Below are 57,671 nucleotides of genomic sequence, written 5' to 3' on the forward strand. Positions count from 1 at the left end.
CTTCGACGGTCATGCCGGCGCGGAAAGCATCGGCCACGTACCAGATACGCTCGGCACCCGGCACGGTCAGCTCGCGCTTGAGCACGCTCATGCTATCCGGGTTGCTCAGGTCGAGCTTCTCGTCCAGACCGCAAACGCCCACTTCCAGGCCGCGCAGGGCTTTCTGCAGGGACTCCTGGAAGGTGCGGCCGATGGCCATGACTTCACCGACCGACTTCATCTGAGTGGTCAGGCGGGCGTCGGCTTTCGGGAATTTCTCGAAAGCGAAGCGTGGCAACTTGGTGACGACGTAATCGATCGACGGCTCGAAGGAAGCCGGTGTTGCGCCGCCGGTGATTTCGTTCTGCAGCTCGTCCAGGGTGTAACCGATCGCCAGCTTGGCGGCGATGCGCGCAATCGGGAAGCCGGTAGCTTTCGATGCCAGCGCCGAAGAACGCGATACACGCGGGTTCATCTCGATCACAACCATGCGGCCAGTGTCCGGGCAGATGCCGAACTGGACGTTGGAGCCACCGGTTTCCACACCGATCTCACGCAGCACCGCCAAAGAGGCGTTACGCATGATCTGGTATTCCTTGTCCGTCAGGGTCTGTGCCGGCGCAACGGTGATCGAGTCACCGGTGTGCACGCCCATCGGGTCGAAGTTTTCGATCGAGCAGACGATGATGCAGTTGTCCTTCTTATCGCGGACAACCTCCATCTCATATTCTTTCCAGCCGATCAGGGATTCGTCGATCAGCAGCTCTTTGGTCGGAGACAGGTCCAGGCCGCGGGCGCAGATTTCTTCGAACTCTTCACGGTTGTAAGCGATACCGCCGCCGGTGCCGCCCATGGTGAAGGACGGACGGATGATGCACGGGAAGCCCAGGCGCTCCAGGACCGCGTTGGCCTCTTCCATGCTATGGGCGATACCGGAACGCGGGCAATCAAGGCCGATGGACTTCATGGCCTTGTCGAAACGCGAACGGTCTTCAGCCTTGTCGATGGTGTCGGCATTGGCGCCGATCATCTCTACGCCGAACTTCTCCAGGACGCCTTCGCGCTCCAGGTCCAGTGCGCAGTTCAGGGCGGTCTGGCCACCCATGGTTGGCAGCAGTGCGTCCGGACGCTCTTTCTCGATGATCTTGGCAACGGTCTGCCACTTGATCGGCTCGATGTAGGTGGCGTCGGCCATGTCCGGGTCGGTCATGATGGTGGCCGGGTTGGAGTTCACCAGGATGACGCGGTAGCCCTCTTCGCGCAGGGCTTTACAGGCCTGGGCGCCGGAGTAGTCGAATTCGCAGGCCTGGCCGATCACGATCGGGCCAGCGCCGAGAATCAGGATGCTTTTTATGTCTGTACGTTTTGGCATGGGTTTGTCACTCAAATCCGCAGGTCAGTCGGCAAGCCGTCTTGAACAATCTTTGAAGAGCCCGAGGGGGCCGCCGGTTTCCCGGGCCGCCCTCAGGCCGCTCAGTTAGCGTCGCTTGGCCATCTCATTGATGAAACGGTCGAACAGCGGCGCTACGTCGTTCGGGCCCGGGCTTGCTTCAGGGTGGCCCTGGAAGCTGAACGCGCTCTTGTCGGTGCGCTCGATACCTTGCAGGGAACCGTCGAACAGCGACTTGTGAATCGCCCGGACGTTGCCCGGCAGCGTCGCTTCATCCACCGCAAAACCATGGTTCTGGCTGGTGATCATCACGACGCCAGTGTCCAGGTCCTGCACCGGGTGGTTGGCACCGTGGTGGCCGTGACCCATTTTTAGGGTCTTGGCGCCGGAAGCCAGGGCCAGCAGTTGGTGGCCGAGGCAGATGCCGAACACCGGGATCTCGGTTTCCAGCACTTCCTTGATCGCCTTGATGGCGTAGTCGCAAGGCTCCGGGTCACCCGGGCCGTTGGACAGGAACACGCCGTCCGGCTGCAGGGCCAGTACGTCGCTGGCCGGGGTCTGCGCAGGCACCACGGTCACGCGGCAACCGCGCTCGACCAGCATGCGCAGGATGTTGTGCTTGATACCGTAGTCGTAGGCCACGACGTGGTACGGCAGTTCGGAAGCTTCGATGGTCGCGTGGCTGTCGGTCTTCAAGTCCCAGACGGTGGAGCGCCACTCGTACGTTTCCTTGGTGCTGACGACTTTCGCCAGATCCATGCCTTTCAGGCCAGGGAAACCTTGGGCCGCTGCAATCGCTGCTTCTTCGGAGATGTTGTCACCGGCCATGATGCAGCCGTTCTGCGAGCCTTTTTCACGCAGGATGCGTGTCAGGCGACGCGTATCGATACCGGCGATCGCCACAACGTTGTTGGCTTTCAGGTAATCGGACAGGGACATCGTGTTACGCCAGTTGCTCGCTACCAGTGGCAGGTCACGAATGACCAGGCCAGCCGACCAGACACGATCAGACTCGGCGTCTTCCGGTGTAGTACCGGTGTTGCCGATGTGCGGATAGGTCAGGGTAACGATCTGTTGGGCGTAGGAAGGATCAGTAAGGATTTCCTGATAGCCGGTCATGGCGGTGTTGAACACCACCTCTCCAACGGTCTGACCGTCGGCTCCAATGGCTTCGCCGCGAAAAATGCTGCCATCAGCAAGGGCGAGTATGGCTGGCTTAGTCAAGAAGACCTCCCGTAAATAAAGCCTGAAAGGGCGATCGCAGGTTGTAAAAAAGCGGAGTGACGTATGGACACGTCACCCCGCTTCTTCACTGAATTATTCTGCGCGCTTTTAGTGGACACACTAAAGCTGTAGCTTACAGAAAAAGGCTTTTTTGGTCCACCGCTAATGAGCCTTAAAGGCAGGGGAATACGACAGGACGTCGCCTAGCGGGTAAAAACGGGGCCTCAGCATATTCCTGAGACCCCGTTTTAGCTACTTCTTAATGCAGGTCCAGCACGTCGCGCATGTCGTACAGGGCCGGCGCACGACCCTCAAGCCACAGCGCCGCACGTACAGCACCCTTGGCGAACGTCATACGGCTAGACGCCTTGTGGGTGATCTCAAGACGCTCACCCTCGGTTGCGAACAGCACGGTGTGATCGCCCACCACATCACCGCCGCGAACGGTGGCAAAACCGATGGTGTCGTGGGCGCGGGCACCGGTATGGCCTTCGCGGCCATACACCGCCACCTTCGACAGGTCACGACCCAGGGCATCGGCAATCGCCTCGCCCATACGCAATGCCGTACCGGACGGCGCATCGATCTTGTGCCGGTGATGAGTCTCGATGATCTCGATGTCAGCCTCATCACCCATCACCCGCGCCGCCATGTCGAGCAGCTTCAGCGACAGATTGACGCCGACGCTGAAATTGGCCGCGAACACGATTGGAATATCCTTGCCCGCCTCCACCAGCAGCTGCTTTTGCTCGGCGCTCAGGCCCGTTGTGCCGATCACCATGGCCTTGCCCGCCTTGCGGCAGAACGCCAGGTTTTTCAGCATCACGTCCGGCAGGGTGAAATCGATCAGCACGTCGAATTCGTCGGCAACCTGCTCCAGATTGCCGGACAACGAAACACCGATCCGCCCCAGGGACGCCAACTCACCCGCATCCGCACCTATCAAGGTGCTGCCGGGACGAACAATCGCCGCCGTCAGCCCGGAGGCCGGCGAGCGCGCCTGCACGGCCTCGACCAGGGTCTTGCCCATGCGCCCGGCAGCGCCCATCACCGCGATACGTCGCATACTCACTTCCTTACAGGTCGCCGAAGAAGCGCTTCACGCCTTCGAACCAGCCGGTGGTTTTTGGCGAATGAGTGTCATCGCCGGCCAGGGAGCTGCGGAACTCTTCCAGCAGTTCGCGCTGACGACGCCCCAGGTTCACCGGCGTCTCTACCGCCACACGGCACATCAGGTCACCAGCACCGCCACCGCGCACCGGCGCAACGCCTTTGCCACGGATACGGAATTGCTTGCCGGTCTGCGTACCCTCAGGGATCTTCAGCTTGACCCGACCGTCCAGCGTCGGAATCTCAAGCTCGCCACCCAAGGCCGCATCGACAAAGCTGATCGGCACTTCACAGAACAAATGCTTGCCGTCGCGCTGGAAAATCGAGTGCTCGCGCACATTGATCACCACATACAGGTCGCCCGTCGGGCCGCCCTGAGTGCCCGCCTCGCCTTCGCCCGACAGACGAATGCGGTCGCCAGTATCAACACCCGCCGGCACTTTCACCGAGAGAGTCTTGTACTCTTCGACACGCCCTTCGCCGTGGCACGAGTCGCACGGATCGGAAATGATCTTGCCCTGGCCGTGGCAGCGCGGGCAGGTTTGCTGCACCGAGAAGAAGCCTTGCTGCATGCGTACCTGGCCGATACCGCCGCAAGTCGGGCAAGTGATCGGCGAGGAGCCTTTCTTGGCGCCCGAACCGTCGCACGGCTTGCAATTGACCAGCGTCGGAACACGGATATTGACGCTGGTGCCGCGCACCGCTTCTTCCAGGTTCAGTTCCAGGGTGTAGCGCAGGTCGCTGCCACGCTGGGCACCGCCACGCTGGCCACCGCGGCCGCCGCCAAAGAAGTCGCTGAACACGTCGCCGAAAATATCGGAGAAGTTCTGCCCGCCGAAACCGGCACCGCCGCCACCCATGCTTGGGTCGACACCGGCATGGCCATACTGGTCGTAAGCGGCGCGCTTGTTCGGATCACACAGGCATTCGTAGGCCTCATTGGCCTCTTTGAACAGCTCTTCGGATTCTTTGCTATCCGGATTACGGTCCGGGTGGTGCTTCATTGCCAGGCGACGGTAAGCCTTTTTCAGGTCCGCCTCGCTGGAGCCGCGCTCCACACCCAACACTTCGTAATAGTCACGCTTTGCCATAAGTCTTTGCACTCTTAAGGACGTCCGGCAAAACCCTCCTGAGCCTTGCCAAACTCGTTGAGCCCCAATACAGGCCCGGACCCAACTCACGTCAATTCAACGATCCTGGTCGTTACTGCTTTCAACCGGAAACCGGCCAAAAACGCGGTGACTGTCGTCCGGAAAGCAGGAGCATTCCCGATCACACCGCCAGCATCCGAGCGTTGTCGCATGCTGTAAAAATTCGCGTACCCCAGACACGCCAACGCGGGAGCAAGCTCCCGCGCGGCGACATCCTACCAGTCACCGCTTGTGAGCGGTCAACCGGGCGACCAAGTTACTTCTGGTCTTTGACTTCTTCGAACTCGGCATCGACAACATCGTCGTGCTTGGCTTCAGGTTCTGCCTGGTGTGCAGCACCATCAGCCGGCTGGCCTTGTTCGGCGTACATTTTCTGAGCCACTGGTGCAGAGACTTTCGACAGCTCTTCAACCTTGGCTTCGATGGCGGCCTTGTCGTCGCCTTTAACGGCGGCTTCCAGGGCAACTACTGCGGCTTCGATTGCAGTTTTCTCTTCGGCAGTCACTTTGTCGCCAGCGTCAGTGATCATTTTGCGAGTCGAGTGAACCAGTGCATCACCCTGGTTACGGGCAGCGGCCAGTTCTTCGAACTTGCGGTCTTCGTCAGCGTTGGCTTCAGCGTCACGGATCATCTGCTGGATTTCTTCCTCGGACAGACCCGAGTTAGCCTTGATCACGATCGACTGAGTCTTGCCGGTGGCCTTGTCTTTGGCGCCTACGTGCAGAATGCCGTTGGCGTCGATGTCGAAGGTCACTTCAATTTGTGGCACGCCACGTGGTGCTGGTGGAATCTCGGCCAGGTCGAACTTGCCCAGGGACTTGTTCTGACCGGCTTGCTTACGCTCACCTTGCAGCACGTGAATGGTCACGGCGCCCTGGTTGTCGTCGGCAGTCGAGAACACTTGCGATTTCTTGGTAGGAATCGTGGTGTTTTTCTCGATCAGCGCAGTCATCACGCCGCCCATGGTTTCGATACCCAGGGTCAGCGGGCTTACGTCCAGCAGCAGAACGTCTTTCACGTCGCCGGCCAATACCGCGCCCTGGATGGCAGCACCCATGGCAACTGCTTCGTCCGGGTTCACGTCTTTACGCGCTTCTTTACCGAAGAACTCGGTAACCAGCTTCTGAACCAGTGGCATACGGGTCTGACCGCCCACCAGGATCACGTCGTTGATCGCGCCAACGTCGATACCCGAGTCTTTCAGCGCAATGCGGCAAGGCTCGATGGTGCGTTGAACCAGGTCTTCTACCAGCGCTTCCAGCTTGGCGCGGGAGATTTTCACGTTCAAGTGCTTAGGACCGGTAGCGTCTGCAGTGATGTACGGCAGGTTCACGTCGGTCGAATTGCTCGAAGACAGTTCGATCTTGGCTTTCTCAGCGGCTTCTTTCAGGCGCTGCATGGCCAGCGGGTCACCCTTGAGGTTCATGCCGCTTTCTTTCTTGAATTCGTCAACGAGGTAGTCGATCAGACGAATGTCAAAGTCTTCACCGCCCAGGAACGTGTCACCGTTGGTGGCCAACACTTCGAACTGGTGCTCGCCATCGACTTCAGCGATTTCGATCACGGAAACGTCGAAGGTACCGCCACCCAGGTCGTAAACGATCACAGTGTGGTCGCCCTTGGCCTTGTCCATACCGTAGGCCAGAGCGGCTGCGGTTGGTTCGTTGATGATACGTTTCACGTCCAGGCCAGCAATACGGCCGGCGTCTTTGGTCGCCTGGCGCTGGCTGTCGTTGAAGTAGGCCGGAACGGTGATCACCGCTTCAGTCACGGCTTCACCGAGGTAGTCTTCGGCGGTTTTCTTCATCTTTTTCAAGATTTCAGCCGAGATTTGTGGCGGCGACATTTTCTGGCCGTTCACTTCAACCCAGGCGTCACCGTTGTCAGCCTTGGCGATTTTGTACGGGACCATCTTGATGTCTTTCTGTACGACTTCTTCGTCGAACTTACGACCGATCAGACGCTTCACCGCGTACAGGGTGTTATGCGGATTGGTCACAGCTTGACGCTTGGCGGACTGGCCCACCAGGATTTCGCCGTCGTTGGCATAAGCCACGATGGACGGAGTGGTGCGTGCGCCTTCGGCGTTTTCAATAACTTTGGATACGCCGTTTTCCAGCACGGAGACGCAGGAGTTGGTAGTCCCCAGGTCGATACCGATAATTTTGCCCATGATTTACTCTCCCGAAACTTAGATTTTTTTGCCGCAGCAGTGGTGGCTAACTGCGGCAGTACTTAAACGCTTGACTTATAGATGGGGCCGTTACGACTTATTTCAAGCCTGCTCATCAATAGAAGGTGCAACCGGTGCAGGAGCCTTGCTCACCACAACCATTGCCGGGCGCAGCAAGCGACCGTTGAGCTGGTAACCCTTCTGGAACACCTTCAATACGCTGTTCGGCTCAAGATCAGCGTTTTCCTGCATCGCCATTGCCTGGTGATGCTCGGCATTGAACGGCTCGCCGCCTTGCGGATCGATGGCTTCCAGCTGATAACGCTTCAGGGTGTCCTGGAACATTTTCAGGGTCAGTTCGATCCCTTCGCGCATTGGGCGGATGTTTTCGTCGTCCGGGTTGGACAGCTCAAGGCCACGCTCCAGGCTGTCGATGATCGGCAACAGATCACCGGCAAATTTTTCCAGGGCGAATTTGTGAGCTTTTTCTACATCCTGCTCGGCGCGGCGGCGGACGTTCTGCAGATCGGCGGCAACACGCAACGATTGATCCTGTGCGCCTGCCAATTGCTCTTCGAGCACTTGCACACGAGCGGCCAGGTCTTCACCTGCGGCCTGGTTGGCGTCTGGATTTTGCGTATCCTGCGTCTGTTCGTCAGCCATAGATTTCTCCTTTCAAAATCATGCGCGAACTCGACTCGCGCTTCTGTTCCGGTATATGGGGCCACAATTTTCAGGTTCAAGGGTTGAGGCGTTACCAAAAGTCTTTCACTTGTCCTGGATCAATTCTTATCAATCATTCCCTGTTGCGCTTAAAAAGCGATTTATTCAAGCAAATCGGACTAAGCATCAGGATTGTCACCTCCAAACAAAACACTGTATAAATAACCAGACCTAAAGCCTGGGAGCGGCCGTCATGCTGGTGCACCTGTCCGTACATAACTACGCCATCGTTGAACACCTGGATCTTGAACTGGATCGCGGGATGAGCGTAATCACAGGCGAAACCGGCGCCGGCAAGTCGATCATGCTCGACGCCCTGGGCCTGACCCTGGGTGATCGCGCCGACAGCGGGGTGGTACGCCCGGGCGCCGACAAGGCCGACATCCTCGCCACCTTTGACCTGGCCGATATCCCGGAAGCCGAGGCCTGGCTTGCCGAGCGCGACCTTAACAATGAAGGCCCGTGCATCCTGCGCCGGGTGATCACGGCCGAAGGGCGCTCCCGCGGCTATATAAATGGCACGCCCTGCCCGCTCGGCGACCTGAAAGCCCTGGGCGAACTGCTGATCGATATCCACAGCCAGCATGAACACCAGTCCCTGCTGAAAACCGACACCCATCGCCGACTCCTCGACGAGTACGCCGGCGCCACGGACCTTGCGCGCCAAGTGCAACTGGCCGCGCAACGCTGGCGCCAGACCCGCCAGGAGCTGGAGCGCCTCTCCAACTCCGGCGACGAGCAGCGCGCCCGTCACCAGTTACTCAGCTACCAACTGGAAGAACTGGAAAGCCTGGGGCTCGGCGAGACAGAACTGGAGCAACTGGAACAGGAACACAAGAACCTGACCAACGCCGAAACCCTGCTGGGCATCTGCCGGCAAGTGGTGGAGCAGTGCAGCGAAAGTGATTCCGGCAATGTGCTCAACGCCCTGACTGCCAGCCTGAACCGACTATCCAGCGTGAATAACGCATCAGGCTCGCTGAACGAAGCCACCACCTTGCTGACCAGCGCGCAAATCCAGGTAGAAGAAGCCGTGGGCGAACTGAACCGTTTCCTCGATCACTTCGATGCCGACCCAGCCCGCCTGCAGGATATAGAAGAGCGCCTGGACACCATCTACACCCTGGCGCGCAAACACCGGATCCAGCCGACCGAAGTCGCAACCATGCAGCAAAAGCTGCTGGATGAAATTGAAACCCTGAACGCTAATGACGAATCCATCGAGCGACTGGGTGAAGAGCTGGCGTCCTTTGCTCGCCATTATCAAGAGAAAGCCCGAGAACTCAGCGACCTGCGCCATCAGGCAGCGACCGGCCTGGCCAGCGCGGTGGAGCAGGAAATCCAGCGCCTGGGCATGCCCGGCGGGCGCTTCACCATCGAGTTGCACACCAACACCAGCAATGAACTGCTGCCCAACGGCCTTGAACAGGTAGAACTGCTGGTCAGCGCGAACCCAGGCCAGCCACTCAAGGCACTGGCAAAGGTAGCTTCCGGCGGCGAGCTGTCTCGGATCAGCCTGGCGATTCAGGTGATCACCGCCCAGACCTCTCGCGTGCCTACACTGGTATTCGATGAAGTGGACGTAGGGATCGGCGGCCCGACTGCCGAGATCGTGGGCCAGTTGTTGCGCCGGCTGGGCGATCGCGGCCAGGTACTGACCGTTACCCACTTGCCACAAGTAGCCGCCCAAGGGCATCAGCACTTGTTCGTGCACAAGGTGCGAGGCAGCGATGCGACCCATACCGCCGTGTCCAAGCTGAACAAGACCGAACGGGTAGAAGAAGTGGCACGGATGCTCGGCGGCATCGACCTGACCAAGGAGTCCTTGGCTCACGCGAAGAAAATGGTGGTAACCGCGAAGGTCTGAAGCCTGGCTTACTGAGTATTTTCTTTCTATAGAAAGCACGAAGGCGACCCTAGGGTCGCCTTCGATCGTTTCGCAGAGCGAATCTGCGTAGCTTTCTTACTTTTTCTTACGTATGTAGAGAACCAGATTGTGGTCCACCAAATCGAATCCATGCTGCTCAGCGATCATGTGCTGGAGCTTCTCGATTTCCGGACTGGTGAACTCGATAACCTCATTGGTATCCAGGTCAACCATGTGGTCGTGATGACCGCCGTCGGCCAATTCGAACACTGCATGACCGCCGTCGAAATTATGACGAACCACCAGTCCTGCTGCTTCAAACTGGGTCAGAACACGGTAAACCGTGGCCAGGCCGACGTCCTCGTTAGACTCCATCAGCGCCTTGTATACATCCTCGGCACTCATGTGGCGCTGCTCAGCAGAATCGAGCATTTGTAGAATCTTGACTCGTGGCAGAGTCACTTTAAGACCGGCTTTGCGTAGTTCGCTATTTTCAACCATGGTTAGCTTTCTCGCGGATGCTGCTTCGCAGCTTCTCTTAATACGGGTATGATCGGCGTTTACGTTGTCCCAGCCAAGATAGTGGAAGTCGCCCACCGATGCAAAACACCAAGCTCTTGCTAACCAGTTTCACCTTTGTGGGACTGCTCGCACTCGCCGGTTGTTCATTCCCCGGGGTTTACAAAATCGACATCCAGCAGGGCAATGTCGTCACGCAGGACATGATAGACCAGTTACGCCCGGGAATGACCCGACGGCAAGTACGGTTTATCATGGGCAATCCCCTGCTGACCGACACATTCCATGCCGATCGCTGGGATTATCTCTATAGCATCCAACCTGGTGGCGGTGAACGCCTGCAGGAGCGGGTCAGTGTCATCTTCAATGGCAATGACCAGCTCGTCAGCCTGTCGGGGGACTTCAAACCGGGCGTAAGCCGCGATGAAGCCTTGCTGGGCAAGGACAACGGCACCACCGCTCCTGCGCCCGCGCAGAACGAGGAGAAGCCCAAGTCCGAGGTACCGGCCAAGCCTGGCTCGTTGCTGGACGAGATCCAGAAAGGCGTCGACGGCGTGCAAACCGTTCCGGTGCCAACTCCAGAACCTCTGGACGCCAGCCCGCAGTAAGTTTGTAACGCTCGATAAAAAGCCCGGCATGCCGGGCTTTTTGTTGTCTGCCGTTTCTCAAGCTATGAATTCTGCTGTTTTGCCTTGGCAGCCTTCGCCGCACGCAAGCGACGTATCTCCATCGGATCTGCCAGCAATGGCCGATAGATCTCGATTCGGTCTCCAGCCTGCACCACACGCACGTCAGCGTCTGCCACCACCTTGCCGAAAATCCCCAAGGGGCAATCCTGCAGATTCAGCTCCGGAAATTGCGCAGCCATTCCCGAGCCCAACACTGCGGCCCTGAGGGTTGAGCCCGGCGCCACTGCCAGGCTCATCAACACCTGGCGATCCACCGCGGCATACACCACCTCGATTTCAACCAATGGCTCAGCCATGCATTTGCTTGGCGCGTTGGCAAAACGCGTCCACCAGAGTATTCGCCGCCTGATTGAACAGTGGCCCCAGGGTGGCACGCACGATAGGGCCGGCATAGTCGAACGACAGGTCCAGGCTGATCTTGCAGGCTTTCTCGTTCAACGCCTTGAACACCCACACACCGTGCAACTGAGTGAACGGACCTTCTTCGAGATTCATCTCGATGGACTGCCCGGGCACCAGCGTGTTGCGCGTGACAAAGTGCTGGCTCAAGCCGCCCTTTGCCACCCCCACGCTGGCAACCATGTGCTCATCACTGCTCTCCAACACCTCGGCAGTCGAACACCAAGGCAGGAACTCCGGGTAACGCGCCACGTCGTTGACCAGGTCATAGAGCGCCTGTGCCGGATAAGGCAGCAGGGCCGAACGTTGAATATGCGTCGTCATGTGAGCGTTATTTCCACAGCTGAGCGGCAAACATCGCGAAAGGACAACAGGATTCGCGAAAGAAAAAAATCAAAAACCAGCCTGCATTGTCCGGGATTCATTCAACACGCTCAAGCACGCAGGTTGACCGTAGCCGACGCGCTCGCAACTCCCTATAATGCCGCCCCTATGGCTAAACAAAAGAAACACCCAACAGGGACCATCGCGCAAAATAAAAAGGCGCGACACGATTACTTCATCGAACATCGTTTCGAGGCTGGTCTGGTCCTGGCCGGCTGGGAAGTAAAAAGTCTGCGTGCCAGCAAGCTGCAGCTGGTCGACAGTTATGTGCTGCTCAAAGACGGCGAGGCATGGCTGCTCGGCAGTCATATCACGCCGCTGATGACCGCGAGCACCCACGTGATCGCCGACCCGGTGCGCACGCGCAAGCTGTTGCTCAATGCCCGCGAGCTTGAAAAGCTCCACGCCGCCGTGCAGCAAAAGGGCTACGCCTGTGTCTGCCTGTCGTGGTACTGGAGCAAGCACCTGGTCAAGTGCGAGATCGCACTGGGCAAGGGCAAGAAGGAATACGACAAGCGTGATACCGAGCGCGAGCGCGATTCCAACCGGGAATTGCAGCGTGCCGTGCGCAACAAGGGCAAGGAAGACTGACTTTCTTGTGACTTGATGTGGATGACGGAGCCCGCTCCCTCATCCACAGCATTTGCTACATCCCTTTGCGCCGTTCCGCCCGGGCCATGCGCTGAACCTCCTGCCGCACTTCCTCCAGCACTTCCTGCACATACAGCAGGTGACGTGTTGAGACTTCCCGTGCCTGCTCGGCACGCCCCTCGATAATCGCCAGGTACAGGTCCCGATGCTGATTGATCAGCATGTCGCGGGTCTCCGTACGCTGCTGGTACATGCCGCCAATATTGGTCACCACATTACGCTTGAGCAGGTCGAACAGGCCGCGAATGGTGTGCAGCAATACCGCGTTATGGCTGGCCTCGGCGATGGCCAGGTGAAACCTCGCATCCGCCGCGCCCTCTTCCGCCCGGCTCACTTCATCCGACCGCGTGTAGCAATCCTGCAACTCCTCGAACGCTGCCGTTAGCCGCTCGCGGTCCACCTCAGTGGCACGCAACGCTGCGTAATACGCGCACGAGGCCTCCAGGGTCTGACGAAACTCCAGAAGATCACGCTGAGCCTCCGGATTATTTTCCAGCAGATGCAGCAGCGGATCACTGAAGGTTGAACCCAACGACTCCACCACATAATTGCCACCACCTTGGCGACTGATCAGCAAACCTTTTGCCACCAGCTTCTGGATCGCCTCACGCAACGACGGCCGCGACACCCCGAACTGCTCGGCCAGTGCGCGCTCGGCCGGCAAGCGCTCGCCCGACTTCAGCGTGCCCTCAAGGATCATGCCCTCAAGCTGCTCGACGATGTCGTCAGACAAACGGCGCTGACGCACCTGATCAAACCCCATAACTCACTCTCCACCATCCCGACCACTCGCCGGGGCCCCTATTCTGGCCTATCGCCGCGTATCCGGCACCTATCAGAGCGCCCTCGTTTAAGCCAATCAGCACCCACCAACCCCGACCTACGACCAAAGATTCACAAGCGGCAAATTGACACATCCCCCAGAAGGCTTTTAACCTAGCCAACGGTGATTGTAAATTGGTAATACCAATTACCCAAATCATCCAAGCAGTGCCTGACCAACAACAATTAGGGGCCACCCCATATGCAAACCTGGCAACAGCTCTACAGCCCGCTCGGCAGCCTCGGCCTGTCCGCACTGGCCGCCGTCATTCCCATCGTATTTTTCTTCCTGGCCCTGGCGGTGTTTCGCCTCAAAGGCCACGTTGCGGGCAGCATCACCCTGGCACTGTCGATCCTGGTGGCGATATTTGCCTTCCAGATGCCGGTCGACATGGCGCTCGCCGCCGCCGGTTATGGCTTCGCCTACGGCCTGTGGCCAATCGCCTGGATCATCGTCGCCGCCGTATTCCTGTACAAACTGACGGTCAAGAGCGGCCAGTTCGAAATCATCCGCAGCTCCGTGCTGTCGATTACCGACGACCAGCGCCTGCAAGTGCTGCTGATCGGCTTCTGCTTCGGCGCGTTCCTGGAAGGCGCCGCCGGTTTCGGCGCACCGGTGGCGATTACTGCCGCACTGCTGGTAGGCCTGGGTTTCAACCCGCTGTATGCCGCCGGCCTGTGCCTGATTGCCAACACCGCCCCCGTTGCGTTCGGCGCACTGGGGATTCCGATCATCGTGGCCGGGCAAGTGACCGGGATCGACGCGTTTAAGATCGGCGCCATGGCCGGTCGCCAGCTGCCGCTGCTGTCGCTGTTCGTGCCGTTCTGGCTGGTGTTCATGATGGACGGCCTGCGCGGCGTCAAGGAAACCTGGCCTGCCGCGCTGGTTGCGGGCCTGAGCTTCGCCGTTACCCAGTTCTTCACCTCGAACTACATCGGCCCGGAACTGCCGGACATCACCTCGGCCCTGGCCAGCCTGATTTCCCTGACCCTGTTCCTGAAAGTCTGGCAGCCCAAGCGCAGTGCCGGCGCGCAAATCGCTGGCGCAACGTCCGGCACTGCCGTCACTGCCAGCGCCGGTGGCTTTGGCCTGCCTCGCAACACCCTGGCTTCGCCTTACAGCCTGGGGGAAATTTTCAAGGCCTGGTCGCCGTTCCTGATCCTGACCGTGCTGGTCACCATCTGGACCCTCAAGCCCTTCAAGGCGATGTTCGCCGCCGGCGGCGCGATGTACAGCTCGGTATTCAACTTTGCGATCCCGCACCTGGATCAACTGGTGATCAAGGTTGCGCCCATCGTTGCTACGCCAACGGCCATCCCCGCGGTATTCAAGCTTGATCCGATTTCGGCAACCGGCACGGCGATTTTCTTCTCCGCCCTGGTATCGATGCTGGTGCTGAAGATTGATTTCAAAACTGGTCTGACCACCTTGAAAGAAACCTTTTATGAGCTGCGCTGGCCGATCCTTTCCATCGGCATGGTGCTGGCCTTTGCCTTCGTCACCAACTATTCGGGCATGTCATCAACCATGGCCCTGGTGCTGGCAGCTACCGGCGCGGCATTCCCGTTCTTCTCGCCATTCCTCGGCTGGCTCGGGGTATTCCTGACGGGTTCTGATACTTCATCCAATGCCCTGTTCAGCTCGCTGCAAGCCACCACCGCGCACCAGATCGGCGTCAACGACACCTTGCTGGTAGCGGCGAACACCAGCGGCGGCGTGACCGGCAAGATGATCTCGCCGCAGTCGATTGCCGTGGCATGCGCCGCCACTGGCCTGGTGGGCAAGGAATCCGACCTGTTCCGCTTTACCCTCAAGCACAGCCTGTTTTTCGCGACGATCGTCGGGCTGATCACCTTGGCCCAGGCTTACTGGTTCACCGGTATGCTGGTGCACTAAGACCTGCACGCGATAGGGTAAGAACCGACGCCGGGCAGCGATTCCGGCGTCTGCTATTTCTGGAGGACCGATGAGCCTGCCTGCTGCTTTTCTGAGCGACGCCGCACAACTGATCCCGAAAGATCGTCGTTTCGACGATCCACTTTCCACCCTCGCCTTCGGCACCGACGCCAGCTTTTACCGACTGATCCCACAACTGGTGATCCGTGTCGAGTCGGAAGATGAGGTGGTGGCGCTGCTGCAACTGGCTCAACGCGATCGCGTGCCGGTGACCTTTCGTGCGGCGGGCACCAGCCTTTCCGGACAGGCAATCAGCGACTCGGTACTGATCGTGCTGGGGGACAATTGGAACGGGCGTGAGATTCGCGGCCAGGGCACACAAATTCGTCTGCAGCCCGGCGTGATCGGGGCGCAGGCCAACGCCTGGCTGGCACCGTTCGGGCGCAAGATCGGCCCGGACCCGGCGTCGATCAATGCCTGCAAGATTGGCGGCATCGTCGCCAACAATGCCAGCGGCATGTGCTGCGGCACGGCGCAGAATACCTATCACACCCTCGCAGGAATTCGCCTGGTGCTGGCCGATGGCAGCCGCTTGGACACAGAAGATCCGGCCAGTGTTGCGGCCTTTCGCCAACGTCACGGCGACCTGCTTGAACGCCTGGCAACCCTGGGTCGCGAAACCCGGGCAAATGCTGAACTGGCTGCAAAAATCCGCCACAAATACCGTCTGAAAAATACCACCGGGTTGTCACTCAACGCCCTGGTGGATTTCGACGAGCCACTGGATATCCTCAGCCATTTGCTGGTCGGCTCCGAAGGCACCCTGGGTTTTATCAGCGCAGTGACCTACGACACGGTGATCGACCACCCGAACAAAGCCTCGGCCCTGATCGTGTTCCCGGATGTGGAAACCTGCTGCAACGCAGTGACGGCACTCAAAACCCAACCTGTTTCAGCGGTTGAACTACTGGACCGGCGCAGCATGCGTTCGGTGCAGGACAAACCCGGCATGCCGGCTTTCGTACAGCAGCTATCGGAAAATGCCTGCGCCCTGCTGATCGAATCCCGCGCCGCCTCGCCCTCGCTGCTGCATGAGCAACTGGCGCTGATCATGGCTTCCCTGGCCAGCTTCCCGGTGGAGAAACAAGTCGACTTCACTGAAGACCCGGTGGAAAACGCCCGCCTGTGGGCAATCCGCAAAGACACCTTCCCCGCCGTGGGCGCCGTGCGCAAAACCGGCACCACCGTGATTATCGAAGACGTGACCTTCCCGGTGGAACAACTGGCCATTGGCGTTAATCGCCTGATCGAGTTGTTCGACAAACATCACTACGACGAAGCGATCCTTTTCGGACACGCCCTGGAAGGCAATCTGCACTTTGTGTTCACTCAAGGCTTCAACAGCGCGGAAGAAGTCGCACGCTACCAGGCGTTCATGGACGACGTCGCACAACTGGTGGCCGTGGAGTTTGGCGGTTCGTTGAAGGCGGAGCATGGCACCGGTCGCAACATGGCGCCCTTCGTCGAGCTGGAATGGGGCAGCGATGCCTACCAATTGATGTGGCAGGTCAAGCGCCTGCTTGACCCCAACGGCATTCTCAACCCGGACGTGGTGCTCAGCGAAGACCCGCAAATCCACCTCAAGCACCTCAAGCCACTGCCCGCCGCCGACGAGCTTGTGGATAAGTGCATCGAGTGCGGTTTCTGCGAACCGGTGTGCCCGTCGAAGGGGCTGACCCTGAGCCCGCGCCAGCGCATTGTGATCTGGCGTGATATCCAGGCCAGGAAACGCGCCGGTATCGACACCACTGAACTGGAAGCGGCCTATCAATACCAGGGCATCGACACCTGCGCGGCGACCGGGCTTTGTGCTCAGCGTTGCCCCGTGGGAATCAATACCGGCGACCTGGTGAAAAAGCTGCGCAGCCGCGACGCCGACCGTACGAAAACCGCCGAATGGCTGTCGACGCATTTCGCCACGGCACTGCAAGGTGCGCGCTTCACCCTGCACGTGGCCAACGGTGCGCGCATGCTGCTGGGCGCTCCGCGACTGGCGAAGCTCTCGGCCACGGTAACCCGGCTGTCCAAGGGGCAAATCCCCCAATGGACCAACGCCATGCCGCAACCGGAAAAGGCCATTCGCTTCAGCCCCGCCGTGAGCGATGAGCGACCCCGCGTGGTGTACCTCGCCGCCTGCGTATCACGCGCGATGGGCCCGGCAGCCGGCGACCACGAACAGATGTCGCTGTACGACAAAACCCGTGGCCTGCTGGAAAAAGCCGGTTACCAGGTAGTCTTCCCCGACAATCAGGACAACCTCTGCTGCGGCCAACCATTCGCATCCAAGGGCTACGCCGAACAAGCCGAACACAAACGCCAGGAACTGATCGGCGCCCTGCTCCACGCCAGCCGTGGCGGCCTCGACCCGATCTACTGCGACACCAGCCCGTGCACCCTGCGCCTGGTCCAGGACCTGGCCGAAACCCGTCTCGACCTCTACGACCCCGTGCGTTTTATCCGCACGCACCTGATGGACCGCCTCGACTTCACCCCCCAGGAAGCCCCGATCGCCGTGCATGTCACCTGCAGCACCCAGCATTTAGGAGAAAGCCAGGCGCTGATCGACTTGGCCAGGCGTTGCAGCAAAAACGTGGTGATCCCTGAAGGCATTCATTGTTGTGGTTTTGCCGGCGACAAAGGCTTTACCACGCCCGAATTGAATGCCCACTCGCTACGCACCCTGAAGGACGCCGTGCAGTATTGCAGCGAGGGCATCTCCACCAGCCGTACGTGTGAGATTGGCCTGACACAACACGGTGGAATTGATTACCACGGCCTGGTGTACCTGGTGGATCGAGTAACCCAGGCGCGCGCCCACTAGGGCCGCCCTCTTTGGGTGCAAAACCTAATGATTTCGGGGTTTTTCGACTAATCCAGCGACAAAACAGAACCCCTGCGCGCCGGCGTAGTCATCTGCATAGGCCTCGACAAACGAGGCTCATCAGTGACCTCGCTGGCTGCACGGAAAACCGGCAGCATCGAGCCCTATTTGCACAAGGAGATACCCATGAAGCGTTCCGCTCTTGCTGGTTTGTTCATTACCGCTGCGATGCTGGCGTCCCCCGCGTTTGCGGCCGGAACAAAAGACGATCTGTGCCAAATCAACCTGGACAAAATCAACAACGGTAAAGCGTTGCTCGCCACCGACACCAGCGGCAAATCTGGCGAAATCGACACCGCCGTTTCCCAAGCCAAGGCAGCCCATGCGGCAGGCGATGACAAGAAATGCATCGAGATCACCTCCAAGGCCCTGCAAAGCCTGCAAGACTCGGACAAAGGCGGCAATCAGTGACTCGCTGATTGCCCGAGGCCAACCTTCGGGTTGGCCTTCTGTGACCGATTGACGTACACTGCACAGGCTTGTCACTCACCAAGAAACAACGAGTTACAAGCACGGGGCCGTTTAGGATTCGACGCCGGTTGCGAAACTTTAGGTGCATGCCGAGTTGGTAACAGAACTCGTAAATCCACTGTTGCAACTTCTTATAGTTGCCAATGACGAAACCTACGGGGAATACGCTCTCGCTGCGTAAGCAGCCTTAGCCCTTCCCTCCTGGTACCTTCGGGTCCAGCAATCATCAGGGGATGTCTGTAAACCCAAAGTGATTGTCATATAGAACAGAATCGCCGTGCAGTACGTTGTGGACGAAGCGGCTAAAACTTACACAACTCGCCCAAAGCACCCTGCCCTTCGGGTCGCTGAGGGTTAACTTAATAGAAACGGCTACGCATGTAGTACCGACAGCGGAGTACTGGCGGACGGGGGTTCAAATCCCCCCGGCTCCACCACTTCAACATCTAAAGACGTCCACGGACGTCTTTTTTTGTGCCTGAAATCCAGTAAATACAGGGCCTTGGTGTCTATTAGCGTCCACAGACGTCCGACATAATCCACGCCATCTTGTATTCCACATGGTATTCCAAGCCCTTCAGTGGTAGTTTTTGGAATACCGAATGATGTCATGGAATACCTCATGTGCGCCCAAACCACCCGACTCTCTGATCGCCAACTCAAAGCGGTAAAACCGAAAGACAAGGATTACGTCCTCAGCGATGGGGACGGCCTTCAGCTTCGGGTGAGAGTCAACGGCTCGACGCTCTGGAACTTCAACTACCGGCAGCCGGTCACCAAGAATCGTATCAATATGGGGTTCGGCACCTACCCAGAGCTCTCCCTCGCGCAAGCCAGGAAGAAGACCGTCGAAGCTAGAGAACTGCTCGCTCAGGGCATCGACCCGAAAGAGCATCGTAGCGCCTTGGAGCAAACAAAAAGGCAGGCAACCGAGCACACATTCGAAAACGTGGCGTCTGCCTGGTTTGAACTCAAAAAGGATTCTGTCACTCAAGCTTATGCCGAGGACATCTGGCGTTCGCTCACATTGCATGTCTTTCCATCACTGGGAACAACACCCATCTCCCAGTGCAATGCCCCGATGGTCATCCAGTTGCTGCGCCCTTTGGAAACCAAAGGCAGTTTGGAGACAGTGAAGCGACTGACCCAACGACTCAACGAGATTATGACCTACGGTGTGAACTCGGGGATGATCTTTGCCAATCCACTCAGTGGCATCCGGGCGGTTTTCAAAAAACCGAAAAAGCAAAATATGGCTGCCCTCCGCCCAGAAGAGCTGCCAGAGCTAATGGTCGCCATCGCCAATGCGAGCATAAAGAGAACGACACGCTGCCTGATCGAATGGCAACTCCACACCATGACGCGTCCTGCGGAGGCCGCCACAACTTCCTGGGCCGACATCGACCTCGACAAGAAAACCTGGACGATCCCAGCGGAGCGGATGAAGAAGCGACGAGCACACGTTATACCACTGACCGAACACGCTCTTGCTTTGCTTGAGACAATAAAACCCTACAGCGGTCATCGGGAGTTTGTGTTTCCAGCAGATAGAGATCCACGAACTCACTGCAATAGCCAGACGGCAAACATGGCCCTGAAGCGCATGGGCTTTGAAGGTCGATTGGTGAGCCATGGAATGCGCTCCATGGCTAGCACCATCTTAAACGAACAGGGATGGGACCCAGAGCTGATCGAGGTCGCACTTGCGCATGTGGACAAAGACGAGGTGCGTAGCGCTTATAATCGCGCGGATTACATAGAGAGAAGACGCCCCATGATGACCTGGTGGAGTGAACACATCCAACAAGCCGCCACTGGAAACTTGTCAGTTTCAGCCATTCAGGGAACCAGGGGAGTAAAGGTAGTATCGATGCGATAGCTAGCCACGCGAGATTTATTGTCGCTGGCAACCTACCCTCTCAATACATATTCCGTGTTACCCACGGCTTACCTTTTCAATTATGGAAGCGCCAGTTATCCGCTGAGTTGTCGTTTTGTTCCACCGAGTGCTGCATCCTGTAGCCCTGAATGATTTCTGACGCAGCAGCGTTGTTTCGAACCTCATAAGAGACACCACCTGGCGCGGCTGAAATTAGCTGCACTACTGTGCACGGCAATCCTGCAGCACTAAATTTTCGTTCAACAAACTCGGTCTCAGCACGATCGTGACTCGACATTAGGACTTGGTAGCCCTCCAACTCAACGAGATTACGCATCACGTCCGTGAATGCAGCCGAGTGGATCACATCGTTGTGTTGTAGGGGATCATCCAAAAGGAGCGCTCGCCACCTCGACCAAGGATAGGAGACGCTAGCACTGCAAAGAATACTGAAACCGTTGGCAGCTAACTGCCCCTCGCTCAGGATGAGCTGGGGATTAAGATTACGGATTTCGGAACTACCTCCATCCTGCGCGCGACGACGGATGCGAGCGCTAAATTCGGTTCGGTCAGCGAAATAGTCCGCATTAAAGAACACTGATGTCCCGGGGCTGGTGAGAAGAGCATCGTTGAAGGCGCCGATTAATTCGTTTAATGGGCGCAGAAACTGATCTGAAAAGGAGTCAGCCTCATCTTGTAATCGCTCAGCAAGACGATGGATCGCCTCACGCGCTACTTGAATTCGTGATGCATGAGAGCGGGCTGCCGCAACCGCGGCCTCCATGTTCGCACGGGTCGTCTCGACCGACCCAGTGCCGATCTGTGCCGAAACCATACCCCGCAAATTATCCAACTCTTCCTGACCGGACGTGAACTCCAGTGCCGCGACTAATCGCTGCCGCTCTGACTCGATTGCGCTGAGATCAAACCGTCGACTGCTGAGCTCTGCCAATTTATGCTCGAAGACCGCTTGAGTTGGTGGTGGTAATAACCCATGCGACGACCACATACCGGTCAACTCTGTAATCTGCTTCTCAAATTCGGCCCAAGTCTGTTCTTGCTCGGCCAACGCTCCGCCCAATCGCAAATTTTCTGCTTTCGATTCAGACAATACTTGGAGCTCGACAGCATTTAAGCGACGTGCAGCTTCCTGCGCAGCATCGACTTCATCGATGTCTGCCTGAACCTTGGCTAGTAGTGCGGGAACATTTTCAGGACTGAGCCCCTCCTCCCCTCCCCTTACTTGGAAACGCCGCTCAGCCCCCGCCAGATCTGAAATCGCACGAGCAATTTCAGTGCGCACATCGGTAACATCCGCTTCCAATTGTTGCAGCCGCTCAAAGCAATGATTTCGCTTGTGCTGCATCTCAACCGCCCCTATTTCCATCGAGGCAAGTGCGCGCCGTGCAGAGTCGAGCCGAATCTCCCACTCACCCAGCCGGGCAGCAGCCACCGCGGCGATATCGCTTACCGAATCCATAAGCTCCAGACGAGCGAACAGTTCGTTGCGCAGGGCATCTAGAGCAGATTGCGCATTATCAACTTCCTGTGCCGCATCATCTATTTCTGCTAAGGCACCGACGGCCGCAGCTCTTTGGCTCTGAGCGAACGACAGCTTCGCCTGAGCATCATCAAGACGCGTTTGTGCAACTGGGAGCCCCTCGTCCGCCTCCCTCGCAGAAAGTTCGGCCAGTTTTTTGAGCTCGCCCACGTCGAAGTGCGATTTGCAAAGAGGGCAATTGGTATCGTGCTCGCCAAGATGCGCAGAAATTGTCGCCAGCGCGCTTGAGATGGCCCCGGCGCGATCACGGCGCTCTTCAAGCTCGAGACGCCGACTCTCTACGAGAGATCTAGCAACCACCTCCAACTCCGCATACTCTGACTCAGAAAGTTCAGGTTCATCGCCAACCGCGCGGTCCTGTTGCAGCAACGCATCCGAAAGCCGGTCTTCTAATACAGACAGCTTGGCCGAATCTACGACGAGTGCCAGCGCGGCAGAATGGCGTTCCTCAGCAACAGCAAGAGCGGAACGCGCACTCTGCAACGCCGCAAGTTCCTCGTCAGCCTTTGAGCACTCCAGACGAAGCTCCGCAATTGAAGCTTCAATTTCCGAATTTTTTTCATCAAGCGTAATCCGCCGTCGAGCTGCTGCTGCAGCTTCGTCCAAGTCGGTCTGAGCACCTAGAAGAGTCGCCATACGCTCTCTCAAGCGCTGGCCTCGCTTGGAGATATCGCGCCAATTTCTATCCAGAATCTCGACTGAAGCCTCCAGCGCACTAAGCGCTTCCTCGCTCTCAATCTTTGCAGCACGCAGTGTTACGAGCGAAGCGCTCGCAGCGGACTGCCGACTCGACAAATTGGTATGCTGTTCAGGAATGCGAGCCAGTTGCATGAGGCGACTTTCCGCGGCTTCTATGGCTTTATTTGCATCGACAATCCGAGTTCGAAGTTCCGTAAGGAACTGCTCCAGATCGACTGCAGGGTGAGCCATCGCTCCATCTGCCACAAGCGACAGGCGTCGATTAAGACCCTCAGCCCCACGGATGATTTGATCTCGAGGAATAGCTCCGGCCGCTTCAGTCCTTCCTTCCTGACGCCGTAGTCTTTCGATTAGCGCATCCCACTGGGCGAGACGGTCCTCGTGTCGACTCAACTCCAATGCAGCGGTTTCGGCCTTTCGCTTCAGGGCTAGTGTTGCTGAGCGGCCGCGCAGTCGCTTGCGTATGTGCTCTAGCCGCTCAACTCCGGAAGGAACACGAAGGGCGTTCCACTGCTCGGGAGCCTCTCTCGACATGAATCGCTGTTGTGATCCTTGCCCCAAGAAATGAGTGAGTGCCAAGTAGGTGGAAAGACTATCCACCTGCTGCCCCCAACCTGGACTAACAAGAAGACTTTTCAAGTCTTGATCTGAAGTTCCACTAGGTCCATTGCGATTACCTTCACGCTCAACTTGATGGCCGTCGGAGAAACTCAGATTAACAGCGTGCGAGAACCGTTCAGCACCCTCTCTCGTCAGATAATCAGCCTCGGTGTTACCTCTACTGAGATACCGTTCGAAATGCTTTACTTCTGACGTCAACCCCCACTCAATCGCGTCGAAGAAGGAGCTTTTTCCTAACCCGTTCGGTCCGGTGATAATGACGACGCCGGGAGCGCCCGCAAGGTCGAGATCGAAATGCCCAAATGTACGAAAGTTGCGAAGTTGGATACGTTGAAGATAGAGACTCACGGTGTTATCTCCGGCCAGGCGTCTACGAGTGCATCTATAAGTTCAGCCCCATCTGCCAGATCAGAGTCGGCCAGTTCAAACCAACGATCAACCACGGACTGTTCGATACCTAGCTCTGCCGCAACGTCAATAAGAGCGCTTAAACGGTCCAATGGGGCCGCAGGCTGCGGTGGTAAAGCTTCCCATGGGCGGGCCAAAAACGTACGAGCTATAAATCCTGCGAATGCTTCATCACGCTCGTCTAAGCGCTCGGGCGGCAACCACACAAGCTTTCTAGCAACACGGTCATCTCGCTCAATCGCCAAAGCGAGTGCTCGCCATTCTGGATCGTCTTCACTGCCGTCCGGCCCAACGAGCCAAAGCTGCAGGTCCAGAACCTGCCCAGGGGCTAAGTGGGAGCGAGCAACAACACATTGATTTCGATATCGACGAACACCGTCACGAACCAACGCAACATCGGGCGAGACAGGCAGACGGCCGAACAAGATCGGAAAATGGCCTATGGTTACGGTGTCGATATCGACAGGAAGATGCGAGCCCCTCAGCACATCCTCGCCAGCACCACCGCGAAAATCGGCTGACGCCAATTCACTCCGAACCACTGCCTCAAGATCTAATGCTCCTGCAGCGGAGATTACGCGCGACACAAAATCGCTCAAGAGCTCGCTCATGCTTGCACTTCCCCTGTGTCAATCTGGGCTTGCCACTGCTGGCGCAAACGAGCTTCAGTGGCCGCGATATGGTTAACGACCGCATGCGCTCCGAGGCCCAATGCTCTCTGAAAACTCGCATCAACACCAATGATCACATTACATGGAGTAGGTGGTGCGTCCATCCTCATGTCTCCCAGTCCAGCATCTGACAAGGATAGTTGGCCGGCCTGCTCAAAACTTGCAGGAGCATTCAGCTCTGAAAGCAGGACAAAGGATGTCTGCCAGGCATGAAGAGTCGCCATTAATGTGATGCTCCGACCTTCGATTAGGTCTGCACCAGAGGCATGGATGGTGGCTATTTCTGTACCATCATCAGCACGGTTGTCAAAGTTACCTGGCGCCACACTCCGAGGAAATGAGTTGGGCCAAGCCTCGGCAGTAGCAAGCGCGAGAGTAATCGTTCGGATGATGTTCGCCATTCTTAGCGGCCCCACCAAAACCTGTCGATCGGTGTTGTCGCCGTCGTCCTCTATAGTGCATGCCGCCAATCGGAGTAGCCTGCCAAGCAAAGCCAAATCGGCCCGTAGGCGAATCTGCCAGGCAATCCACCTCCGAGCCATTTCGGATCGTAAAATGGGCTCAATCCTCCACGTTACCCAGTTCGCTGCCTCGCTACCTGTCGTGAGGTAGGTCATCAAATGCTCATCGACTTGATTAAGTGTCCAAATGTCCATACCTGCATGCAGTTCAGCCGCGACCACATCTGCATTGATGATAGCGGACTGCATTTGCGCAGCGACTGCTGCCCCTATGATCGGAGATTGTAACGAATGAGCATGTGGCGATCTTTGCGTAAGCGATGTTAACCATTCGTTCCAGCTGCGATCGTCAGTCTCCATACGAACCTGCCGGGCGTGAATTACGAACCTGGCGACTGCACCCGCTAAGCTCCCAAGATCGGTCGGCCTAGCGCCACACTCGAGGTTTAACGCTCGATCGGCGTTTTCCCACCAACTTAACAAATCAATCGGACGAATATTGCCGGACCAAACGATGGATGGGGGTCTGTCAGCGAGGCCGATCCGAACCCGTTGCGGCTGTTGTTGCACCGCAGCAGCGAGAAGATGACGCGAGACCGGAACGTTAGCGGTGGCAAGACCGTGGTCGAGCTCTTGAGCAGCACTCGGGAATAGGTGCGGTGGGGAGTAACGCTTCGAATCAGCAGCTAGCCAGTTCACGTGGTTCGCTTCATACGCGGCGCGAATATCCTCGAAGGGCCTAAAAGCCTCTAACTTGGCCGCACCATGGCGTATAAACAACTCATCGACCCTGAGTTCTGTTCCAGAAACAAAATAGAAACCCTGACGCGCAACATCCTCTGAAATCTCACCAGGTAGGTGCCTAATTGGTAGGCCGGCATCATGCGCAGCCGAGAAAAGCAGATACACCAATAGCCGGTTGAGCGTTGAAGTTGGTTGCACCAACAACTCATCCCGCTGAGTATTGAAGATAATATTTACACGATTACGGAGACGGCCTGCGATCTCGCCAATCAGACCATCATCGCGTAACCGTGGACCTACAAATCGTCCGTACGCGGCAAGGAAGTCGAAGCCCCTTCCGAACTGCTCAGCCTCAAGATCAATTTGCAATAATGCCTCAGAGATCTCTTCGATGCCCGGCCAGGTTGTCACCAGTTCGATTAAAGCCGTGTGATCAAAATCTTGAAGTGCTGCAGCGCAAAGATCGATTAGCCCACCATCCCCTGCTCCTGAAATGAGAATGGTTGTATCGTGATCAGCATATCGTGGCGCCCCAGGGACACCTCGGTCAGACCAATATGAGTTCCAAGGCGCATTACCGAGCTGACGCTCTCTACCAAAGCCAATTGCTATGAACACAGCGTCATAGCTCGCAGCTAATAGGTCATCACCCCGATCAGACTGGTGCCGAACTCGATAGGCGGCCGTGCCAATACGTTCAATGGCGGTGACTTCTCGCAGCACCTTGATGGCTAGCGCATTAGGCCGATGCGCCTGAAGTGTTCCGAACTGACGCATAACCTCGGCTGCAACTGAGTCTGCAGTACCTGCGCTCCAATTGAGAAAGGGCAGGCCAGCACTTCCCTCACGAGCACCTTGTCGAGGCCATTCATAAATGTGGGGATGAAGGTTGCGCTGTAAGCAACCTCGCTGCAAATGTAAGGCTTGCTCCTCGCGCTCGAACACGTCGACATGACAATCTGGCTTCAGGATCGACAACCCCGCGGAAACAGATAATCCCGCGGCCCCGGCGCCGATTACAGCAAACCTTCTCTTGCCCTGCAGTATGCCATTAGCAACCAGAGCACTTGCCAGGTTGAAGCCTCGGACTTGCTGTGAGTAGAACGTAATGCGGCTGTCATACGACCCTATCACATAGATCGATGGCCAACCTGGTACCTCCGCACCATTGATCGAGTCCAATTCGTTCATTGCAATCCCTAGTAGATCGACATGAAGCCTATAGGCACGTCGCCTCTGGCGCTAAGTGTCCGAGGATACTAAAGCGTGCAGTATGGAGCTAGTGGGTAGGTCTCAAGCGCCCCTCTCTTATTAGCTACGTAATTGCATGGATCTGATCAGCAGGCATTTGCTGCTGTGGCACATGCGTCAGAGGTGATTGGAATGAAGTGATAGCAGACCCAGCTCATCTAAACGCTGCCAGAAAGCCCCTTCGCGCAGGACTTGAAGTACAGTAGTGTCCCCCGGAGGCATCAACATTCCCGCAGCCAGGGAGACGGCCAATTTGCCGAGCGCTTGGTGTTGCCCACGGGCTAAACGCTGATGCAGCTGACATCTGACAGCGGTGTCACTCCAGACTCCGTCACGATGCCGACAGCCCTGAAGTGAAAGATGTCCTAGCGACTCAAATATCCCAGGACATCCTGAAACTGATCAGACACAAAGCCCCGATATTTCCGATACCAGTGCACTCAAACTCGGTCTCGCCGGATTAGGTTGCGACATCTAGGCTTTTCGTCGCCAAATGGCTGGCCTCGGTCATTGTTTTGCCCCATGCAGCGGGCTCCGGGGGTCAAAGCACCAGGCAACGGAGCTCATGACCTAAGAACTCGATACCACACAGTAAGCGTATTCTGGGGGGGGGCAGACCATTGATCGGTATTGCGACAACAAAGATCAGATGCGGAATTGTTTAACAAGTGCGTCAAGCCTGCTACCAAGTCCAGCGACACTTCTTGCGGTAGCGGCGCTCTTTTGAGTTTCTTGTGCAACCGTTTCAGCCGCTAGGGCAATACTGGTCATGCTTTGATTGATCTCCTCAGCGACTGCTGTTTGCTCCTCAGCGGCGGTGGCAATCTGAGCACTCATACCATTGATAGTACTGACTAGTTGAGCCATAGCGTCTAACGAATCACCTGCCTCGTTAGCTTGATCGCCAGAAATTTTGCCTTTTTCACTGGAGCTAACCATCGCTTTCACGGCAGCTGAGGTGCCTGATTGGAGGCGATTAATCATGCCTTGAATTTCTTGGGTACTGTTTTGTGTCCTGCTTGCGAGAGCTCGCACTTCATCCGCGACCACTGCAAAACCACGGCCAGCCTCTCCTGCTCGAGCCGCTTCAATAGCAGCATTCAACGCTAACAGATTGGTCTGCTCGGCGATTGAGCGTATGACGTCAAGCACACCGACAATTGACTGCGCATCGTGCTGAAGCCGGTCTAACGATATGCTCGTCACCTTCACGTCTTCAATCAATGAATGAATACTCCCGATTCCTCCATTTACGACCTCCCGGGCAGCAGTCCCAACCTCATCTGTTTCTTTAGCGGCAGTAGCGGCGCTTTGAGCACTACGAGCGATTTCGTGTGACGCAGCAGACATTTCATGCACCGCTGTCGCGACTTGGTCTGTTTCTAGTTTTTGGCGATCCATCACGAGTTCAGTTTGTTGTGCTTGGGCGGCCATTTCCTTTGAATGCTCAGCAAGATCGCGAGTGACCTCGACAATCTGCCTCACCACCCCATGAATTTTTTCGACAAACTGGTTAAAGGAATCGGCTAGGGCTCCAAGTTCATCTTTGCTGGTGACAGGTAGGCGACGAGTCAAATCACCTTCACCGGCGGCGATATCATCGAGATTGGATTGGATAACCAAGACAGGTTTGATAATCGAATTACCCAGGATCACAGCGATGACCGCAATCAAGAGCAGTAACACCAGGTCCGCAATCACAATACCTGTGGCTAGAGTATTGATTCGAGCGAATTGGGTTTGCGCAATGCGACTGACTTCCTCCTCAATGTCATCAAGGTTTACCGCGGAACCGATCATCATGTCCCACTTGTCTAGGAGTACTGAGTAACCGAGCTTCGGTACCGGCTTGTCACTGCCTGGCATGGGCCAGTCGTAGCGCAGGAAATGTTTACCCTCACGCGCTAGCTGGTTCAGTTCACGGATAACGTAAACACCGTTAGCGTCCATTGCGTTATAAAAGCTAACACCTATGTCGATATCCTTGTCAGCCCAAAACAGTCGCACGATGTCTCGATCATATCCAAAAAAATAGCCCTGTTCTCCATAGGAGAGCTTGCGCAGGATCTGTACTGCGCGATCTCTGGCCTCCACGTCGCCAAAGCTCGAGCTGTCATAGATGGCTTTTACGGAAGAGACAGCCATCTGGACATGGTTTTCGAGCGCTGCACTACGCTCTTTTAACAGTAGTTGCCGGGCTTGCTCAACCTCCTCCTGAGCCAAGCGAAATAGCACGGTTATTGAGACCGCACTCACTGCCACGGCAAGAACAAAGGTAGGGACAAGCGCCAGAAGGATGACCTTGCTACGAAGTTTCATATGACATAACCCCCGAATTGGTGCGTGGTCCAATTCCGTTTCTGCAAGTTATGCAGTTGAGGGGTATCGATAGATTGCAGGAGCCTGCTGTCAAAGTAGCTTCTAGTCATTATTTTTCCGAAAGTTAAGGCGCTGACTTACGGAGTATCGGCGGCATAAAGCGTTTGCCATAACCGGCGTTTTCGCAATCAATATTGCAAAAATGCAACTACCACTTGCAGTGGGCCGTCGCTTGAATCGCTCTTCGTATAGCTACTGGGAGTGTATTAAGAGTGACGACAGAGGGGGGGGATAAGTGCAGAGCCGATGTTTTCGATAACGCTACTCTCTGCTCGATGCGGCGCTTTGATATCTACTATGCGAGATTAGCTACTGCTGCCGCACAGATGTCACCCGTTTGACCACGCAAGGTATGTAGGACGGCTACTCCAGCATTGGCAGGTAGCCACTCCATCTATTACTCGCGCGTAAAAATGTCAGATCTGCTACGGGAAATGGTCTGCATCTGTTGGGTAACGGTAGCTTCGAGTCCAGCCGTATGTACTGTTTTGCATGGCGCTGCGTGTTGGGATGAGTACCTCCGTCATAACTCATTCGCCCAGTTCTGGGTTAAAAAACTGGTAAAGTGCCACCCGCCGCATCGCTGTGGTGAAAATCGTAAAGCCGATTGCTTGGGGGCAATATGCGTTGTGTCCTATACCTCGTTATGCCCCCTTGGGTGACATAACTACCCACGCGACAGACGATTAATTCAATATCGATGACAGTGCCGATACGGGTAGGCCGATGTGGTGATTGCCTTCCGTTTTCCAGTGCTCGCTGCGCGCCTAAAGCCCTGACAAGGATTGCACCATGCAACTGACCCAAGCCCCGGCCCCCGGTGCCCGTGCACTAATCCGCGATGAAGAGTGGATTATCCAGAACGCCGACCAATGCAATCTTGGTGGCTGGCAGCTCTCCTGTATCGGTGTGTCGGAAACCGTGCGCAATCGTCATGCTCTTTTCCTCACTCAGCTCGAAGACGTTACCCTGATTGATCCAGCAAAACTGAGCTGGTGTACGACGACTCGCCCACATTTATCGCCCTGGCTATCAATCGGTTTGAGCGAATAGTGGATCCTTAAGAAAGAGAGTCTCGAGGAAACTGACCGTCGCTTTAACGCGAGGTATGTATCGTAGTTCATGGTGTACGCCTAGCCATAAGTCTCGGGTTACGCGGACGTCTTCAGCTAATAGCCGACGTAGCCCGAAGCGGCTAGCGTCCGCGAACTCGGGTAGTAGCACTATTCCGACGCCCGCCGCGGCAGCAAACATTTGCGCGAGCATGCTGGAGGATTGGAAAGCATAAGTCGGTTTATCCACTACCTCTTCAAGCCAACGAACAGCATTGATATGAATCAGATCACCGATATAGCCCACAAATTTGTGCTGAGATAACTCCCCGGCGTTCTCAGGGGCGCCGTACTGCTCGATATAGCTAGGGGCTGCATACAGATGGAGTGAAAACCGCCCCATATGCTCAGTGTCGAGGCCTTTTCCATGAGGCTTGAAAAAGCCCAGAAATACATCAGCTTCTCGACGAGAGACATACAGCTGCTGCGCAGAGGTGACAAGTTCGACAGTTATGGCTGGAAATTCACGATTGAGGTCCACCAATCTGCTGCTGAGGTATAGCGATGCAATGCCCTCCATGGTGCCAATGCGCACTGGACCATGCAGAGCATTTGATCTCCGTTCAAGCGTTGCGGTCAGCGCCGCAAAGCCGTTGTCCATTTCTTGCACCGACTCAAGCAATTCTCCGCCAAATCCATTTAGAGCAAACCCCATGTGATTTCGCTCGAACAAGCTGCCGCCAAGAACGTATTCAAGCTGAGCAACGCGCCGACTGACCGTGGATTGGTCGATGCTCAGCTTGCGTGCTGCCTTCAGCAAGTTGCCAGTTCGCGCAACGGCCAGAAAGATCCTCAGATCGTTCCAGTTAAGATGGTCTAGAGACACAGAGTACCCTCGGTTACAGATTGAGTAGGACAAAGCACAAAGGTCCTGAAACAGGCCGAGCTTTTTGGAACAAAAAATTGCGCGAAAAAAAAGCCTCACCAAAAGGCAAGGCTTTTTCCCGCAGAGACGCCGATTACATAAAGCTGTAGGTGTAATTGAAGATCAGACGGGTCTGGTCCTGGGCACTGATATTGGTATCGCCACGATACGTGCCGTGACGCAGTGTCGTACCAAACCCTTTCAACGCTCCTGTTTGAATCACGTAATCAACGCGCAGGTCGCGCTCCCATTCGGATTGGTCGTTACCTATTCCATTGGTAGCTTTGATGTTTTCACCACGCAGATAGGCGGCCGAAGCCTTCAGGCCTGGAATGCCCAGCGAGGCGAAGTCGTAGGTGTACTGACCGAAAGTGGTGTTTTCACCGGCACGGACGAAGCTGTTGATCATGGCGTCGGTGAACAGGTAGAAACTTGCACCACCGGCACCGTAATTGTGGCCGCTGTTATTGAGCAGGCTTCCCTGATTCAAATAGACGAAGCCGCCGTCATCGTTGACGCGCTGATGACCGACCAGGAAGGCGTTGCCACCTAGGGTGTAAGTGAACATGGCGCTCCAGGTCTTGTTATCGACCTCGCCTGGGTTCTTGGCGAACCCACCGTTGTTATTGAATGTGTAACCCGGATCGCCGTTCTTGCCATCGGAACTGCTATCGAAATAGCGAATGTCGGTCTTGAACGACTGGTTTGTGCTGATCGGGTAAACGTGCACCAAGCCAAGGAAGTTCTGCTTATAGTAGTCTTCTAGGTTCGCATAGTAGTACTGCAGCGTCAGGTCCTTGGTGACCTTCCAGTCAGCACCGGCATAACGGAACTGGTTACTTTCCTGGGTACCACCATTCACCGCCAGGCCGGTGCTGTTGCTCGAGGCGCGACCTGTCGCGTGCTCCAACTGACCCACGTTGAAGGTCACGTTGTCGATTTCCTTCGAGGTGACGGTGCCACCCTCGAAAGTTTGTGGCAGCACGCGAGTGTCGTTCGCAATTAGGATCGGCATGTTTGGCTGCAGACCACTACCGTAATGGGCCTCTGTCTTGGAGAAGCGAGCTTTGACGTTGCCCGCAAGGCGACTCCATTCATCCACTGCCGAGCCATCAGAATCGCTAGGAGAGAAAGAGTTATTGTCCGGGTGATGGCCCTTGCCACCGTCCAGATGGATACCGACCAGCGCCTGGGCGTCAAAACCGAAACCGACGACACCTTGGGTAAAGCCTGACTGGAAATCGAACTTGAGTCCCTCAGCGGTTTCTCGCTGATTGTTAGCAGGAGTACTCGGACCTTCGCGAGCATCGGCGTTGTAATAAATGGTTCGCGAACTGACGGATACCTTGCTGTCTTCGATGAAGCCTGCAGCGACTGCCTGCTGCGTCAAAACCCCCGCAGCCACGGCTAGGGTCAAGGTGAACTTGCTCATTTTGAAGCTCCTCTCGTTTTTATAGTTGTGTTCTTGGCCCAGATTCATTTCCACCGGTTCAGTGATTGGCTCTATTGCGTGAGTTATAAGCCTCTAGTTTTTACTTATAAACCTATGGCATTAGTCAAATCAGCTGCCACTTGCCTTTAGGGTGTGATGAATTCGAAATAATTGCTTAGACAAGTTTTGATTTGTGTGTTGAGACGCGTGAAAAGGTGCTGGCTCCTTAAAGGATTCGGGAGCCAGCATCGATGCCAAGTGGTAATTCGAGCGTGCGGTTGTGGTGCGCTTTGGGGATGCGGCCCTTCAGCTACCGCACACTACAACAACTTCCATGTAATTATGTCGTTAAGAGTACAATGATGAAACATATTAAATCATGTTAATGATTAACAGCATCTTCCACTCCGATACCACTGTCACGTCGAAACACTAGAGCCCGCCATTTTTCATCAGCATCTATCCGCCGCCGGTAGAGCAAAGATCCCAATACTAGAAAGAGTGCACCGAGTGGAACGGAAATTATTCCTGGGTTTTTCAAACTGATCAGCGGCTTTTCCAAACCAACCAAACTTGTTGTTTGTGTGCCAGTAGCGTCAAATTTATCCTTGTTCGCCTGTAGATTTACGCGTGCCTTGGAAATTTTTGAGGTAAGGGAATCGATTTCGTTCTGGTTGAGGTTTGGCTCATCAAGACGCAGTTTTAGCGTCCGAATTTCGTCAGTTAGGTTATTCATAGCTAACGTAGTATCTGCTCGAATGGCCAATGGGTATTGCATGTTAGGCGAAACGAGTACAAGAGCTATTGCAGTTAACGTTCCACCAAGTACTCCACAGATAACACCAAATATGTTGCAGTGTTTCCAGTAAAGCGTACCTATCAAGGCGGGAAGGTTGGCAGATGCTGCAACGGCATAAGCAAGTGCGACCAACTGTGCCACATTTTGCCCTTTGGCTAACAGGCTCGCGAAAATAGCAACTGCACCTACAATAATCGCTGCAAGTTTCCCTGCAATCATCTGCTGCCGGTCTGTAGCTTCGCCCTTCTTGATTGCTCCTACGTAGATGTCGTGCGCCAGCGACGATGCAGCTGCGAGGGTTAATCCTGCAACGACCGCAACAATTGTAGCGAACGCAACTGCAGCTACTAGGCCAAGCAGTATGTTGCCTGATGCCGTAAGTGATCCGCCTCCGAGGAACTGCGCCAGTAACGGAGCTGCCAGGTTGCCGCCTTTCTCACCAGCGATGATGTTCGAGCTTCCCACATAATAAGCCGCGGCGAAGCCCAGGAAAATTATGAGTAAATGACATGCCCCAATCGCAATCATGGCCCACAGCACAGACTTACGTGCGGTTTGTGCGTCACGAACAGTGAAAAACCGCATGAGAATATGAGGCAATGCGGCGGTACCGAGCGTAAGCGCCAAACCTAACGAAACTTGCTCCATTGGGTTTTTCAGGTACAAGCCCGGCTCGAAGAATGTTTTCGTGACGAGCTTTGCATCCTCACCCGTAACAAGTGCGCGACCATGCGCAAGATAATCGAATAGCGTAGTTTGATTTATCAGCGACTCGAAAAAGGCTGCGATATTGAGATGGAACGGTAAAAGCGCCAGAATTGTTAGCCCTGCACAAGCGGTAAGCAGCAGGCCAGCCTTGATAATTTGTACCCAAGTTGTTGCCGTCATCCCGCCAAGTGTAACGTATGCGAGCATCAGTACCCCAACGACGACGACGGAAACCTCATACTTCACGCCTAGCAAGGCATAGAGCAAGACCGCGCCACCAACAATTTGGGGGATCATGTAAGCAATTACAATTACCACGCTTGACGTAGCGGCCAGGATCTTAGACGTGCGAAAGTCATAACGATACGCAAGTACATCGCCAAATGTATAGCGACCAAGATTTCGACATGGCTCAGCAACAAATAGAAGAACAGGCATTAATGCTACAAAGAAACCTACAAGGTAAATGATGCCGTCAAACCCATAGAGTGCGATTAGACCTGATACCCCAAGAAACGCCGCGGCAGATAGATAGTCGCCAGCAATCGCCAAACCATTCTGAATCCCAGAGATTCCTCCGCCAGCGGTGTAGAAATCACGGGTGCTTTTTCCTTGCTTTGAAGCCAGCCATGTGATGATTAGCGTCAGTAAAATGACCGTCAAAAACGCAGAAAACGCATGAGGCTTGTATTCTTCTGGTACCAAATCTGCTGCATTTGCATGGGCTGTTATTAGCATAACGCCACATCCGGCAGTACAGTGTTTAATTATGTTCATGGTCTGCTCTCCAGGTGCTGGCAAACAACTTTATCTGAGCATCAATGCGCTTCATGCGATATGCATAAATCAACGCGAGACCTCCAACAAAGAAATATTGCGACAATGCAAAGGCAGTTCCTATATTAAGCCCTCCTATCAGCGGTAATACATAGATATCTCGAAACCAGCCTGCGCCAATGATGAAAGCAAAATAGTAAGTGAAGAAGACCGCGCTGAGCGTTATCAACATTCTATTTTTCTCAGCCATGCACTTTTCGAATGAATCGACTGCTGACGATTTTTCGCCCATCCGTAAATCCGCTTGGAATACTTGATGAATGGTGTTCACGATTGCCAGTCCTCCAGAATTCTGGAATAAATATTTACGCACTCATGAATGCGCTCCACGCTGCACCATTCATCTGTTTGATGCGCACAACAGGGCTCTCCGGGGCCTAGTACAATTGCTGGTACGTCGCCAAATACCTCTCTGAGGACAGGACCGTCGGTAAAGAAGGCAACGGTTCGTGCCTGTGATTTCTCACCAGTAACTGACTCGACAGTTTCTGTTACCTGGCGAATCCATAGGTTGGAAAGATCGTTCGAAAGTGCCGGAACGTCGACATCCGCTGAGAGCTGCACTTTATCGCCGATATGGGCTCCAACCTTTCCGCATAGGTCGTGATGCGAGATCCCGCATACGGTGCGAATATCGATGGTGAAGGCGGAGATGTCGGGAACTGAGTTGACATTCATGCCTCCCGTGATCGTGCCAACATTCAAGGTCGGGTTGCCGAGCAATGGATCGACCGGAGTGTCAAAGTCGAATTGCCGCAATTTTTGGATCGCATCTACAGTGTGGTAGATAGCGTTATCACCAAGTTCAGGCATGGCGCCGTGCGCAGTTTTCCCGTTTGCTTTGCCTGTTAGCCAGAGTGCGCCTTTGTGACCAACAACACATCGGTTCGAGGTGGGCTCACCGATGAGTAGTGCACCAACGTCCATGCCGGGCAGGTCAAGCTCACATAAGCGCTTAGCCCCTTCGCAGCCAGTCTCCTCACCAGCGGTCAGTACGACCAAGACTGGTGGCATAAAACCATTCGTAGTCTTGAATCTTTCCAGCGCGCTAAGGAACGCTGCAATACCGCTTTTCATATCTGAAGAGCCGCGACCGTAAAGACGATCGCCTATCACCTCGCCACCTAATGGCTTTTGGGTCCATGGGGCAGCCCCCAATGGGACTGTGTCGAGATGGCCTGTGAAACACAATCTCGATCCGGACGCCGTAGCGTTCCATGCGAGAAGATTAGACCGTCCCTTACCAATCGATTGGACCAGCGTTGCAAGTCCCAATGAGTTTAGAGCCAGCTCCAAAGCATTTACGAGCTCGCCTTCATTGCCGGGGGGATTGATCGTGTTGGTGCAAACCAGGTGTCGCGTCAGTTCTATGGGGTCACGCAGACTTAGGGGCACGATGGGATTCCTATGTTAGGAAACAAGAAGCCGAACCTAGACATGACGGCAGGAATAGCCATGTACTGGTACGTTATTTTTTTTGTACCAGCAGAATTTATAGCGGCACGCCATTCAGGTCAACAGAAAAGGTACAAATGGTCGTCATCAAATACGACCGTATGTCTTAGGCATGAGTCGTGCACCTTTTTTGTCCTAGCATTTTGGCTTCATGCATCTGAACAGTGCGTCATTGTGTGTAGGTTTGTCCCAGTTCGAGTTAGAGTATGTCTACGTGCCTAGGAGTCAGTCGTTCGCTAAACAAAATCCCCCGAGTGGGTTAAGCGATCGCAAAGAGTTAGTCGAGGATTTGTATGTTCAAGCTGCAACCCCATGAAATTGCTGAAGGCAAGGCAGAGTCGATTCGGCGTGCGATTGAGCAGGCCATCCTGGATGATCGTCTTAAGCCTGGTGAAAGCCTTCCCACAGTGCGCAGCCTTGCCGCTGACCTAGGCGTCAACAAAAACACTGTGGTTGTTGCTTATCGTCAATTACAGATGACAGGCTTGGTGGTGTCTGATGGGAGACGCGGTTCGATCGTCGCGAACCAGTCTTCGCCCGGCCCATCGTCCGAATCCGGCCTCCCTCAGATGATGTCGGTGCGTGACGGCAACCCTGATATAGCCTTTCTTCCCGACGAAAACGATATTCGCGACGCGTTCTCTCGTATGAATCTGGAGAATCACCTTTATGGTGAGCAGCGGAATAACCCAGGATTCGTGAAGTGGGCAGTGGAATGCTTCTCGGCTGACGGTGTACCCGTGGATAAGGGCATTTTTGTTTCCGCCGGCGCTCTCGATTTGATCGAGCGCGCCCTCGACGCGGCCGGGCTCGTTCCGGGTGACAAGGTTGGTGTAGAGGATCCCGGCTATATGAGTTTGCTAGCCTTGACGCGCTTGATGGGATTTGAACTGGTACCGCTTACGCTCGATCAGCACGGAATCCTGCCAGAAAGCTTGCAGTCAGCGCTTGATGGGGGCGTAAAGGCCGTTTTGTTTAGTAGCCGTGCACAGAATCCAACCGGCATCTCGACCTCGAAAGAGCGCGCATTGGCACTGAAAGAGATCGCTGCCAATGCCGATGATGTTCTGTTCATAGATGACGATCATTCCAGCCTTCTACAGCTTGCCCCTTACAACTCTTGGCATGTTCGGGATGATGGACCCTGGCTCGTTGTCAGGTCGTTATCCAAATTTTTGGGGCCTGACTATCGACTCGCAGTTTCAACTGGGGACGTTCAGACAATAGAGAGCCTCGAAAACAGACAGGCTGTTGGAATGGGCTGGGTCAGTACGTTCTTGCAACGTTTGGCTCTGCAGCTTCTCACTAGCCCAGCGATGCGCAGAAAATTCAGCTCAGGTGGCGCAGCTTATATCGAGCGCCATACAGCGCTGCTTACTTTGCTGAGGAAAAAGGGTTTTCGCGTGCTTGGAGGGGCAGGGCTTAATCTGTGGTTACCCATCGCCGATGAGCGTGCAGTTGCTGAGCGGCTGTTTGATGCTGGTTGGCTCGTGCGTACGGGGCGTGATTTCTGTGTCGCCCCCCAGTCGGGCATTAGGATCACTTCCTCAAAAATGACTCCGCAACAGAGCATTGTGTTTGTTGACGCACTTCTCGCTGCGCGCCACGCAGTGGCAACGACACTCTCCGCTTGAGCTAGAAGCAACGATCAATGCCACCAAGTACTTTGGTTGGCATTGATCGCCTCGCTCTCCGTGTAGAAAGCTAACCCCCCGCCGTGAACCTACGCTTCGGCCGATGCTTTATTGGCTCGTGCGGCTTGATAAGCGCGAGCAGTTCCGAGACGCTTGGCCGTTATCGGCCCTGCCCGCTCTGTGACCGCGCGCAAAACATTTGAGGGGGCGCTTTTTGGTGAGCCCGCCTGAAATGGCGGTTCCGGATCGTAAGCCATATAGAGTTGTAGCTCTTGGGCTACCGTGTCTCCTCGCAACAACGAAGCCAGTACCAGCGAACCATCTATCCCGGAAGTCACTCCGCCAGCGCTGACAAATTTCCCGTCAATGACAACGCGCTCATCACTTGGGATGGCTCCAAAATACGGGAGTGTTTCCATGGCAGTCCAATGGGTTGTCGCGCGCTTCCCCTCAAGCAGTCCAGCCCCGCCGCACAACAATGCGCCGGTACAAACTGAGAAAACGTACTTTGCGTTTGCGGCTTGCTTTCGGAGAAAAGACAGCACGACCTCATCGTGCATTAAGTCTTCCTGGCCATATCCGCCTGGAACAAGCAGCACGTCGAGTTGTGGAGCCTCATCCAACGTCGTGTCAGCCAGCAACAGCATTCCGAAAAGATCACGAACCGGCTCCTTGTCCTTCCAAATAGTCAAAAAGGTCGAATTTGGCACACGCGCCAACGCTTCGAACGGGCCGGTGAAGTCGCACTGATCCATGTTCGGAAAAATCAGGCCGCCGATAGTCAGATGGGTTTCTAGTGGAATGGTCATGCTTACTCCGACATCATTAAGGTTGTGGTACAACGTTGGTTATGTACCAGTACAATTATAGTCTATTGTCTTACCTGTCAATAAATTTTGGCTCGGCAGCATGGCGTACCAGAGATTTCGGCATGAGGTTTTGCCTCTCAGATCACTGAGGCTGGGCTACTACCCCGGAATATCGGTAACAGCTTTTCGCCCAGTCAAACGCACCCTCGTTAGGTCACTTATGCGCATCCACGTCACTTTCATCGATCGAGTTGGTATCACCCAGGAAGTCCTAGCCCTGCTTTGCGGGCGCAGTTTCAATTTGGATGCTGTGGAGATGGTCCCGCCGAACGTTTACATTGATGCTCCGACGCTTGGTGTCGAGGTGTTGGAAGAGTTGCGAGAGGCCCTTCTCGGAGTGCAAGGCGTTCAGGCGGTGAAAGTGGTCGACATCCTTCCTGGACAGCGTCGACACTTGCAGCTTGATGCGTTGCTTGCCGCCAGTTCCGACCCGGTGCTGGCGGTGGATAAATGCGGCCATGTGCTGTTGGCCAACGCTGCGCTGATTACTTTGTGCGGGTGCGAGCCTGCGGGTGAGTCACTGACCAAGCTGTTCAATGATTCTGATTTGTTGACTTCGCTGATCGAACACGCTTTTCGCTTGCCGATGCGAGAGGTTAGCCTCGGTGGGCAGACCTTGTTGCTCGATGCCATGCCGATCACTGAGGCAGGCGCTTTAATAACGCTCTACCAGCCGAGCCGAATCGTCGAGCGTCTGTCGGCGCTGCGCCATGACCATGCCGATGGGTTTGATGCGCTGCTCGGTGATTCCCCTCCCATTCATCTACTCAAGGCTCGCGCCCATCGCGTGGGAGTGCTCGATGCACCGCTGCTGATTCAAGGCGAAACTGGCACTGGTAAAGAGCTGGTGGCCCGCGCCTGTCATGCGAGCAGCAGTCGGTGTGACGCGCCGTTCCTCGCCTTGAACTGCGCGGCATTGCCAGAGAACCTCGCCGAGAGTGAGCTGTTCGGCTACGCCGCGGGCGCCTTCACCGGCGCGCAACGGGGCGGGAAGCTTGGCCTGCTGGAACTGGCCGATCAAGGTACGGTATTCCTCGACGAAATCGGGGAAATGTCGCCGTATCTGCAAGCTAAGCTGCTGCGTTTTCTGAGCGATGGGTGTTTCCGTCGGGTTGGCGGGGATCGAGAGGTCAAGGTCAACGTAAGGATCCTCAGTGCGACACACCGCAACTTGGATAAAATGGTTAGCGAAGGCCATTTTCGCGAGGACCTGTTCTATCGCCTCAACGTGCTCAACCTGCAGGTGCCGCCGCTGCGCGAGCGCGGCAACGACATCCTGTTGATGGCCCAGCACTTCATGCGGCAGGCCTGTGCGCAGATCCAGCGTCCGATTTGCCACCTGGCACCCAGCACCTTTCCCGCCCTGCTCGGCAATCGCTGGCCGGGCAACGTGCGACAACTGCAAAACGTGATCTTCCGGGCGGCAGCCATTTGTGAAACCCCTCTGGTGGATCTCGACGATCTGGACATTGCGCGCACGGCGGTGGAGCGGCAGAGCACTGCAGAGGTAACGAGCTTGGAGGAGGCTGTCGCAGGTTTTGAGAAAAACCTCCTTGAGCAGCTTTACAGCAGCTATCCCTCCAGCCGGCTACTGGCGGTGCGTTTGCAGACTTCACACAGTGCGATTGCCATCCGACTGCGCAAGTACCGTATTCCCGGTAGGCCTTGAAGTCTTGGGCGGGGTGCATGTTCGTTGCTGCCAAAAGAACACTGTACGCAAATCATTACGCAGTATCGAAATCACGACAAAACCTTTGCGACCTGTCTACCTCGGCTTTCGCTTTCTGCCAGCCCGGACTATTGTATTTATTTCAATACGGCTAATTCTAATTACTGCCTTTAAAAACTCGTAACCATATGATTTAAAACAACTAATTTTAGTTGGCATTGCCCTTGCTAATTCCTCATTGGACGCGCTCGCTACCGAAGTCGAGCCTGCCTATCGCCATCCACCACCCGCCGTGGATGAGTCAGAACAATGAGGATTAGATATGAGCGAATTGCGTTTTACTGAAGATCACGAATGGCTGCGTATCGAAGCTGACGGCACTGTCACCGTCGGTGTCACCGCCTTCGCCCAGCAGGCGCTTGGGGATGTGGTATTCGTCCAGGTCCCGGAGTTGGGAAGTTTTAAAGCCGGTGCTGAGGTCTCGGTGCTTGAATCCGTCAAAGCTGCTAGCACCATCGGCATGCCACTCGCCGGCGACATCGTCGAAGCCAATTCAAAGCTCATTGATACCCCAGAACTGGTCAACGAAGACCCGTTCGGCGAAGGCTGGTTCTTCCGTTTTCAACCTGCTGATCCGGCTGCGCTTGCACGAATGCTTGACCAGGTCGCCTACAACCAACTGATCCAAGACCAGGCCGACGAGTGAGGATGCCCCATGACTGCGCTCCTCGACACCCGTAATGAATTCATCGCTCGCCATATCGGCCCTCGTGCCGATGACGAGCAAGCCATGCTCCTCAGTCTCGGTTTTGAATCCCTGGAAGAGCTGACTGCGAGCGTGATTCCGGACAGTATCAAAGGTACCAGCGTGCTCGGTTTCGAGGACGGCCTGAGCGAAGCTGACGCCCTCGCCGCAATCAAGGCCATCGCTGGCGAGAACCAGTTGTTCAAGACCTTCATCGGCCAGGGTTACTACGGTACCTACACGCCGTCGCCGATCCTGCGCAACCTGCTGGAGAACCCGGCCTGGTACACCGCTTACACCCCATACCAGCCGGAAATTTCTCAGGGTCGTCTCGAAGCGCTGCTGAACTTCCAAACCCTGATCAGCGACCTGACCGGCCTGCCAATCGCCAACGCCTCGCTGCTCGACGAAGCCACCGCTGCTGCTGAAGCGATGACCTTCTGCAAACGCCTGAGCAAGAACAAAGGTAGCCAGGCGTTCTTTGCCTCCGTGCATTGCCACCCGCAAACCCTTGACGTGCTGCGCACCCGTGCAGAGCCGCTGGGCATCGACGTAGTAGTTGGTGACGAGCGTGACCTGAGCGACGTAACACCGTTCTTCGGCGCATTGCTGCAATACCCGGCGAGCAATGGTTACCTGTTCGACTATCGCGAGCTGACCGAGCGATTCCACGCCGCCAACGCGCTGGTCGCGGTGGCCGCCGACCTGCTGGCCCTGACCCTTCTGGCCGCGCCGGGCGAATTTGGCGCTGACGTGGCCATCGGCAGCGCGCAACGCTTCGGTGTGCCACTGGGCTTCGGTGGCCCGCACGCCGCGTACTTCTCCACCCAGGAAACGTTCAAGCGTGACATGCCGGGCCGTCTGGTCGGTGTCTCGGTGGATCGCTTCGGCGAGCCGGCGCTGCGCTTGGCGATGCAAACCCGCGAGCAACACATCCGCCGTGAGAAAGCCACTAGCAACATCTGCACCGCGCAAGTGCTGCTGGCCAACATTGCCGGCATGTACGCCGTGTACCACGGCCCGAAAGGCCTGACGCAGATCGCTCAGCGTGTGCATCACCTGACCGCGATTCTGGCCAAAGGTTTAAGCACTTTGGGTTTGAACGTCGAACAAGCCAATTTCTTCGACACGCTGACGATCAAAACTGGCGGGCAAACCTCATCCTTGCACGTGCGGGCTCATTCACAACAGATCAACCTGCGCGTCGTGGATGCTGAACGTCTGGGCTTGTCTCTCGATGAAACCAGCACCCAGGCCGACGTTGAGAATCTGTGGAGTTTGCTGGCTGAAGGCAGCGCGCTGCCGGACTTCGCCACTCTTGCTACGAGCGTGCAAAGCACCATCCCGGTGGCCTTGGTGCGCAAATCTCGAATCCTCAGTCACCCGGTGTTCAACCGTTATCACTCGGAAACTGAGCTGATGCGCTACCTGCGCAAGTTGGCGGACAAGGACCTGGCATTGGATCGCACCATGATCCCGCTGGGCTCGTGCACCATGAAACTCAATGCTGCCAGTGAAATGATCCCTGTGACCTGGGCCGAGTTCGGCGCCCTGCACCCGTTCGCTCCGGCCGAGCAAAGCGCCGGCTACCAGCAACTGACCGATGAACTGGAAGCGATGCTGTGCGCCGCCACCGGTTACGACTCGATCTCGCTGCAACCGAACGCCGGTTCCCAGGGTGAGTACGCAGGCCTCTTGGCAATCCGCGCCTACCACCAGAGCCGTGGCGAAGACCGTCGCGACATCTGCCTGATCCCGTCGTCGGCCCACGGTACCAACCCGGCTACCGCGCAAATGGCTGGCATGCGTGTGGTTGTCACCGCGTGCGACGCCCGTGGCAACGTCGACATCGAAGACCTGCGTGCCAAGGCCATCGAGCACCGCGAACACCTCGCCGCACTGATGATCACCTACCCGTCGACCCACGGCGTGTTCGAAGAAGGCATCCGCGAAATCTGCGGCATCATTCATGACCACGGTGGTCAGGTGTACATCGACGGCGCCAACATGAACGCCATGGTCGGCCTCTGCGCACCGGGCAAGTTCGGCGGCGACGTGTCGCACCTGAACCTGCACAAGACTTTCTGCATCCCCCACGGCGGTGGCGGCCCGGGCGTTGGCCCGATCGGCGTCAAGTCGCACCTGACCCCGTTCCTGCCGGGTCACGCGCACATGGAGCGCAAGGAAGGCGCGGTCTGTGCGGCACCGTTCGGCAGCGCGAGCATCCTGCCGATCACCTGGATGTACATCCGCATGATGGGCGGTGCCGGCCTCAAGCGCGCCTCGCAGTTGGCGATCCTCAATGCCAACTACATCTCCCGTCGCCTGGAAGAGCACTACCCCGTGCTGTACACCGGCAGCAACGGCCTGGTGGCCCACGAGTGCATTCTCGACCTGCGCCCGCTGAAAGACAGCAGCGGCATCAGCGTCGACGACGTGGCCAAGCGCCTGATCGACTTCGGCTTCCACGCCCCGACCATGTCATTCCCGGTGGCCGGCACGTTGATGATCGAGCCGACCGAAAGCGAATCCAAGGAAGAACTGGACCGTTTCTGCGACGCCATGATCCGCATCCGCGAAGAAATCCGTGCGGTGGAAAACGGCACCCTGGACAGGGATGACAACCCGCTGAAAAACGCCCCGCACACCGCTGCGGAACTGGTTGGCAAGTGGTCGCACCCGTACAGCCGCGAGAAGGCGGTTTACCCGCTCTACACCTTGGTCGACGGCAAGTACTGGCCGCCGGTTGGCCGGGTGGACAACGTGTTTGGCGATCGCAACCTGATCTGTGCCTGCCCGTCCATCGCCGACTACGCCTGAAAACAACAGAGGATCACACCATGTTTAGCAAACACGACCAGATCAAAGGCTACGACGACGAACTGCTAGCCGCGATTAATGCCGAGGACGTGCGGCAAGAACATCACATCGAGTTGATCGCCTCGGAAAACTACACCAGTCAACGGGTGATGGAGGCGCAAGGCAGTGGTCTGACCAACAAGTATGCCGAAGGCTATCCCGGCAAGCGCTATTACGGTGGTTGCGAGCACGTCGACGTGGTCGAACAACTGGCCATCGACCGTGCAAAGCAATTGTTCGGCGCCGATTACGCGAACGTCCAACCGCATTCCGGCAGCCAAGCAAACGCGGCAGTGTTCTTGGCGCTGCTCCAAGCCGGTGACACTGTGCTGGGCATGAGCCTGGCCCATGGCGGGCATTTGACCCACGGCGCCAAAGTGAGTTTTTCCGGCAAACTCTACAACGCTAAGGAGTACGGTATCGACGTCCGTACCGGACTGATCGACTACGATGAAGTCGAGCGCTTGGCCGTCGAGCACCAGCCGAAGATGATCATCGCCGGCTTCTCGGCTTACTCCAAAACCCTGGACTTCCCGCGCTTCCGCCAGATTGCCGACAAGGTCGGTGCTTACTTGTTCGTCGATATGGCCCATTTCGCCGGGCTGGTGGCGGTCGGGTTGTACCCGAGTCCGCTGCCTTACGCCGACGTGGTCACCACCACGACCCACAAGACTCTGCGCGGACCGCGCGGTGGCTTGATTCTGGCCAAGTCCAATCCTGACCTGGAGAAAAAGCTCAATGCCGCCGTATTCCCCGGTGGCCAGGGTGGCCCACTGATGCACGTGATCGCCGCCAAAGCCGTGTGTTTCAAGGAAGCGTTGGAGCCGGAGTTCAAGTCCTATCAGGCGCAGGTGATCCGCAATGCCCAAGCCATGGCGAACGTATTTATCGAGCGCGGTTATGACGTGGTGTCTGATGGCACCGACAACCATCTGTTCCTGGTTAGCCTGATCCGGCAGCGTCTGACCGGCAAGGACGCCGATGCGGCCCTAGGTCGCGTCGGCATTACCGTGAACAAGAACGCCGTGCCCAACGATCCGCAATCGCCGTTTGTGACCTCCGGGTTGCGCATCGGCACGCCAGCGATTACCAGCCGCGGCTTCAAAGAGGCCCAGAGTATCGAAGTGGCTGGCTGGATTTGCGACATCCTCAACCACCTCGGCGATGCTGATGTCGAGGCCCACATCGCCCGACAAGTCGCTGCCTTGTGCAGCGACTTCCCGGTGTATCGCAGCTGAGTTACTGAACTCCATAAGCGCAGGAACGAGTTGAGCCGTTCCTGCACTCGAACTTCATTTTGGAATTATTCGATGCCACGAATCATCAAGCGTGAGGCGGTTAATCCGCTCCCACAAAAATATGGGTCAAACCGAAGATTGCGCCAATTCCTCTAATAAGAAACCGGAGAACAACCATGTCGTTAAGCGTGTTCGACCTGTTCAAGATTGGCATTGGCCCCTCCAGCTCCCACACCGTCGGCCCGATGCGCGCGGCTGCCCGTTTTGCCGAAGGCTTGCGCCGTGAAGGGCTGCTGGCCGCTACCACCTGCGTCAAGGTCGAGCTTTACGGCTCACTCGGCGCCACCGGCAAAGGCCACGGCAGCGACAAGGCTGTGCTGCTCGGCCTGGAAGGTGAACACCCGGACACCGTGAACACCGAAACCGTCGCCGCCCGTCTGCAAGGGATTCGTGGCAACGGACGCTTGAGCCTGCTCGGCGAACACAGCATTGCGTTCAACGAGAAAGAACACCTGGCGATGATTCGCAAACCGCTGGCTTATCACCCCAACGGCATGATCTTTCGCGCCTTCGACGCGGCTGGCCTGCAAATCCGCAGTCGCGAGTATTACTCGGTGGGCGGTGGTTTCGTGGTCGATGAAGACGCCGCCGGCGCCGATCGCATCGTCGAAGACGCCACTCCCCTGACCTTCCCGTTCAAAAGCGCCAAGGACCTGCTCGGTCATTGCGCCACGTATGGCTTATCGATCAGCCAGGTGATGCTGACCAACGAAAGTGCCTGGCGCCCGGAAGCGGAGACCCGTGCCGGCCTGCTGAACATCTGGCAAGTGATGCAGGACTGCGTCGACGCCGGTTGCCGCAACGAAGGCATCCTGCCCGGCGGGCTGAAGGTAAAACGTAGAGCGGCGGCGTTGCACCGGCAACTGTGCAAGACCCCGGAATCGTCCCTGCGCGATCCGCTGTCGGTGCTCGACTGGGTCAACCTGTACGCCCTCGCGGTCAACGAGGAAAACGCCAACGGCGGGCGCGTGGTCACGGCGCCTACCAACGGCGCAGCGGGCATCATCCCGGCCGTTTTGCACTACTACATGCGCTTCATTCCCGGCGCCAACGAAGACGGCGTCGTGCGTTTTCTGCTGACCGCCGCCGCCATCGGCATTCTCTACAAGGAAAACGCCTCGATCTCCGGTGCCGAAGTCGGCTGCCAGGGTGAAGTCGGCGTGGCTTGCTCCATGGCGGCCGGTGCCTTGTGCGAAGTGCTGGGCGGCACCGTGCAACAAGTGGAAAACGCCGCCGAAATTGGCATGGAACACAACCTCGGCCTGACCTGCGACCCGATCGGCGGGCTGGTGCAAGTGCCTTGCATCGAGCGCAACGCCATGGGTTCGGTGAAAGCCATCAATGCGGTGCGCATGGCGTTGCGCGGCGACGGTCAGCACTTTGTCTCCCTCGACAAGGTCATCCGCACCATGCGCCAGACCGGCGCCGACATGAAAAGCAAATACAAAGAAACCGCCCGTGGCGGATTGGCGGTCAACATTATCGAGTGCTGATGCGCGCATCAGCCAACTTTTTCAGGAGCTGGATATGTCCACCGAACAACTGTTGAAAACCCCGTTGCACACACTGCACCTCGAACTCGGCGCCCGCATGGTGCCGTTTGCCGGCTACGACATGCCGGTGCAATACCCGCTAGGAGTGATGAAAGAACACCTGCACACCCGCGACCAGGCCGGGCTGTTCGATGTCTCGCACATGGGCCAGATCCGCCTCACCGGCACCAATGCCGCCAAGGCCCTAGAAACCCTGGTGCCGGTGGACATCATTGATCTGCCGGTGGGCATGCAGCGCTACGCCATGTTCACCAACGAGACCGGCGGCATCCTCGATGACCTGATGGTCGCCAACCTCGGTAACGACGAGCTGTTCCTGGTGGTCAACGCCGCCTGCAAGGATCAGGACCTGGCGCACCTGCGTCAGCACATCGGTGATCAGTGCACCATCGAGCCGCTGTTTGAAGAGCGCGCGCTGCTGGCGTTGCAAGGTCCGGCCGCCGTCACCGTGCTCGCGCGCCTGGCACCGGAAGTGGCGAAGATGACCTTCATGCAGTTCGCCCGCTTGCAACTTCTGGGTGTGGAGTGCTTTATCAGTCGCTCGGGTTACACCGGCGAGGACGGTTTCGAAATCTCCGTACCGGCCAATTACGCTCAGCATCTGGCCCGCGCCCTACTGAATGAGCCGGAGATTGAGGCCATCGGCCTTGGCGCCCGCGACTCATTGCGCCTGGAGGCCGGCCTGTGTCTCTACGGTCACGACATGAGCATTGATACCACCCCGATCGAAGCCAGCTTGTTGTGGGCCATCTCTAAGACGCGACGAGCCGATGGCACCCGTGCCGGTGGCTTCCCGGGCGCTGAAACCGTATTCACCCAACTGCAAGCCGGTGTCAGCCGCAAGCGCGTAGGCCTCTTGCCGCAGGAGCGTACGCCAGTTCGTGAAGGGGCACAGATTATCGATATAGCTGGCGACGTTATCGGGATAGTTTGCAGTGGAGGTTTCGGCCCAACGCTAAATGCTCCTTTGGCGATTGGCTATGTGAACAGCGCCCACTTGTTAAGCAACGACGATGTCTGGGCGGTAGTGCGCGGAAAACATGTTCCGATGAAAATTGCCAAAACACCGTTTGTACCACAACGCTACTTCCGAGGCTGATGCCTCATTGTTATGAGTTGATGGAGAGCGTATGAGCACACTACAAAAAACATCCCAAGCGTCCCAAGTGAAAGTGGAGGTAGGGGTTAAATTACGTGGCGCGGAAAAGGTCGCTCGAATTCCGGTTAAAATCATTCCAACCGATGAATTTCCACGTAAGCCGGATTGGATACGAGTACAAATTCCGGTCAGTCCCGAGGTAGAGCGTGTTAAGCAAATTCTTCGTAAGCACAAACTACACAGTGTGTGCGAAGAAGCGTCCTGTCCGAACTTGGGTGAGTGTTTTTCTGGAGGCACGGCAACCTTCATGATCATGGGTGACATCTGCACCCGTCGCTGTCCGTTCTGCGATGTCGGTCACGGTCGCCCAAAGCCCTTAGACGCTGATGAACCCCGCAACTTGGCGATTGCCATTGCTGACCTGCGCCTGAAGTACGTGGTCATTACCTCGGTCGATCGCGATGACTTGCGCGATGGTGGCGCCCAGCACTTTGTCGATTGCCTACGCGAAATCCGTAAGCTATCGCCAGGTGTTCAGCTGGAGACCTTGGTCCCGGATTATCGTGGCCGTATGGACGTCGCCTTGCAGATAACAACCAGTGAGCCACCCGACGTATTCAACCACAACCTCGAGACTGTACCGCGCCTGTATAAAGCGGTACGACCGGGTTCGGATTTCGAGTGGTCCCTGGATCTCTTGAAAAAGTTCAAGCTGCTAGTACCGAATGTACCGACCAAGTCAGGCCTCATGCTGGGGCTTGGGGAAACCAATGAGGAAGTCATCGATGTCATGAGACGCCTGCGTGAGCATGACGTTGACATGCTTACCCTTGGCCAGTACTTGCAGCCTTCGCGTAATCATTTGCCAGTTCAGCGTTTTGTTCATCCGGACGAATTTGCCTGGTTCGCGGAGGAAGGTAGCCGGATAGGCTTCAAGAATGTTGCATCCGGACCGTTGGTGCGCTCGTCCTACCATGCCGATCAACAAGTTGAAAAACCAAGAATCGATAGCCTGATTTGCCATTAATTTTCTCGGGTTAATTGTATAGATCGGTTGCTGCGACGCTCACAGCCAAGCTACACATGCGAGTGCTGTGGGGGGGGGGCCAAAACCGCCGCCCCTGTCTACCCGTCACATGAAGTTAGTCCAGCTAAGAAAAATTACCTCGCCTACAAATAAACGCGGCACGCATCGACATAAAGAATCACCTGCGACAACTCGCCACAGATAGCGCGCCTGGCCCTCAGGCGCACCTCACCTCAAAGATTAGGCCGTCTGGTGCGGCGGCCTGTCGCACTTGGGGTGTCAAAACACTCTTATTAAACTCAAAACGCCTTCGTGATGTGCTTTCTGCCAAGCGGAGAATGAACTGGTAATGCTCATCCGCAACGGATTGACTCTGCCCCTGCGAAGGCGTCGCGTGATTATAAAAATGCCCAACGAGGTCCACCGTGAAAAAAATATTGGCAGCTGTTTGTTTACTCGTACTTTCAAATGCTTATGCCGCCCAAGAGCCTGAAGCGGTGTTCAGCCGCTCCTGCACTATGTGCCATAACGGCCAGTCACCCATGGCTCCAAAAAAAGGTGATCAAGTGGCTTGGAAACCACGCTTGGAGCAAGGCACCGACGTATTGGTCAAGCACGTGACCGAGGGTTTTAAAGCCATGCCACCACGGGGATTGTGCACGGACTGTAGCGCCGAAGATTACAAAGCCGTGATTGCCTGGATGTCCAAGTAGGGTTAGCGGTAGGGATGGCAGCTTGCTGCCACCCACTCGCTAATATCTGTGACTGCGGAATTACCGCGTATCGATCATGATGGTGTCCTTAGAAACTGGCCGTCAGCGTCAGGTACGCTGAACGTGGTTGAGTGGGTAGAACCACTGGGGAGCCCATATATTGATAGGTTTCAAAGACTTTGCGACCTGTCAGGTTTACCGCCGAAACCGAGATCGTGTAGCGGTCGAAATCGTAGGAAGTCTGCGCATCCAGCAGTGCGTAGCCTGGTACGGATACCGTATTAGGCAGGGTCAGCTCACGCGCACTGACTGCCGTAATACCGGCACCGAAGCCCAGTCCTTTAGCGGCGCCATCAAGTATCCGATAGCGGGCTGCGAGGCGACCACTGTGCCGTGGTACGCGAGGCAGTCCATCACCGACCGGAATCGAGTTGTCCTCTGTGATTTCTGCCTGGGTGTAGGCGTAGTTACCCAGCAATGAAAAATCGGGGGTCGGTTCCCAAACCAGATCCGCTTCTACCCCGCGAGCGCGTTGTTCGCCGCTCTGTACCGAGTAACCCAGAATCGCGTAGGTAGGGTCAGGATCAGGGGTGGACACATTACGACGCGTCTGCTCGAACATGGCGAGAGTGCCAGAAATGCCCAGATCGTTGAACGCCAGTTTGACGCCCGCCTCATAATTGCGAGACAGCTCAGGCTTGGGTGTCTCGTTACCAGTGAAGTTGAACGCCCCCCTGAAACCGGTGGAATACGACGTGTAGAGCGCAAGACTTTCGGTCAGGTCATAGCTGATGCCAAACCGTGGTGTCAAACGACGATATGAAGTATCTACACCTTGCTCTTGTTGGTTGATGTCGAGCTGGGTCAATCGCAACGACTCCAACAAGTGCAAACGGCCATAGGTCGCTTGATCCTGAACGTATAAGGCCTTCGTCTCGTAACGGTTGGTCTGGGACACGATTGTTTCGGGCGTCGCGCCGTAGGAAATCCCATATCCCGGATTGGCAAGGTCAAGCTCACCGATGGGTTCAACGCCGGACATCCCCGAGTTGAAGTGAGTGTTGTCGTAATTGATACCAACCAGTAACTCATGATCTCCGCCCAGTGCTTCGACTTTGGAGCCTAGGTTGGTATCCAGTGTGCTTTCCCGGATGTTCGTGGGCAGGTAAAGCTTGAATATCGGGTAAACCGTGGGTGTCGTGGGATTCGGTCCCAGAAGGTCCGGATATACAAGGCTGCCATAATCACGAACTTTGCCCTCGTAATACTGAGCGCTGACGGTCAGTCGTGTGTCGTCATTAAGCTCATGCGTGAGCTCGGCGGTGGTTGTTCGATTCTCGATAGTGGTGTGAGGCTGTCCGTTGGTCGCTCCTGGGAAGGCGTTGCGATCAATCTGCCCGCTCAATGCTTGGGCGGCTGGCAGGCCGGAATATTCGAGCTGGCTGCGATTCTCGTATTGGCCGCGCAGTAACAGTTCAGTCTCTGGCGATAGCTGGAACGCGATGCTTGGTTGTATCGACCACTGATGGCCGTTGACGTGGTCAATCCAGCTGTCATTTTCTTGATAGTCAGCGGCAATCCGTGCGGCGACCTTGTCGCCGATGGGTGTGTTGAGATCCAGCGAAGGATTCACTGTGCCGAAGCTACCAGTGCGCATCGACAGCAGTGCACTTGGCTCGGTCTCGGGCCGTTTAGACACTACGTTGATCAAACCACCCAGCGGTGCGCCGATACCCCCGCCGTACAACGCTGATGTTGGGCCTTTGAGTACCTCAATGCGCTCGGTGCCTATGAGGCTGGTCGGGTCGATGCTCGCTGCCGTGCCGCCAAATGCAGGCAGCCCGTTCATGTAAATTTCCGCCGGAAAACCGCGCACAATTGGCTGAGCGAACAGTGCCTCTTGCGGCTTGGTTGCTCTTACCCCTGAGACGTTAACCAGCGCGTCAGCAAGCGAATGACTGTCCTGCTCCTTGAGCATCGTTTGCGTTACAACTTGAACGGATTGCGGGACTTCGACCAGGGGCGTGTCGGTACGAGTGGCCGACGCAGAAGATGGTGCGCTGTAGCCTTCACGCGCCCCAGAAACGTTTATGGTTTCCAACGTCCAAATCTGTGATTGATCGGATGTTGGGGGTACATCCACGGCACCGTCTTGTGGGTGCGCAATGACCGGTAATGCTAGCCCCAGAAACACGCAAAAGGCATGGCGCCAACGCAGACGCGATGGATCAATGTAAAACAGCGGCCCGTTCTTGTCCGAGTACATGGGATCTTCCGATAAAAGTCATTTGAAGCAGAACGCGCAGAGGGATTCGGCGTCGGCGGACTCAAAAGCCGGTCGATGCAGAGTCGGCAATGCGCGTTCAGCCAAAAGTGGGTATGACGTTCAACGATCGAATCGGTGGCGCTCGGCTTCTTGCACCGAGGAATATCGGTGGCGCTGCTTGCTGGGGAATTAAGTGAGTAGAAAAAAGCTGTAACGGTGGAACATTAAGTTGAAACCTGGACAGGTTTGACTCGGCGAGAGCGGGATGCTGGAACAGAAGAGAGCAATATCCGCATTTTTCCCACACGACCAGATCATGGGTCTTGCCGGCAGAAGCATGGTGAGACTTCTGGCTCGTGCCAAGCATGTCGTGGCACTCCATGCCAGCCATGCTCATTGGTTGACTTTTGCCATGGGAAAGGCTGATCCCCTGACTGATCAGGGGGCCGGCAAAAATCATCAGTATGGCGAACAGGCTCAGCCATGCTCCGATAATGTGACGCTTACGCATTAGCAGGGCTTCTGCTCATCACGCGCAGCCTTCGATACCTGCGTCTGCCGCTCGTATTCGGGGATGGGCAACCACCGTCGAAACCCGGCACCCCCTTTCCCCGTCAGAGGACACCAGGAAAAATCCCAGAGTGCCGGTGGGAAATCCTCTTTTTCAGGGTCAACACCAGCGATAGAACGAGGCGCTACTTTCCAGTCAAACACCCTCATCGGCGAGCCTTGCCAAGCCAACACCAGTCCTCGTGCTTGGCTATCGTCAGTATTTATCCACCGGGCCGCTGCCGCAGTCATGAAGGCATCAATGTGTTCTTCGTGGATGTGCGCCCGATAGGTCGACGTGAGCAACCAACGGCAGACACTCAGGTAGTAAGTCCAATTCAGCGACGGATGATTGCGGTACGCCCAGGTCATAAAACTGCGAAATATGTTCAAGCCGTCTGGTGGATCTAGCTTGAGCAGCCCCGGACACACATCGAACAACGTATGCCAATAAGGCAGCAATCTGGCATCCAGTTGAACAAAGCTGCGTGCGTTGCAGGGATAGTCTGGAAACGGCAATAGGTAGTCGCCACGACTGTTTATGCGCGACGTTTTGCTAACCAGCCGCGAAACGCCTGAAGGAATAACTACAGAGCGCATAGCAGCCTCCATGCCATCGCCGCTTGCGATTTATTGAATGCAGGAAAACTGAAAGTCAGACCTTCGGGAGCACTGGAACTGCAACCGGAGTGATTAATAACGCGAGACATACTGCCTTCTCTACAAGACCATTGGAGGGCGTTCAACGGCAGTCGCTGCAGCGACGACCTAGCGTAAACGGACGACAACAAACGAGCGGTGGCGGACAAATCGAGCCAGCCCCCGTGGAAGCGTTAACTGAGGGAAAGCTCGAGGATGGGCTGAGGATCAGGAGTATCCAGAGGGTTGCCTTGCAGTGCATCTCGCGACTAGAGCGCGGCTTCTGTCCAATTCGTAGTAGCGAGGTCAGGCAGAAAAGTAAGGCGATGCTCAACTTCGCCACAGGACAGAATAGACAGCAAAGACTACCGGCCCAACCACGGGTTGAACGGTCAGTGAAGTCCATGCTCTGTGCCGGATTATGGCTGCCCGATGCAGAGCAAACTGACCGCCACCAACAAGTTCGAGCCCTATCATCTGCTATGCCCTAAGCCGAATCACCACGTGGAAAACTGCTGCTACAGGACCTTTTTTCACTATGGCTTAACACCCTCAGATCCGGCCATTAACGTTAGACATGCTGGCCACCGTTAACGTGAATCTCTGCGCCGTTTACATAAGAAGCGCCACCGGTGCAAAGGAAGTAGACGAGCGAGGCAACTTCTTCAGGTTTGCCCAGCCGGTTCATCGGCACTAGCCGTTCAACGATTTCCGCAGTGCCTGCGGACAGTATTGAGGTTTCGATTTCTCCAGGTGCGATAGCGTTGACCCTTACGCCATGTCGGCCAAAATCAAAGGCCATTTCCCGAGTCAGGGCGGAGAGCGCAGCTTTGGATGTGGAATAAGCGACACCTGCGAACGGGTGCACTTTGGATCCTGCAATAGAGGTAACGTTGATGATGCTGCCTTTTGCAGCTTTCAATTCATCAAACAGCCCCCGCGCAAGGAGGGCCGTAGAAAACAGATTGACATTGAAGACCTTGATCCAGGTTGCATAGTCGGACTCCAGAACACCAAGGCGTGTCCCCTCCGGCCCCTTTGGCGAAACTCCGGCATTGTTTACCAATGCATCCAAGCGCCCGCCCAATTTTTCCCTGATGGCCGCCAGGCTGTCACTGACGCTATCAATATCTTCGAGATCAAGATGAATGTGGTTGAGTAAGCCCTCGGCCCATGGGCATTCAGCGACCCAGTCCTGGCGAGAGGCGGTGAAAATCCTCCACCCAGCGGCTTGAAAGTGTTTGACGGTGGCATGGCCTATGCCACGACTGGCACCGGTCAATAACAATGTCTTCTCGCTCATACATGCATTTACCTATTAGAAAGTTTCGCTTTTTTTTTAAACGGTCTAGGTCAAAAAATCGCAATCTTCAATGTGCTACTTTTTGGCAGGGTGTCATGAGTGGCCATGACTCTCAGAGCCGCTTTTGTTCGCTGCAAACATCGGGTGATCCGCTGGGCCCCCAAGCACTTTTTGGCCATTTCTCGTTTCCTTGCGTTGAAGCGCCTGAACGGCGATGAGCGTCCTTCTCCTGGATGAGGATGAGTCAATCTTACTGTTCGAACGTTCGACTCTACGTCTGACTACAGGAGGCGGAAACGACATTTTTCCCTCATTACCGGTCACGGGATGGCCCACTTACGGCGGCACCAAACTGCAGGTTTCTTCCGTCAAGAATCCGTGCTTCGAGGAGCTGAGCCCTAGCTCAGAATCGTAAGTTCGCGAAGGGTCCAAGACCAGTTCCGGCTGGCTGCGGTTTGTTAGGCACGGCACTCGATTGGCGGCTTGTACGAAGTTGAGCTAATCGCCCGGGATATGAGAATGAGGATCGGCGGCGCATATCTGCTTAGTCATGCAACGTGACTTCGGCGGACGCATACGAACTGACCTCACAGCTCTGTTGTAGTCCGGCCGAGGCTCCTTGCTTGATCATTATTCGTGCTCATGGACTCTCGACAAGCTTGCATTCCATAGGCTCACTTCGTAACACTTGAGTTGCGTAGCTGCCACCTCAATGGTCGGTACGCGCTAATATTTGCAAATCCAAGGAGCGATGAATGCGTGTGCGTCCAGCGATAACGGGTGACTCTGAGAGCATGAGTAGAATCGCAAAGGCTACCTTTTCACTGGCGTGCCCAGCAGACACTCCAGCAGAAGAATTGGAGCGCTACATCAGCGAAAATCTGACCGCGCGTTGTTTTCAGGCCGCGCTGGATACGTCAAGCCAAGAGGTGCGAGTGTTGGAGGAAGCCGGAGATATCGTGGGTTTCAGTTTGGTCGACTACAAACCAGATCGATTAAACATCCCACTGGCGGATGGCATCCCTGAGTTAAAGCGATGCTATGTCGATTCAAAACACCATGGAACCGGTGCCGCACAACTCCTCTTAACTGCGACGCTTACTGGTATTTCAGATCGTATCCGGCTCACGGTGAATGATCAGAATGCCCGTGCAATAGGCTTCTACCAACGTAATGGATTTTTTACAGTAGGAGAAACCAGTTTTCAATGCGGCGATGATGTCCACCGAGACTTGGTGATGGTACGTGAACTGTAGGGTTGCGGTTTTTGCGTAGGCGTTCCGGGAAAACAGATTGCGAGAATCCTGCATTCAGGCGATCGGTGCCGAGTACCTAGGTCAGGTCGCCGGATGCTCACAATGAAAGGTCAAATCGAATGCAAACGCGTAGTCAACTGGAGTGCAATCTTGCGACAGGTAGGCACCCGTCTAATTAGGCAAGGTGTGTTGAGCGGACGCTTACTGCGGTTTGGCTCTGGCCGGGAAATTTCCGTTGGGTTTGAAGCATAAAAAGCGGGTCAAGTTGACCCGCTTTTTATGAGCAATTCAAAGCCGTTCAGGCTGCGTGATCACCGCTAACGCCCATTGGAGGCAATGTTAGCGTCGGCTCGGTCCCACCCCCCACCTAAGGCTCTAATCAGGCTCACCGTTGCAATGGCCTGAGTGCCCGTCAGACGGCTCAGTTGCAGTTCGGTTTGTAAGACCTGGCGCTGAGCATCGATAACTTCCAAATAGCTAATTTGCCCCTCTTCATACTGAGTTTTAGAAAGTCGCTCTGTCCGTATTGATGCTGCAACAGCTTCGCTTTGATTACCTTTCTGATCATCGAGCAACCTCAGATCTGCCAGGTTGTCCTCTACCTCTCTAAACGCCACCAATACTTGCTCCCGATACTTCGCAACCTGCTCGTCGTATCGAGCCCTTGCAGAGGCGAGATCTGCTTTCCTCCGACCACCATCAAATATCGGTAACGTCAGCGCCGTTCCCGCAAGGGGGCCTAGTAGAAAAGACCGAGTCGACCAGTCGAACAGATTCCCCAGCGATGACGACTCGAAGCCGGCGGCGGCATTTATGTTAAGCCGCGGGAAAAATGCTGATTTCGCCAATCCGATTTGTGCGTTAGCCGCGGCCATAGCTCTCTCGGCGGCAGCAATATCTGGACGGCGCTCCAGTAGGGCTGATGGTAACCCGATAGGCACCTGGGTCGCGATGGGCTCTATAGGTGAGTCAGGGAAGTCGAAGTCGGCAGGAGACTTACCCAACAACACTGCAAGACTATGTTCTGACGTCGCACGCAGCCGTGCGATCCCTACCGAGTCCGCCCTCGCGGTAGATAGTTCGTTGCGCGCTCGCGAGAGGTCAAGTTCGCTTATGTCGCCCTCTTTGAATCGCCCCTCTACTAATTTCAGGGTGTTTTCACGCAGGGTGACCGTGCGACGAAATAGTCGAAGTTGGTTGTCGTACTCACGCAGCTCGAAATAATTTTTAGCCACGTCAGCTTGGAGGGCTAACAGCACAGAACGATACAGCGCCTCGTTCTGTGCTTGATTAGCGAGCGCGGTGTTCACTTGTGAATCCACCTTCCCGAACAGGTCTACCTCGTAAGAGGCTGTCGCCTGCGCCCGCCAAAGAGTCTGCGTGGACCCACTCGCATCGTCAGACAACAATTGTGAGGCAGGAGACAGGCGTTCACGCGTAGGACCAAATCCCGCATCTAGGGACGGGAACCATCCCGCTCGGGCTGATTGGGTCAAGGCTCTCGATTGCTGTACTCGTGCGGCAGCCGCCTTCAGATTCTGATTAGCCTCTGCGGCTTGCCGCTCCAGGTCGTTTAGCACCGGATCGCCAAAGACTAGCCACCATTCCCCACGATGCTCGGCATCGGCTGGTTCAGCGTTTTTCCAGGCGCTATCTTTGGGCAATGATGCTTGCTTCTGTTCAGTCGAAGCTTCCTTGAACGCCTGCGGAGTCGGAACGTCGGGGCGGTTGTATGTCGGCTCCACAGAGCATGCTGATAGCAGCGAAAGCAGCGCTGAGGAAGTTAGCAGTCCAAAAATAGACTTTTTGGGTAATTGGATCATTCGTTTGGCTCCGATCATGCGTCCAATGCTTCCGTTGTCAGGTGAGGCGCGTCTTTTTGAGCCACGTGTACTTTGCCACCTGCCAGCGTACGCAGGA

The 57,671-nt window shown here is 56.0% G+C and carries 43 protein-coding genes, 1 other RNA gene and 2 pseudogenes (2 of these 46 cut by a window edge); 19 read left to right on the top strand and 27 right to left on the bottom strand.

Annotated features, from left to right (window positions below):
* The 6 genes from carB to grpE all read right to left on the bottom strand — a co-directional run.
* A protein-coding gene (carB, locus tag HX824_RS14520; RefSeq protein WP_177050987.1) for a carbamoyl-phosphate synthase large subunit crosses the window boundary here: on the bottom strand, positions 1–1,351 show its beginning. Its footprint begins 1,871 nt before the window's first position; the window shows 1,351 of its 3,222 coding nt (coding positions 1–1,351); it begins with the start codon at positions 1,349–1,351; its stop codon lies off the left edge, out of view.
* 105 nt (positions 1,352–1,456) lie between these two features.
* A complete protein-coding gene (gene carA / locus HX824_RS14525; RefSeq protein WP_177050978.1) occupies positions 1,457–2,593 on the bottom strand; it encodes a glutamine-hydrolyzing carbamoyl-phosphate synthase small subunit in 1,137 nt (378 codons plus the stop codon).
* Positions 2,594–2,852: 259 nt separating this feature from the next.
* Complete coding sequence (gene dapB, locus HX824_RS14530; RefSeq protein WP_003212216.1) at positions 2,853–3,659, bottom strand: 4-hydroxy-tetrahydrodipicolinate reductase; 807 nt, start codon at positions 3,657–3,659, stop codon at positions 2,853–2,855.
* A 10-nt stretch (positions 3,660–3,669) separates the two neighbouring features.
* Complete coding sequence (gene dnaJ / locus HX824_RS14535; RefSeq protein ID WP_003212219.1) at positions 3,670–4,794, bottom strand: molecular chaperone DnaJ; 1,125 nt, start codon at positions 4,792–4,794, stop codon at positions 3,670–3,672.
* Between the two features lie 316 nt (positions 4,795–5,110).
* Positions 5,111–7,027, bottom strand: coding sequence for a molecular chaperone DnaK (gene dnaK, locus HX824_RS14540; RefSeq protein ID WP_177054705.1), 1,917 nt, complete (start codon positions 7,025–7,027; stop codon positions 5,111–5,113).
* A gap of 102 nt (positions 7,028–7,129) precedes the next feature.
* On the bottom strand, positions 7,130–7,690 hold the full coding sequence (gene grpE, locus HX824_RS14545) for a nucleotide exchange factor GrpE (protein ID WP_003212224.1): 561 nt from the start codon (positions 7,688–7,690) through the stop codon (positions 7,130–7,132).
* A gap of 253 nt (positions 7,691–7,943) precedes the next feature.
* On the opposite strand from grpE, the gene recN reads away from it, so the two are divergent.
* Positions 7,944–9,617, top strand: a complete 1,674-nt coding sequence (recN, locus tag HX824_RS14550) for a DNA repair protein RecN (protein WP_017478557.1) — start codon at positions 7,944–7,946, stop codon at positions 9,615–9,617.
* 96 nt (positions 9,618–9,713) lie between these two features.
* Here the strand turns inward: recN and fur are convergent, their stop codons facing one another.
* A complete protein-coding gene (fur, locus tag HX824_RS14555; protein ID WP_003212228.1) occupies positions 9,714–10,118 on the bottom strand; it encodes a ferric iron uptake transcriptional regulator in 405 nt (134 codons plus the stop codon).
* 98 nt (positions 10,119–10,216) lie between these two features.
* On the opposite strand from fur, the gene HX824_RS14560 reads away from it, so the two are divergent.
* Complete coding sequence (locus HX824_RS14560; protein ID WP_177054706.1) at positions 10,217–10,744, top strand: outer membrane protein assembly factor BamE; 528 nt, start codon at positions 10,217–10,219, stop codon at positions 10,742–10,744.
* A 62-nt stretch (positions 10,745–10,806) separates the two neighbouring features.
* On the opposite strand, the gene HX824_RS14565 is transcribed toward HX824_RS14560, so the two are convergent.
* Complete coding sequence (locus tag HX824_RS14565; protein WP_177009217.1) at positions 10,807–11,121, bottom strand: RnfH family protein; 315 nt, start codon at positions 11,119–11,121, stop codon at positions 10,807–10,809.
* A complete protein-coding gene (locus HX824_RS14570; protein ID WP_003212236.1) occupies positions 11,114–11,548 on the bottom strand; it encodes a type II toxin-antitoxin system RatA family toxin in 435 nt (144 codons plus the stop codon). Before HX824_RS14570 ends, HX824_RS14565 begins: the two co-directional genes overlap by 8 nt.
* Before the next feature lie 168 nt (positions 11,549–11,716).
* On the opposite strand from HX824_RS14570, the gene smpB reads away from it, so the two are divergent.
* Positions 11,717–12,199 (top strand): SsrA-binding protein SmpB, encoded by a 483-nt coding sequence (gene smpB / locus HX824_RS14575; RefSeq protein ID WP_003212238.1) that lies wholly within the window; start codon positions 11,717–11,719, stop codon positions 12,197–12,199.
* Positions 12,200–12,254: 55 nt separating this feature from the next.
* Here smpB and HX824_RS14580 read toward each other — a convergent pair whose 3' ends face one another.
* Entirely contained in the window at positions 12,255–13,022 is a 768-nt protein-coding gene (locus HX824_RS14580; protein WP_003212240.1) for an FCD domain-containing protein, read from the bottom strand.
* Between the two features lie 261 nt (positions 13,023–13,283).
* Here HX824_RS14580 and HX824_RS14585 point away from each other — a divergent pair, with 261 nt between their 5' ends.
* From HX824_RS14585 to HX824_RS14605, 5 genes are all read left to right on the top strand, one after another.
* On the top strand, positions 13,284–14,978 hold the full coding sequence (locus HX824_RS14585; protein ID WP_102604506.1) for a lactate permease LctP family transporter: 1,695 nt from the start codon (positions 13,284–13,286) through the stop codon (positions 14,976–14,978).
* 70 nt (positions 14,979–15,048) lie between these two features.
* Entirely contained in the window at positions 15,049–17,859 is a 2,811-nt protein-coding gene (locus HX824_RS14590; protein WP_177054707.1) for an FAD-binding and (Fe-S)-binding domain-containing protein, read from the top strand.
* 186 nt (positions 17,860–18,045) lie between these two features.
* Positions 18,046–18,330 carry a hypothetical protein gene (locus tag HX824_RS14595; protein ID WP_008436825.1) on the top strand — a complete coding sequence of 95 codons (285 nt, stop codon included), beginning with the start codon at positions 18,046–18,048 and terminating at the stop codon, positions 18,328–18,330.
* 103 nt (positions 18,331–18,433) lie between these two features.
* Positions 18,434–18,827, top strand: a transfer-messenger RNA (tmRNA) gene (ssrA, locus tag HX824_RS14600).
* A gap of 185 nt (positions 18,828–19,012) precedes the next feature.
* Entirely contained in the window at positions 19,013–20,269 is a 1,257-nt protein-coding gene (locus HX824_RS14605; RefSeq protein ID WP_177054758.1) for an integrase domain-containing protein, read from the top strand.
* A gap of 76 nt (positions 20,270–20,345) precedes the next feature.
* Here HX824_RS14605 and HX824_RS14610 read toward each other — a convergent pair whose 3' ends face one another.
* The 5 genes and pseudogenes from HX824_RS14610 to HX824_RS32950 all read right to left on the bottom strand — a co-directional run.
* Positions 20,346–23,498: an AAA family ATPase gene (locus HX824_RS14610; RefSeq protein WP_177054708.1), complete on the bottom strand. Its 3,153-nt coding sequence runs from the start codon at positions 23,496–23,498 to the stop codon at positions 20,346–20,348.
* Entirely contained in the window at positions 23,495–24,169 is a 675-nt protein-coding gene (locus HX824_RS14615; RefSeq protein ID WP_177054709.1) for an ABC-three component system middle component 1, read from the bottom strand. Before HX824_RS14615 ends, HX824_RS14610 begins: the two co-directional genes overlap by 4 nt.
* Positions 24,166–26,625, bottom strand: coding sequence for an ABC-three component system protein (locus tag HX824_RS14620; protein WP_177054710.1), 2,460 nt, complete (start codon positions 26,623–26,625; stop codon positions 24,166–24,168). Before HX824_RS14620 ends, HX824_RS14615 begins: the two co-directional genes overlap by 4 nt.
* Before the next feature lie 705 nt (positions 26,626–27,330).
* Positions 27,331–27,825 (bottom strand): annotated as a pseudogene (locus HX824_RS32945) (methyl-accepting chemotaxis protein); the annotation flags it as partial.
* A 363-nt stretch (positions 27,826–28,188) separates the two neighbouring features.
* Positions 28,189–29,004: pseudogene (locus HX824_RS32950) on the bottom strand (cache domain-containing protein); the annotation flags it as partial.
* An 852-nt stretch (positions 29,005–29,856) separates the two neighbouring features.
* Between HX824_RS32950 and HX824_RS14630 the strand changes: the two are divergent.
* On the top strand, positions 29,857–30,117 hold the full coding sequence (locus tag HX824_RS14630) for a hypothetical protein (RefSeq protein ID WP_256347005.1): 261 nt from the start codon (positions 29,857–29,859) through the stop codon (positions 30,115–30,117).
* On the opposite strand, the gene HX824_RS14635 is transcribed toward HX824_RS14630, so the two are convergent.
* From HX824_RS14635 to HX824_RS14655, 5 genes are all read right to left on the bottom strand, one after another.
* Positions 30,097–31,002, bottom strand: coding sequence for a LysR family transcriptional regulator (locus HX824_RS14635; protein WP_177054712.1), 906 nt, complete (start codon positions 31,000–31,002; stop codon positions 30,097–30,099). The genes HX824_RS14630 and HX824_RS14635 overlap by 21 nt on opposite strands.
* Positions 31,003–31,135: 133 nt before the next feature.
* Positions 31,136–32,473 carry an OprD family porin gene (locus HX824_RS14640; protein WP_177054713.1) on the bottom strand — a complete coding sequence of 446 codons (1,338 nt, stop codon included), beginning with the start codon at positions 32,471–32,473 and terminating at the stop codon, positions 31,136–31,138.
* Between the two features lie 382 nt (positions 32,474–32,855).
* Complete coding sequence (locus HX824_RS14645; protein ID WP_177054714.1) at positions 32,856–34,757, bottom strand: cation acetate symporter; 1,902 nt, start codon at positions 34,755–34,757, stop codon at positions 32,856–32,858.
* Positions 34,744–35,088 (bottom strand): DUF485 domain-containing protein, encoded by a 345-nt coding sequence (locus tag HX824_RS14650; protein WP_168426229.1) that lies wholly within the window; start codon positions 35,086–35,088, stop codon positions 34,744–34,746. Before HX824_RS14650 ends, HX824_RS14645 begins: the two co-directional genes overlap by 14 nt.
* Positions 35,085–36,212: a M20 family metallopeptidase gene (locus HX824_RS14655; RefSeq protein ID WP_218180479.1), complete on the bottom strand. Its 1,128-nt coding sequence runs from the start codon at positions 36,210–36,212 to the stop codon at positions 35,085–35,087. Before HX824_RS14655 ends, HX824_RS14650 begins: the two co-directional genes overlap by 4 nt.
* A 353-nt stretch (positions 36,213–36,565) precedes the next feature.
* On the opposite strand from HX824_RS14655, the gene HX824_RS14660 reads away from it, so the two are divergent.
* Positions 36,566–37,906: an aminotransferase class I/II-fold pyridoxal phosphate-dependent enzyme gene (locus HX824_RS14660; protein ID WP_177054715.1), complete on the top strand. Its 1,341-nt coding sequence runs from the start codon at positions 36,566–36,568 to the stop codon at positions 37,904–37,906.
* An 89-nt stretch (positions 37,907–37,995) separates the two neighbouring features.
* On the opposite strand, the gene HX824_RS14665 is transcribed toward HX824_RS14660, so the two are convergent.
* Positions 37,996–38,715, bottom strand: a complete 720-nt coding sequence (locus HX824_RS14665) for a DJ-1/PfpI family protein (protein WP_177054716.1) — start codon at positions 38,713–38,715, stop codon at positions 37,996–37,998.
* Between the two features lie 220 nt (positions 38,716–38,935).
* Here HX824_RS14665 and HX824_RS14670 point away from each other — a divergent pair, with 220 nt between their 5' ends.
* The 8 genes from HX824_RS14670 (at position 38,936) to HX824_RS14705 (ending at position 49,738) form a co-directional block, all read left to right on the top strand.
* Positions 38,936–40,444, top strand: coding sequence for a sigma-54-dependent transcriptional regulator (locus HX824_RS14670; protein WP_177054717.1), 1,509 nt, complete (start codon positions 38,936–38,938; stop codon positions 40,442–40,444).
* Positions 40,445–40,766: 322 nt separating this feature from the next.
* Positions 40,767–41,150, top strand: a complete 384-nt coding sequence (gcvH, locus tag HX824_RS14675; protein ID WP_177054718.1) for a glycine cleavage system protein GcvH — start codon at positions 40,767–40,769, stop codon at positions 41,148–41,150.
* A gap of 9 nt (positions 41,151–41,159) precedes the next feature.
* Positions 41,160–44,009, top strand: a complete 2,850-nt coding sequence (gene gcvP / locus HX824_RS14680; RefSeq protein WP_177054719.1) for an aminomethyl-transferring glycine dehydrogenase — start codon at positions 41,160–41,162, stop codon at positions 44,007–44,009.
* Positions 44,010–44,029: 20 nt separating this feature from the next.
* Positions 44,030–45,286 carry a serine hydroxymethyltransferase gene (gene glyA / locus HX824_RS14685; RefSeq protein WP_177054720.1) on the top strand — a complete coding sequence of 419 codons (1,257 nt, stop codon included), beginning with the start codon at positions 44,030–44,032 and terminating at the stop codon, positions 45,284–45,286.
* A gap of 176 nt (positions 45,287–45,462) precedes the next feature.
* Positions 45,463–46,839, top strand: a complete 1,377-nt coding sequence (locus HX824_RS14690; RefSeq protein WP_177054721.1) for an L-serine ammonia-lyase — start codon at positions 45,463–45,465, stop codon at positions 46,837–46,839.
* A gap of 34 nt (positions 46,840–46,873) precedes the next feature.
* Positions 46,874–47,998, top strand: a complete 1,125-nt coding sequence (gene gcvT, locus HX824_RS14695) for a glycine cleavage system aminomethyltransferase GcvT (protein WP_177054722.1) — start codon at positions 46,874–46,876, stop codon at positions 47,996–47,998.
* Positions 47,999–48,029: 31 nt separating this feature from the next.
* A complete protein-coding gene (gene lipA, locus HX824_RS14700; protein WP_177054723.1) occupies positions 48,030–49,025 on the top strand; it encodes a lipoyl synthase in 996 nt (331 codons plus the stop codon).
* A gap of 425 nt (positions 49,026–49,450) precedes the next feature.
* Entirely contained in the window at positions 49,451–49,738 is a 288-nt protein-coding gene (locus tag HX824_RS14705; protein ID WP_177054724.1) for a c-type cytochrome, read from the top strand.
* Between the two features lie 88 nt (positions 49,739–49,826).
* Here the strand turns inward: HX824_RS14705 and HX824_RS14710 are convergent, their stop codons facing one another.
* From HX824_RS14710 to HX824_RS14725, 4 genes are all read right to left on the bottom strand, one after another.
* A complete protein-coding gene (locus HX824_RS14710; protein ID WP_177054725.1) occupies positions 49,827–52,004 on the bottom strand; it encodes a TonB-dependent siderophore receptor in 2,178 nt (725 codons plus the stop codon).
* Between the two features lie 97 nt (positions 52,005–52,101).
* Positions 52,102–52,515: a DUF2946 domain-containing protein gene (locus HX824_RS14715; RefSeq protein ID WP_177054726.1), complete on the bottom strand. Its 414-nt coding sequence runs from the start codon at positions 52,513–52,515 to the stop codon at positions 52,102–52,104.
* Positions 52,515–53,153 carry a putative natural product biosynthesis protein gene (locus HX824_RS14720; RefSeq protein ID WP_177054727.1) on the bottom strand — a complete coding sequence of 213 codons (639 nt, stop codon included), beginning with the start codon at positions 53,151–53,153 and terminating at the stop codon, positions 52,515–52,517. The genes HX824_RS14715 and HX824_RS14720 overlap by 1 nt, the downstream gene beginning before the upstream one ends.
* Before the next feature lie 610 nt (positions 53,154–53,763).
* The gene (locus HX824_RS14725) at positions 53,764–54,495 is read right to left on the bottom strand and encodes an SDR family NAD(P)-dependent oxidoreductase (protein ID WP_025110493.1); all 732 of its coding nucleotides are present in this window, start codon (positions 54,493–54,495) and stop codon (positions 53,764–53,766) included.
* 755 nt (positions 54,496–55,250) lie between these two features.
* On the opposite strand from HX824_RS14725, the gene HX824_RS14730 reads away from it, so the two are divergent.
* Complete coding sequence (locus HX824_RS14730) at positions 55,251–55,751, top strand: GNAT family N-acetyltransferase (protein ID WP_177054728.1); 501 nt, start codon at positions 55,251–55,253, stop codon at positions 55,749–55,751.
* Between the two features lie 317 nt (positions 55,752–56,068).
* On the opposite strand, the gene HX824_RS14735 is transcribed toward HX824_RS14730, so the two are convergent.
* Both HX824_RS14735 and HX824_RS14740 read right to left on the bottom strand, forming a co-directional pair.
* Positions 56,069–57,574 carry an efflux transporter outer membrane subunit gene (locus tag HX824_RS14735; RefSeq protein ID WP_031320350.1) on the bottom strand — a complete coding sequence of 502 codons (1,506 nt, stop codon included), beginning with the start codon at positions 57,572–57,574 and terminating at the stop codon, positions 56,069–56,071.
* A 14-nt stretch (positions 57,575–57,588) separates the two neighbouring features.
* Positions 57,589–57,671: the end of an efflux RND transporter permease subunit gene (locus HX824_RS14740; protein ID WP_016973805.1), read on the bottom strand. 3,103 nt of this gene lie beyond the right edge of the window; the window shows 83 of its 3,186 coding nt (coding positions 3,104–3,186); its start codon lies beyond the right edge, outside the window — the gene reads right to left on this strand; it ends in the stop codon at positions 57,589–57,591.

The organism is Pseudomonas sp. D4002 (assembly GCF_013385665.1).
In the GTDB taxonomy this organism is placed as follows: domain Bacteria; phylum Pseudomonadota; class Gammaproteobacteria; order Pseudomonadales; family Pseudomonadaceae; genus Aquipseudomonas.

Bases quoted from the DNA above. Each gene is read 5' to 3' on its own strand.
- gcvH (WP_177054718.1), top strand. From the start codon at position 40,767: ATGAGCGAATTGCGTTTTACTGAAGATCACGAATGGCTGCGTATCGAA.
- glyA (WP_177054720.1), top strand. From the start codon at position 44,030: ATGTTTAGCAAACACGACCAGATCAAAGGCTACGACGACGAACTGCTA.
- HX824_RS14725 (WP_025110493.1), bottom strand. From the start codon at position 54,495: ATGAGCGAGAAGACATTGTTATTGACCGGTGCCAGTCGTGGCATAGGC.
- HX824_RS14665 (WP_177054716.1), bottom strand. From the start codon at position 38,715: ATGACCATTCCACTAGAAACCCATCTGACTATCGGCGGCCTGATTTTT.
- recN (WP_017478557.1), top strand. From the start codon at position 7,944: ATGCTGGTGCACCTGTCCGTACATAACTACGCCATCGTTGAACACCTG.
- HX824_RS14630 (WP_256347005.1), top strand. From the start codon at position 29,857: ATGCAACTGACCCAAGCCCCGGCCCCCGGTGCCCGTGCACTAATCCGC.
- dnaK (WP_177054705.1), bottom strand. From the start codon at position 7,027: ATGGGCAAAATTATCGGTATCGACCTGGGGACTACCAACTCCTGCGTC.
- HX824_RS14590 (WP_177054707.1), top strand. From the start codon at position 15,049: ATGAGCCTGCCTGCTGCTTTTCTGAGCGACGCCGCACAACTGATCCCG.
- HX824_RS14580 (WP_003212240.1), bottom strand. From the start codon at position 13,022: ATGGGGTTTGATCAGGTGCGTCAGCGCCGTTTGTCTGACGACATCGTC.
- HX824_RS14645 (WP_177054714.1), bottom strand. From the start codon at position 34,757: ATGAACATAATTAAACACTGTACTGCCGGATGTGGCGTTATGCTAATA.
- HX824_RS14605 (WP_177054758.1), top strand. From the start codon at position 19,013: ATGTGCGCCCAAACCACCCGACTCTCTGATCGCCAACTCAAAGCGGTA.
- HX824_RS14570 (WP_003212236.1), bottom strand. From the start codon at position 11,548: ATGACGACGCATATTCAACGTTCGGCCCTGCTGCCTTATCCGGCACAG.
- HX824_RS14620 (WP_177054710.1), bottom strand. From the start codon at position 26,625: ATGAACGAATTGGACTCGATCAATGGTGCGGAGGTACCAGGTTGGCCA.
- HX824_RS14660 (WP_177054715.1), top strand. From the start codon at position 36,566: ATGTTCAAGCTGCAACCCCATGAAATTGCTGAAGGCAAGGCAGAGTCG.
- HX824_RS14585 (WP_102604506.1), top strand. From the start codon at position 13,284: ATGCAAACCTGGCAACAGCTCTACAGCCCGCTCGGCAGCCTCGGCCTG.
- HX824_RS14720 (WP_177054727.1), bottom strand. From the start codon at position 53,153: ATGCGCTCTGTAGTTATTCCTTCAGGCGTTTCGCGGCTGGTTAGCAAA.
- HX824_RS14560 (WP_177054706.1), top strand. From the start codon at position 10,217: ATGCAAAACACCAAGCTCTTGCTAACCAGTTTCACCTTTGTGGGACTG.
- HX824_RS14730 (WP_177054728.1), top strand. From the start codon at position 55,251: ATGCGTGTGCGTCCAGCGATAACGGGTGACTCTGAGAGCATGAGTAGA.
- smpB (WP_003212238.1), top strand. From the start codon at position 11,717: ATGGCTAAACAAAAGAAACACCCAACAGGGACCATCGCGCAAAATAAA.
- HX824_RS14670 (WP_177054717.1), top strand. From the start codon at position 38,936: ATGCGCATCCACGTCACTTTCATCGATCGAGTTGGTATCACCCAGGAA.
- lipA (WP_177054723.1), top strand. From the start codon at position 48,030: ATGAGCACACTACAAAAAACATCCCAAGCGTCCCAAGTGAAAGTGGAG.
- gcvP (WP_177054719.1), top strand. From the start codon at position 41,160: ATGACTGCGCTCCTCGACACCCGTAATGAATTCATCGCTCGCCATATC.
- fur (WP_003212228.1), bottom strand. From the start codon at position 10,118: ATGGTTGAAAATAGCGAACTACGCAAAGCCGGTCTTAAAGTGACTCTG.
- HX824_RS14735 (WP_031320350.1), bottom strand. From the start codon at position 57,574: ATGATCCAATTACCCAAAAAGTCTATTTTTGGACTGCTAACTTCCTCA.
- HX824_RS14710 (WP_177054725.1), bottom strand. From the start codon at position 52,004: ATGTACTCGGACAAGAACGGGCCGCTGTTTTACATTGATCCATCGCGT.
- gcvT (WP_177054722.1), top strand. From the start codon at position 46,874: ATGTCCACCGAACAACTGTTGAAAACCCCGTTGCACACACTGCACCTC.
- HX824_RS14615 (WP_177054709.1), bottom strand. From the start codon at position 24,169: ATGAGCGAGCTCTTGAGCGATTTTGTGTCGCGCGTAATCTCCGCTGCA.
- HX824_RS14715 (WP_177054726.1), bottom strand. From the start codon at position 52,515: ATGCGTAAGCGTCACATTATCGGAGCATGGCTGAGCCTGTTCGCCATA.
- HX824_RS14640 (WP_177054713.1), bottom strand. From the start codon at position 32,473: ATGAGCAAGTTCACCTTGACCCTAGCCGTGGCTGCGGGGGTTTTGACG.
- dnaJ (WP_003212219.1), bottom strand. From the start codon at position 4,794: ATGGCAAAGCGTGACTATTACGAAGTGTTGGGTGTGGAGCGCGGCTCC.
- HX824_RS14595 (WP_008436825.1), top strand. From the start codon at position 18,046: ATGAAGCGTTCCGCTCTTGCTGGTTTGTTCATTACCGCTGCGATGCTG.
- grpE (WP_003212224.1), bottom strand. From the start codon at position 7,690: ATGGCTGACGAACAGACGCAGGATACGCAAAATCCAGACGCCAACCAG.
- dapB (WP_003212216.1), bottom strand. From the start codon at position 3,659: ATGCGACGTATCGCGGTGATGGGCGCTGCCGGGCGCATGGGCAAGACC.
- HX824_RS14690 (WP_177054721.1), top strand. From the start codon at position 45,463: ATGTCGTTAAGCGTGTTCGACCTGTTCAAGATTGGCATTGGCCCCTCC.
- HX824_RS14565 (WP_177009217.1), bottom strand. From the start codon at position 11,121: ATGGCTGAGCCATTGGTTGAAATCGAGGTGGTGTATGCCGCGGTGGAT.